This window comes from Pseudophaeobacter sp. C1-32P7, from assembly GCF_041008775.1.
Lineage (GTDB): Bacteria > Pseudomonadota > Alphaproteobacteria > Rhodobacterales > Rhodobacteraceae > Phycobacter > Phycobacter gallaeciensis_A.
In genome coordinates this window covers 1-57,014 of sequence record NZ_JAXGFR010000004.1, presented here as the reverse complement: position 1 = coordinate 57,014, position 57,014 = coordinate 1, and the positions used below count along the sequence as shown (strand labels likewise).

The window sequence follows — 57,014 nt, the reverse complement described above, 5'->3', positions numbered from 1 at the left end:
AGGCGCTGGTTTTCTGCGGCCAGCAATCCCTCGATCTCTGCCACCGGGGTTCCGGCCTTGGCCACAAGTGTCAGCGCGCCGGGTTCATAAAGCTCAACCCCGCTGAGGGCAGAAAGGCTCAGGGTCTCCCCTTCCACGGCCATGCCACGGGTGCCGCCGCCCTGGATGTTGAGGGGGCCCTTGGCCGCAGCGATCATTCTGGCCAGTTCGGCCTCGCTTTCGGGTCGCATCATGGTCTTTTCCAAACGTTCTGGAGAATCATTGAAGGCAGGGTTCATTCCGCCGCCAGCGCCGGAGTGCGGCGGCTTTCGGTTACCGACAGCGGGAAGACCTTGGCTGGGTTCAGCAGCCACTGCGGATCGAAGACATCCTTGACCTTCAGCTGGGCCTCCAGATCATCGCCCGAGTACTGGTGCAGCATCAGATCGCGTTTTTCGATCCCGACGCCATGTTCGCCGGTCAGGCAGCCGCCGACTTCGACGCAGAGTTTGAGTACCTCGGCGCCGAATTCCTCGCAGAGTTCAAGGTCTCCGGGTTTATTGGCGTCGAACAGGATCAGCGGGTGCATGTTGCCATCGCCGGCGTGAAACACATTGGCCACCGCCAGCCCAAATTCCTTGCTCATCTCGCCGATGCGACGCAGCACGTAGGGCAAAGAGGACACCGGAATAGTCCCATCAAGGCACATGTAGTCGTTGATCTGCCCCATGGCGCCAAAGGCGGATTTGCGGCCCAGCCAGATCCGCGCGGCCTCATCCGCATCAGTGGCTTCGCGCAGCTCGACCGGGTTGTGGGATTGGGCGATGTCTTTGATCACCTTCAGCTGCGCGTCGATCTCGGCATCGCTGCCTTCGACCTCGATGATCAGCAGCGCCTCGCACATGGGGTAGCCCGCCTTGGCAAAGGCCTCGCAGGCCTCAATGCAGGGACGGTCCATGAACTCGATAGCGACGGGCAGCACGCCCGCCTTGATAATATCGCTGACGCAGGCGCCGGCCACTTCGTTACTGTCATAGCCGATCAGCACGGGACGGGCGCCTTCGGGCTTGTGCAGAATCCGCAGGGTCGCCTCGGTCACGACGCCAAGCTGCCCCTCGCTGCCGCAGATGACACCAAGCAGATCCAAGCCGCCCGCATCCAAATGGGCGCCGCCGATTTCGACCACGGTGCCATCCATCATCACCATGGTAACGCCCATCAGGTTGTTGGTTGTCACGCCATACTTCAGACAGTGCGCCCCGCCCGAGTTCATCGCGATATTGCCGGCAATTGCGCAGGCCAGCTGGCTCGACGGGTCGGGCGCGTAGAAGAAATCCTCCTCCTCCACCGCGCCGGATACGGAGAGGTTGGTACGCCCGGTCTGCACCCGGATGATGCGGTTCTCGTAATCGGTCTCCAGCACGTCATTCATCCGTGCAACGCCCAGGATCACGCAATCCGCGGTTGGCAGGGCGCCCCCGGCCAGCGAGGTGCCCGACCCGCGCGGCACCACAGGCACGCCCTCTTCGTGGCAGATACGCAGGACCTCGGACACTTCAGCCGTGCTGCGCGGCAGCACCGCCAGCAGCGGCGGACATTTGTAAGCCGTCAGCGCATCACATTCATAGGCACGGGTTTCCGCCTCCTCCGTGATCAGGGCGTCTGCGGGCAAAACCTTTGCCAGCCGCGCGGCCAGGTGGGCTTTGCGCGACAGGACTTTGGGATCCGGGGCTGGCATTTCCATGGCGGGCACTCCTCTTTGGTAAACTTATATTACCAATTCATGCCATCTGGCAAGGGACCAGTTGCTGGGCTAGGGTGGCGGCATGATCTGGATTGACCGTATCGCCCTGTTTTCGACCCTGGATTTTGCCGCGCTGACGCTGATTGTCGCGGGCTGGATCTGGATCGGCTGGCGGATCGAGAACCCTGCGGCTGGCAAGCCTTCGGTGTCCTACCTGATGGCGGATTTCCGGCGCGACTGGATGGTGCAGATGGTGACCCGCCAACCGCGCATGTTTGACGCGCAGCTGATCAGCGGCCTGCGGCAAGGCACGACGTTCTTTGCCTCGGCCTCGATGATCGCAATGGGCGGAGGACTGGCGCTGATCGGCAATACCGAACAGCTGGCCGGCGTTGCCGAGGATCTGATTCAGGACAGCGCGCCCGCCTTTGTCTGGGAGGTCAAGATCCTGACGGTTCTGCTGTTTCTGGCCAATGCCTTTTTGAAATATGTCTGGGCGCACCGGTTGTTCGGCTATTGTTCGGTACTGATGGCAGCGGTACCCAATGATCCCGCTGAGCCACTGGCCCTGCCCCGCGCGGCGCAGGCGGCGGATCTGTCGATCACCGCCGCGCGCAGTTTCAACCGGGGTATGCGCTGCACCTATTTCGCGCTGGCCTCGGCTGCGTGGCTGGCGGGGGCGATCCCGCTGATCCTGGCCACGCTGATCACTTTGGCGGTGCTTTACCGGCGCGAATTCGCATCGCAGTCCCGCAGCGTGCTGTTGCGCATTCCGCCCGAGACGCGGAGACAGGATGCGGACGACACATCTTCATGATTCCGCACCCAGCCGCGACCCGACTATGATGCACTTCATGAAACCTGCTATGATCATCCTGCTTTGCGCGCTGAGCGCGGCTTCTCCCGCCCTCGCCGAGGCGCCCCGAATCGAAGGTGCAACCGCCCACCAGAACGGCAGCAGCTGGACGATCAGCGTGACGCTGTCCCATGCCGATACGGGATGGGAGCACTATGCCGATGGCTGGCGCGTGCTGGATGAGAATGGCCGCGAACTGGGCCTGCGGGTGTTGGCGCATCCGCATGTGAACGAACAGCCCTTCACCCGCAGCCTGAGCGGCATCGCAATCCCGGAGGGAACCCGGCATGTCAGCCTTCAGGCGCGCTGCATCGTGGATGGCTGGAGCGACGAAAGCTTTCGCCTGACCCTGCCCTGACCAGCCCCATCAGGTTCTGTGATAGGGGCTACCGGACAGGATGGTTGCGGCGCGGTAGATCTGCTCGGCCAGCATCACCCGGACCAGCATATGCGGCCAGACCATCTTGCCAAATGAGATCGAAAAATCCGCCTCGGCGCGCAGGCCCGGGTCGATGCCATCGGCGCCGCCAATGATCAGCGCCAGATCCTGTCGCCCACTGTCGCGCCAGTCTGCCATCTTGCCCGCAAAATCGGGCGAGGACAGCAGCTTGCCCCGTTCATCCAGGGTGCAGATCAGCGCGCCCTTGGGCAAAGCCTTGCGCAGCAGATCCGCCTCGGCGGACATGCCAAGGTTCTTCTTGTCCTCGACCTCAACCACCCGCGCAGGGCCAAGGCCAAGGGCGCGGCCGGTGCGGTCGAACCGTGTCAGATAGTCGTCGATCAGGGATTTTTCCGGGCCGGAGCGGAGCCGCCCGACCGCACAGATATGTACACGCATAAGAGGGATCCCGCCCGCCTGCCGATCTCAGCCAAGGAAATCACAGGTAGGTCTTTCGGGGCGCCGCCGAACCTGGTGGTCGTGGGCAGCCGCCCCCGTTTCCAAAATCAGCTGCTGGTCGCGCCCGCGCCGGGCACCCACATCTTTTCCAGCTGATAGAACTCGCGCACTTCGGGGCGGAAGATATGGACGATCACGTCGCCGGTATCGATCAGCACCCAGTCGCCGGCGTCCTTGCCCTCGACCTTGCTGATGATGCCGTAGTCCTGCTTCAGCCGGTCGGTCAGCTTTTCGGCCATGGCCGCAACCTGACGGGTTGAGCGACCGGAAGCGATGACCATGAAGTCGCCAATGGCCGTTTTGCCGCGCAGATCGATCTGCACAACATCTTCGGCCTTGTCATCATCCAGAGAGGTCAGGATCCGCTCCAGCAGCACCTCGCTGGTGGGTCGAGTCTTGGCAGGCATAGGGGCTGCCTCATTAACAGCGGCAACTGCCGCTTGGGGTTCGGGTGACAGGACAGTGTCCTCCTTGCTGCGCGCCGAAACACCCCCGGCGCCGGGGTTGCGTTAAATGTAGCAAGACAGGGGCCTTTTTTCAATGAAGCTTCGCTGCATTGCCGCGATGGCATATGCGCACTCTTTTTCAACCCTTTGGCGCCCCTGGCGCGGGCTCTTCTACCGGCTCTGAGATTTCCAGCGGAGTATTTAAAACCCGAACTTCGCGCTGCGGGAAGGGAATCGATATGCCTTCGGCCTGAAAGGCGTCCCAGAGGGCAAGAAACACATTGCCCCGGATATTGGTCAGCCCCGCCGTGGGATCGCTGATCCAGAACCGCAGCACATAATCGACGCTGCTGTCGCCAAAGCCGGTGATGTGACAGACCGGCGCCTTGCCGGGAGTGGACAGCACCCGATTCACGGAGCGCGCAGCGGCAATGGCCACCCGGCGCACCTGATGCGGATCATCGCCATAGCCGGTACCGAAATTGATATCGAGCCGCACGTAGCGGTCAGAATGGGACCAGTTCACCACCTGCGAGGTGATCAGATCCTCGTTCGGGATCAGGTATTCGCGCCCGTCCCGCGTCACCACCGAGACATAGCGCGCACCCAGCGCGTTGATCCAACCGAAGGTCTCCCCGAGCGAGATCACATCCCCCGGCTTGATCGAGCGATCCATCAGGATGATGATACCCGACACCAAGTTAGACACCACTTTCTGCAGACCAAAGCCGATCCCAACGCCAACTGCACCGGACAGGACGGCCAGTCCGGTCAGGTCGAAGCCGATGGCGCGGATGCTGATAATGATTGCCAGCCCATAGAGGGCCAGCTGGATGGCCTTGCCGATCAGCACCTGCATCGAAGGAGAGATATCGCTGTTGCCCTTCAGCCCCTTGCCCGCCGCGTTAGAGCCGAACCGCGCCAGCGTCAGCAGAACCGCCGCCAGCATCAGCGCCTTCAGAACCGCGAGCATCGACAGGTGCATGGCGCCAAATGTGATCGCAACGCTGTCCAGAAACTCTGCTACGTCATCGACAAGGTTCAGCGCCACCAGCGTCGCGTAGATCCACAGGGACCATGTGAACAGCCGCCGCAGCGTGTGATTGCGCACCAGCCGGGCGATGATCCCGATCACCAGCCAGGCCGTGGCCAGGGTCGCCGCGATCCCGATCAGGTAGCTGCGCGACGGCCAGGTCACATTCTGCATCAGCAGGTAAGCCGCCCAGGACAAGACGATGAAGTAAATCAGCGTCAGCCGCCGGATCATGTGAATCAGCGCCCGCAGCCGCCACTTTGGCCAGCCGGTGCGGCGATGCCCCCAATGGTCCCACTGTGTTTTGGTCAAAAGACGCAGCAGATAAGCTAGAATCACCAGTCCGCCAACGATCAGCATCTGGTACTGTCGCCAGCCCGGGGTCAGGAACTGCTCCGACAGCATCCAGACTTTGCTCCACAGCGACACCAGAAATTCGATCAATGTCTCAGGCAACTGCTCTTGATTCATGGGGACCTCCACCGCCCAGCATGGCGTCGGCCGCAATGAGGTTGCAAGGAAAACCGCGCAGCCGGGATTGGGCGACGCCCTTTCGAACCGCACTGCTCGAACCTTGATTGTCAGGCGGGGCGGATGTATCTGACAGGCATGACCTTCGTATTGGCCCAGAAAATCGAACTGCAAGACCGCGCACGCCTGCGCGAACGGTTCTATGGCGCCGCCCGCACGGTCCTGGCGCGCCTATAAGGCTGCAGCCCAGCCCAAAGCCAGCTATTCCAATACAGAACGGGAGAGGACCCATGTCCCCCAAAACACTCTATGACAAAATCTGGGATGCGCATCTTGCGCATGAAGCAGAGGACGGCACCTGCCTGCTTTATATCGACCGCCACCTGGTTCACGAAGTAACCAGCCCGCAGGCCTTTGAGGGGCTGCGCATGGCGGGCCGCACCGTGCATTCCCCGGATAAAACCATCGCCGTGCCGGATCACAACGTGCCCACCACGATGGGCCGCGAAGACCCGGCGCAGATGACCGAGGAAAGCCGCATCCAGGTCGCGGCGCTCGATAAGAACGCCAAGGAATTTGGCGTGCACTATTACCCGGTCAGCGACATTCGTCAGGGCATCGTGCACATCGTCGGCCCCGAGCAAGGCTGGACTCTGCCCGGCATGACCGTGGTCTGTGGTGACAGCCACACGGCAACCCACGGCGCATTCGGCGCGCTGGCGCATGGTATCGGCACCTCCGAGGTCGAACACGTTCTGGCCACCCAGACGCTGATCCAGAAGAAATCCAAGAACATGAAGGTGGAGATCACCGGCAAGCTGAAGCCGGGCGTCACCGCCAAGGACATCACCCTTGCAGTGATCGGCGAGACCGGCACCGCCGGCGGCACCGGTTATGTCATCGAATATTGCGGCGAAGCGATCCGCGATCTGTCGATGGAAGGCCGCATGACCGTCTGCAACATGGCCATCGAAGGCGGCGCCCGCGCTGGCCTGATCGCGCCGGATGAAACCACCTTTGAATACGTCAAAGGCCGCCCGCACGCCCCGAAAGGCGCCCAGTGGGAAGCCGCGATGGACTGGTGGAAGACGCTCTACACCGACGAAGGCGCGCATTTCGACAAGGTCGTGACGCTCAAAGGCGAAGACATCCAGCCCGTCGTGACCTGGGGCACCTCGCCCGAGGACGTGCTGCCGATCACCGGCGTCGTGCCCGCCCCCGAAGAGTTCGAAGGCGGCAAGGTCGAAGCGGCGCGCCGCTCGATCGAGTATATGGGGCTCACCCCCGGTCAGAAACTGACCGACATCGAGATCGACACCGTCTTCATCGGCTCCTGCACCAATGGCCGGATCGAGGATCTGCGGGCCGTGGCCGAAGTGGTCAAAGGCAAGAAGATCAAGGACGGCATGCGCGCCATGATCGTGCCCGGCTCGGGTCTGGTCCGCGCTCAGGCCGAAGAAGAAGGCCTTGCCGAGATCTTCAAGGAGGCCGGTTTCGAGTGGCGCCTTGCGGGCTGCTCCATGTGCCTGGCGATGAACCCCGACCAGCTGTCCGAGGGTGAGCGCTGCGCCGCCACCTCGAACCGCAACTTCGAGGGGCGTCAGGGCTACAAGGGCCGCACCCATCTGGTCAGCCCGGCCATGGCCGCCGCCGCTGCCATCACCGGTCATCTGACCGATGTCCGTGATTTGATGTAAGGAGCCAGCACGATGGAAAAGTTTGAAAAGCTCACCGGTATCGCCGCGCCCATGCCGCTGGTCAACATCGACACCGACATGATCATCCCCAAGGTGTTCCTGAAATCGATCCAGCGGACCGGGTTCGGCAAGAACCTGTTCGACGAGATGCGCTATAATCGCGACGGCAGCGAAATCCCCGATTTCGTGTTGAACAAGCCGCAGTATCGCAACGCCGAGATCCTGGTTGCGGGCGATAACTTCGGCTGCGGCTCCTCCCGCGAACACGCGCCCTGGGCGATTGCAGATTTCGGCATCAAATGCGTGATCTCCACCTCCTTTGCCGACATCTTCTTCAACAACTGCTTCAAGAACGGCATCCTGCCGATCGTTCTGCCGCAGGAACAGGTCGATATCCTGATGAAGGACGCGGAAAAGGGAGCCAATGCCCGCATGACCGTGGATCTGGAGGCGCAGGAAATCACCACTTCGGACGGCGAAGTGATCAAGTTCGACGTCGATGCCTTCAAGAAGCACTGCCTTCTGAACGGTCTCGACGATATCGGGCTGACCATGGAGAAAGCCGGAGCGATCGAGGCCTTCGAAAACAAGATGGCCCAGGAACGCCCCTGGGTCTGATCCCTTCCGGCATTGCCATTCTGACACATTTGAAAGCCGCCCGTTCCGGGCGGCTTTCTTTGTTCCAGCACAGCCCCATTTGCGGCACCGCGCCACAATTGAGACATATTCCCTAAGATTCTCGCGGCCCGCGCAATCGCAGGCTGACCCCGTCATGACGGCTTGCGGTTGAACCAGTCGCTTCCCCTAAATCTGGTATATCGGCCTACAAGGTGCTGAAACAGAAGGCATCTATTGATGTATTCCGGCACCAGTTCCGGCCCGAACACCCGCCCGGGTGGTGGATTCTCTTTCAGAACCCTTGAGTGGTTTCCTGCCAGCGTGCAGAAATAGGGCAGAATTGAGGCAGACTCCCGGACGCAGATCCGGGGCACAAGTTGGAACAAAGGCACGGCAAAGCACCGGCCAGTCCAGGTTGAAGGGAACAGATCGTAGTGTTTGCACGCATCATAGGCGCGGCAACCCGCGGCGTATTGGTGGCATTGCTGATCGCGATGCCGTCCTTGCTGCTGCCGGTATCGGCCACCGAATCCCCCGAGATTATCGTCTTCATGGCGCTTCTGGGTGGCACCCTTACCTTTGCCGAGTATTTCTCCAGCTTTCCCAGCTTTGTCGAATTCCGTCAGGCACCGCCGCTGAACCGGATGCGGTTCCTGTCTCTTTTTGCCATGGTCGGGCTGCTCAGCCTGCTCGCCCGCCATCCGCTGGACCCGACCGGTCTGACCGCTTTGGTGCATGAAGTGGCCGCGCGGCTGGGCGCCGGGATGGATTTTGCCTACTCCCCGGTGCAGTTGACCACCCTGATGATGCCCGCCGATGTGCCCGACGCAACGGTTCTGGCGGTTCGCTCGGCAGCCGGGATCAGCTATCTGGTGGCGGCGCTCAGCATCGTAACCTTTGCACTGGCGGTCCGCATCGGGAACTGGCCGCTGGGCAACGGCGCCTTCAACGTCTGGGTTAACCTACCACTGTTCGATCCCACCACGGGCGGCGATGTGGTGATCCGTCTGCAACGGGACGGACGCGTCAACATGGTGATCGGCGCGCTGCTGCCCTTTGCCATTCCGGCGGCCATCAAACTGGCCTCGGGAATCATCGACCCCGCAGTGTTTGCCGCACCGCAGACTCTGGTCTGGACGGTCAGCGCCTGGGCCTTTGTCCCAGCCTCGATGATCATGCGCGGGCTGGCGCTGATGCGGGTGGCCGAGTTGATCGCCCAGCGCCGCCGCGCCGCCTATGCCGATCCCGAGACTCTGCAAACCGCATGAGACACCGCGCCGGTCTTGTTCTGTCCGGTGCCTTCCTTTTGCTGTCTCTGTTCCTGCCCGCGCAGGCTGATACGGTGCGGATCGCGACCTTCAATACCGAACTGTTCCGCAAGGGTCCCGGCCTGCTGCTACGCGATATCGAGCGCGGAGAGGACCCGCAGATCGCCGCCGTGATCGACGTCATCCTGGCGGCAAAGCCTGATGTTCTGACCTTGCAGGGTATTGACTGGGATTATTACAACCGGACCCTTCGGGCGCTCGAGCGCCATCTGGCTCTCGCCGGGCATCCTTTCCCCTATCTGTTTGCCGCCGCGCCGAATGCTGGCCTTCCCACGGGTCTGGATCTGGATGGTGATGGACGTCTGGGTGGCCCGGGGGATTCCCAGGGCTATGGCGATTTCACCGGCCGCGGCGGAATCGCCGTCCTGTCCCGTATCCCCATCGACACGGCTGAGGTTCTCGACCTTTCGCCGATGCTGTGGCGCGACCTGCCCGGTGCGTTGCTGCCACAAAACGCGGACGGCAGCCCCTTCCCGTCGGCCACGGCACAGGCGGTGCAGCGGCTATCCTCCACCGCCCATTGGGTGGTTCCACTACGCCTGCCCGGTGGAGCGCGGCTGGATTTGCTGACTTTTCAGGCGGGACCACCGGTGTTTGATGGACCGGAAGACCGCAATGGCCGCCGCAACCATGACGAAATCCGCCTGTGGCAACTGTTGCTGGATGGCCGCCTGCCCGAACCGTTTCAGCCCCCAGACCTGCACCGCTTCGTGCTCGCAGGGGGCGCCAATCTGGACCCTGACAAGGGCGCGGGCCTCAAAGGTGCGATCCGCCAGCTTCTGGAGGACCCCAGACTTCAGGATCCCCGCCCCGCCAGCCCCGAGGCGGGCCTCAACACGGTGGAGTGGGACAGCCCCGGGCGGATGCGGGTCGACTATATCTTGCCCTCGGCCAATCTGCAGATGGCGGACGCCGGGGTGCTCTGGTCCCTGCCGGGCACCGACAGCGCGAGCCGCGCCAGCCGTCACCGGCTGGTCTGGGTAGATATCGCGATGCCGTTACCGCCCCCCACGACCTCAGACTAGGCAGGTGAAGCCAAGCCCCTCTCCGCAGTGGTGTTCGCATAGGCTGCTGGCAGGGCTTGCGATATTGCCTCGGCCAGTGGCGTTTCCTGAAAATCGGGAAGGATCTTGCGGAACACGCTGCCGTCCAGCCGGTGCGCCGTATTCCAGAGGTAGCGCATTTCCAGCAGGCAGCGCCCCAACGGCCAGACCGGAGCCGCCAGCCTAAGCAGCCACCACGACATGCCCTTCAAGGCAACCGGCTGGCGCAGGCTCGCATTCACCGCGGCAAACAACTCCCGCCCCGTCAGCGTATAGCCCGGGAACGGCACATCCAGATAGACCGGCAGTTCGTCCGCGCGCGCAGCGAGGGCAACAGCAGCCCGCGCCAGATCCGGCAGAAAGGCCCAGGCATGCTGCAGATCCGGGTTGCCGGGATAGACAAACCGGCCCTTTGCCAGTTTCGCGGTCATAACCGTGTCAAACCAGTTGCCCGACTGCTCGGTATCCAGAAAATCACCAGCCCTGAGGACGATGGTGCGCACGCCAGAAGTCCGATAGGCATTCTCCATCGCAATGCGAATGCGGCCCAATGGGTTTTCGGCCCGATGGGGCGAGCGTTCGGACCAGGGCGACGGTGTGCCGGGACCAAAGACATAGACATTGCCCGGCACGATCACCGTGGCGCCGCTGGCCTTGGCCGCCGCGATGATCTTTGTGTGCAGATCCGGCACCTGCGCCGCCCAGTCGGGATAGGCTGGGTTCCAGGCCGCAACGATCACATCCTTGCCCTGCGCCGACTGCATCAGATTGTCCCGTTTGCGGTCAAAGCGGGTGACCTCGGCGCCCGCCTGTTCAAAGGCATGCGCACACGCGCGGCCAAAGCGGCCAGAGGCGCCGAGAATGAGAACCTTCCGTGTCATGATCTGTTCCTTCCATCGTGGTCAGGTTCAATCTATCCATTCACCATAATATACCAATTGCATAAAAATTCAGATCTGCCATTCAATATTGAATGGACAAAACGACACTCACCGACTGGTCCCTGATCCAGAGCTTTCTTGCCGTGGCCGAGACCGGCTCGCTATCGGCGGCGGCCGCGCAGCTGGGGCGCAGCCAGCCCACCATGGGCCGCCATATTCAGACCCTCGAAGAGCAGCTTGGGCAGCGGCTGTTCAACCGCCATCCGCGCGGCCTACACCTAAGCCCGGAAGGCGAAGCATTGCTGCCGATGGCGCAGGACATTCACGCCCGCATGCACGCGATCGGCCTGACCGCGGCGGGCCAATCGCAGGATCTGAAGGGCACCGTGCGCATCACCGCCAGCATCTTTGCCTCACATTACATCTTGCCGCACATCCTTGCCGATATCCGCGCTGCGCTGCCGCAGATAGAACTGGAACTGGTGCCCAGCGATGCCTCGGAAAACCTGGTATTTCGCGCCGCCGATATCGCCGTGCGAATGTACCGCCCGACCCAGCTTGATATTGTGACCCGCCACATCACGGACCTGCCGCTCGGGGCCTTTGCGGCCAAACGGTATCTGGACCGCCGCGGACGGCCAACAGATCTGGAGAGCCTCTGGAGCCATGATCTCATCGGCTATGACGATGACGATCTGATCCTGCGCACCATGCGGGCAATGGGCATCCACGCGGACAGGCATCACTTTGCTGTCCGCTGTGACAACCAATCCGCCTACTGGCAGCTCTTGCGGGCGGGCTGCGGGATCGGGTTTTCGCAATGCGGTGTCGCCCATCTGGACCCCGAGGTGGAAGAGCTGGATCTGGACATTCACATACCTCCCCTGCCGGTCTGGCTGGCGGCCCATTCCAGCATGCGGCAGACCCCACGGATCAGGCGGGTCTGGGATATGCTGGCCACCGGGCTGGAAAAGGCTGCAAAGCGGCCTCCGGCCCCTTAAATTCAAGGCCGCGTTATTGACCCTGCCCGCGGTGCAGAGTACCCCAATTCCAGCTATTTCAAGGAGGAAGCGCATGTCCAACCCATCGATTCTGATTCTGCCCGGAGACGGCATCGGCCCCGAGGTCATGGGCGAGGTCCGCAAGGTCATCGGCTGGTACGGTGACAAGCGCGACATTCAGTTCGATGTGAGCGAGGATCTGGTCGGCGGTGCCGCCTATGACAAGCACGGCACCCCGCTGCATGACGACACCATGGCCAAGGCACAGGAAGTCGACGCCGTCCTCTTGGGCGCCGTGGGTGGCCCGGAATACGACGTGCTGGACTTCTCGGTGAAACCGGAACGCGGCCTGTTGCGCCTGCGCAAGGAGATGGACCTTTACGCCAACCTGCGCCCTGCGCAGTGCTTTGACGCGCTGGCGGATTTCTCGTCCCTGAAAAAGGACGTCGTCGCGGGCCTCGACATCATGATCGTGCGCGAACTGACCTCTGGCATCTACTTTGGTGAGCCGCGCGGCATCATCGAGGAAGGCAACGAGCGCGTCGGCATCAACACCCAGCGCTACACCGAGAGCGAGATCGACCGCGTCGCACGCTCCGCCTTCGAACTGGCGATGAAGCGCGACAAGAAGCTCTGCTCGATGGAAAAGGCCAACGTTATGGAATCCGGCATTCTGTGGCGCGAAGTGGTGACCGAGGTTGGCAAGGAATACCCCGAGGTCGAGCTCAGCCACATGTACGCCGACGCCGGCGCCATGCAGCTGTGCCGCTGGCCCAAGCAGTTCGACGTGATCGTCACCGACAACCTGTTTGGCGACCTGCTGTCCGACGCCGCGGCGATGCTGACCGGCTCTTTGGGCATGCTGCCATCGGCCAGTCTTGGCAAACCGATGGCCAACGGTCGCCCCAAGGCGCTCTATGAGCCGGTGCATGGCTCTGCCCCCGACATCGCCGGTCAGGGCAAGGCGAACCCGATCGCCTGTATCCTCAGCTTTGCCATGGCGCTGCGCTATTCTTTCGACATGGGCGAAGAGGCCGACCGGCTCGAAGCCGCTGTCGAAAAGGTTCTGGCCGATGGCGTGCGCACCGCAGACCTTCTGGGCGAAGAAGGCGTCACGCCGGTCTCGACCAGCGAAATGGGCGACGCCATCGTCGCAGCTCTCGACGCCAGCCTCTAAGGCGCGTCGCTGTTTTCGGCTGCGGCGGGATCTTTCGCCGCAGCCAGCGCCCCGCGCGCAACACCGCCATAATATGCGATCCGTTCGGCATGATGCAGGCAGCGCTGCATCCAGCGCAGCGCATCGGTATGGGAAAACACATCCGACAGACTGTAGATACCAGCGTGCTCGCCCAGCAGAAGCGCGCGACGATGGCGTTTTGTGCGCCGCTCGATCAGGTCATATAGCCGCCCCAGCCGGGCCACCGTCTTCTCTTCCTCTGCGCGCCCTTCAGCAAGCTGCGCCAAGGCAAGCCCCATGGCCTGCGCCGGACGTCGCAGCATCGGGTCCTCTGACAGGGTCGCTGCCCGCCCTTTCTGCCCGCTCCGCGCCATAAGGCGCATTAGGTGGTCGGTCTGATGGAGCAGCGCCGCATAGGCACGCTCCTGATCTTCGCGCCCTTCGGACAGACGGATATCCGCCAGAAATTCCGACAATTCCTGCAAGGCCTCCTGCGCGGATTGCAGCCCCGACAGGGGCCGGTAATCCGGCGGATCGCGCAGCGCTGCGGCCAGGGCAGCATTCAGACGCTGGGATATGGTGGCCGTGGCGGCCTCCCCTGCGACAAGGGAAAGCCCTGGATCCTGCAACAGGGCCCGATCCAGATCGATCAGCGGCGCAGCGGGATGGTCCGGCACCAGCCGCGCGACCATGGCGGCAAATTGCTGAGTTATCGGCAGGAACATCGCGGTCCCGACGATGTTGAACCCCATGTGAAAGATCAGGACTGTCGTCACCGCCTCGGTTGCCTGTTCCAGCACCGGCAGCCACGCTGCGCCGGACAGAAGCGCGGCAAAGGCCACGACCGAGGTCGCCACGTTGAAGAACAGATTGGCCAGCGCCGTCTGCCGCATCGGGCGCGAACCGCCGACCGAGGCGAGAATTGCGGTGAACGTGGTGCCGACATTCATCCCGATCACGATGGCCAGCGCCTGCTCCAGCGGCAGGGCACCGCCCTGCACCATCACCAGTGCCAGCGCCATTGCCGCCGAGGATGACTGCATCACGATGGTCAACCCGGCGCCCAGCCCCACCAGCAATACCAGCCCCAAGAACGTATTCCCCGGCAGCATTTGTGGCGTCACCAGGTCGGAGGCACCGGCCATGCCCACCTGCATCAGATCAAGCCCGATCAACAGCAGGCACAGGCCCGACACCATCCGCCCGGCCCGCGCCACCGCGCCGCGCCCCAGCAAATCCGCCAGACCTGCAAACAGAAGACCGGCCATCGCCACACTGCCCAGCTTCAGCTTGAACCCCAGCAGGGAGACCAGCCAACCGGTGGCCGTGGTGCCGATATTGGCGCCATAGATCACCCCCAGCGCCTGCGGCATGGTCAACAACCCCGCCCCGACAAACCCAACCGTCATGACAGTGGTCGCGCTGGAGGATTGAATCACCGCTGTCGACAGGGTTCCGGTCATCACTCCGCGCAGCGGCGTTGTGGTGAACCGGGTCAGGATGTCCCGCAAATTTGAACCGGCCGCGTCCCGCAGCGCCGCCGTCATGATCTTCATTCCCACAAGGAACATACCGATGCCGCCAAGCACCGTGAGATAGTCTGCTGACATGTCAGCCTCGTTTTTCCCAAGGATGGCGCCCTGCCGCGCGGGACGCAAGTTTTCACAATCCGCGTTCATTGCAAAAAAGCATGACAAATCGGCTTGCAAAACCCGCGCGCCGGGTATAATGCCGCGCCACGGTCGGAGTGTAGCTCAGCCTGGTAGAGCACTGTCTTCGGGAGGCAGGGGCCGGAGGTTCGAATCCTCTCACTCCGACCAATAAAGCAAGGCGCCCCATGGGCGCCTTTGTTGTTTCTCGTCATATGTGCTTGGGTCAGCCAAGCATCAGAGATGGCAGCCAGAGCGTGATCTCCGGAAAGCACAGCAGTACCACCAGCACCACGAGTTCCATCAGAAGGAACGGCACGATGCCCCGGAAAATAGTGCCCAGCGCAACCCCAGTTTGGGCCGAGGCAACATAGGCGTTCAGGCCAAGCGGTGGCGTCAGTAGCCCGATCTCGACCGTCTTTGTCACCACGATCCCGAACCAGACGGGATCATAGCCCAGCGCCATCGCGGTCGGAAACGCCAGTGGCATCGCAAGGGACAGGATCGCCAGCTGGTCCATAAACATGCCCATAACCAGCAGAATCAGTACCATGAAGGCCAGAATCGCTGCACGCGGCAGATCCGTGGTCGATGCGAATTCCAAAAGCGCATGGGTGATCCGCGTGAAGGCCAGATAATTCGCGAAGATCGCCGAACAGGTGACGATGGCAACGATCATGACGGTCGCCCGGATGGCCGCGGACACAGATGTGCTCAGGCCGACAAAGGTTATGCTGCGCTGCACAAGAACAATGATGAGCGATCCCATCACGCCAAGCGCCGCAGCCTCGGACGGAGAGGCGACACCGCCGTAAATGGCACCGATGACGCCGACCATGAGCAACCCCATTGGGATCACGTGACGGCTGGCCTTGACCGCCTTGCCTAGCTGGAACGGATCCCCTTTAGGCGCCTGATCCGTACGTGTCGCGATGATCTTGATCACCAGGGCCAGACCGGATGCCGTCAGCAATCCCGGCACAATGCCAGCAATGAACAGCTGCCCGATCGAGGTTTCCGTGAGGACGCCATAGACAACCAGCACGATGGACGGCGGCACCACCACGGCAAGCGTGCCCCCCACACTGACCACGGCCGCCGCCAGACGGTCAGCGTAGTTATGGTTACGCATCTCTGGAAAGGCCGATGCGGCCATTGCCGCAGTTGATGCGGTCGAACTGCCCACCAGCGCCGCCAGCAGCACAGAGGAGGCCACGGTCGCCATCGCAAGGCCGCCTTTGACATGGCCGATCCAGCACTGGCAGGCATGGATCGCGCGGCGCGTCACATCGCCCGAGGTCAAAAGCTCTGCCATGAGGATGAACAGCGGGATCGCCACCAGAATGAACGAGGACGAGCTGTCAAAGAAGATGCGTTCCAGCACAGCGAATGCAGGGCGCCATCCCAATTGCAAGGCAAGTCCGATGAAGCCAACCAACCCCATGGCGAATGCGATCGGCATCCGGAACACCATGAATAGGGCCAGCAGGCAAAGAAGGGCGAGGAAAGTAATCATGTTCGCGGCTCTGTCTTCAGGATCCGGGCAGCCGAATGGGCGCCCGGATCGTTTCAGTCTTTGTCGGGCTTACTTCGAAGTCAGGGCACGATAGTTTTCGAGAACCGCCTCTGCGCCATCCGCATTGATCCGCGCCAGCCAGTCCTGGCCAACCAGTTTCATGCTGTCGGTGAGGCTTGCCAGTTCCGCGTCAGAGAAGGTGTAGGTGTCGATTCCTTCGTCCTTCCACTGAGTGACAAGACCTTCGACCGAGTCGTCCTGCGCCTTTGCCACATGCATGGCCGTCTCTGCGCCCAGCTCCAGCATCTTGGCCTGCACATCCTCGGGAAGGTCTTTGAACAGGTCACTGCGTACGACCATTACAAAGCTATAGCCGCCGAAGGATCCGTTGGTGGAAATATGACTCACCACCTCGTTGAGCTTGTAGCCCGGCACCGATGCCAGAGGGAACAGAACCGCGTCGAGCCGTCCGCGTTCTAGCGCCGTGTAGACCTCTGGCCCCGGGATCGAGATACCCACTGCACCCATGGAGCGGGCCGTCATCGCCTGTGTCGAGCCAGACGTCCGGATATCCAGCGCCTTCCAGTCTTCCGCCAGACCAAGCCGTTTCTTGGCAAGCACCTGATAGGGGGGCAGCACGAAACCGAAGATCGGCGTGACACCTGCCGCCAGCAGTTCCTCGCGCAGCGGTCCCTCCTTCAGCATCGCCTGAAGCGCCTTTGTACCCTGCTGGGCCGAGCTGTAGAACCCCGGCAAGCCGACCACCGAATTCAGCGGCAGGGATTCCGCGTGATAAAGCGTGCCCAGAAGCGCCGCGTCGAGAATACCGTTGTTCACGGCATCCAGCTGTGCCTTGGATTTTGCCGCCTGCTGCGACGGGAAATGCTGGAACGAGACCGCACCTCCGGTGGCCTCTTCCACCGCTGCCATCCAGCGCGTGGTGCCCTCGATCGACACGATATGGCTGGTCGACTGGAAATCCCCAAGGCGCAGCGTCTCGGCAATACCGGCTGTTGCGGTCATGCCCAGAGCGATGATCGCGGAAACCGCAGTGATCTTCTTCAAGGTCTTCATTTCGTTTCCTCCCATTGTTGGTTTATCGGGTGAGATCTGGCTCCGCAGGACGGAACACATCATGGATCAGCCGCAGGACCAGCACACCGCACCCAAGAGGTGCGACGGCATAGGCCCACCCGAGCGGCCAGTCGATCACGCCATACTCGACCTCGTGATGCGCAAAGGCACCCCAGGCAAATTTCGCAGACATGAAGGTGATCGCGGCAAAGAAGGTGGCAGGCAGAAGCAAACGCGCCTTTGCCAGCAGCGTTCCCCAAAGACCGGGGAGGGTCTCTGGGCCAAAATCCAGGGCGAGATGACCACCGTCCCGGAACACCCGCGACAGCGACAGGGTCGCCAGCGCGGGCATCAGGTAGAGTTCGGTCAGTTCGAACTGGATCTGGACCGGGCGGTTCGCGATCAAACGCAACAAGATATCTGCGTTGATCAAGACCGCTACGGCGACCAGGGAGAGGCACCCGGCAAGATGCAGGGTGTCCTCGATTTTTCTCAGCGTGCGTTCGATCATGGTCAAACCAGCCTCCCTTCTGGTTGACGCGAGAGCCCAGGCTTAACGCTTGGGCAGCTCGACGATTGCAGAGCCCATGGCGGACATTTCGCCATCCTGCTGTTCTGCACGTTGCTGGATTTCAAGCAGATAGCGACCATCTTCCTCATACTTGCGAATGACGGTGCCGTGGATCAGGATGATGTCGCCTTCGGGGTTGTGCCGACGCACCTGGCATTTCGCCTGCCGCAGGAACCCATCATCGCCCATCCAGTTGGTGATCTGATGTGTCAGCCAGGACGTCCGCTCGGGACCATAGTCATAGGCGCCGGGCGCACCAACTTCGAGCGCGAATTCCTCTTCCCAGTGAACCCGTTCGGGACAATCTGGAATGCCGTAGCGGTTCTTCGGACCTGCGCTCGGGTGTTTCTGCTGCAACTGCCAGGCAAGCTTGTTGGCCCGGATATAAAGACCGCCCCAACCCTGCGCATAGGCGATGAAGCCGGTGGCCGTCATCGGCCCCTTGACCATGGTCGGCAGCTCGGTGCCTTCGGAAACGTCATCCCAATAACGGGTCTCGGCGCCGCGGATTTCTTCCTGCTCGTAATACTTGTAGTATTCTTGCAGTTCGGCCTCGGTCCAGACACGGCGGCCCTTCTCCTTGGCTTCTGTATATTTGGTGCCATTCTCGCGCGCCTGATCACGGTCGGTGCGGAAGCACCAGCTGTCAGCATCCGCCACAAGATCGCCCGTCGCAGTGTCATAGAAATCGACGTGATAGATCTGCTGGACGGCTTTCCCTGCGAAACGGGTGTCGTGTTCGACCAGATCCTTGAGGTAGGCCTCGGTGCGGAATTCCATGTTGCGAGTGATGGTCTTGTGCCAGTTCCAGTTGGCCCCCGACCACATCGCGTGCACGCCCGGCAGGCCACCCACATAGCCCGAGATGATCCGGTTCGTCGCGAACAGGAACGAGGGCAGCGCGATCACATCGCCATACTTGGTGGTCTTGGCATAGTCCGGATCACACCACAGCGGGTTGTCGTCACCAATGCCATGGGCGTAGTGGCGAATGTTGTCTCGGGTCGCTTCATAGCACCAGGGCTCGACCGTTTTTTCGATCTTTACGCCAACGCGTTCGCGCAGATCGTCAAGGCCTTCCTCGGTGATCTTCGGAAATTTCCGGGTCATTTCATTCATTCGTTTTCCTCCTAGAATTACGTCTGGTGCGCGCGGATCAGCCCGCGGTTTCCAGTTGTCTGGCTTGTTGATCTCTCAGGATTTTTCGGTTCACCTTGCCTGCCGGGGTTTTTGGCAGTTCGGTGACAAATTCGATCTGGCGGGGGTATTCGTGCCGCGCGAGCTTGGAGCGCACATGCTCCTGGATGTCTTCCTTGAGCCCGGCAGTCTCCGCTGTTTTCAGGATAATGTAGGCCTTGACGACCTGACCGCGCAGCTCATCCGGGGCGCCGATCACACCACACTCGGCAACGGCGGGATGGCTCAGCAGCGCATCTTCGACCTCAACTGCGCCGATGGTCCAGCCTGCGGAAATGATGACATCGTCCGCCCGGCCGCCGTGGTAGAAATAACCATCCTCATCGACCCGCCCCAGATCTTTTGTCGGGAACCACTTGCCCGCCTTTTTGACCATGAGCTCACCGGTCTCTCCGGGGTCACAGGGCGAACCATCGTCGTGCTGGACCTGCACTTCGACGCCGGGAACGGCCTTGCCCATGGCACCGTCCCGCACCTCCAGATCATTCGCACCCGGATAATTGGCAATGATGACACCGATCTCGGTGGTGCCATACATCGAGCGGACCTTGGTGCCGAAGACACGTTCCACATAGGCGGCGGTTTCGCTGTCGATCGGCTCACCCGTGAAGGAGAGCTTGTCGAAATGATAGGTGAAATCCTCTGCCCGGCCGGAGTTGCGCATCATCCGGTAATGGGTCGCCGCAGCCGTGAGGTTGCTGATCTCGAAATCGTGCAGGGCCTGCAACAGGCGTACCGCGTCAAACTTGCCCGAGAACGTGCCGGTCGACACGCCAAGGGCCAGCGGTGCCAGCGTGCCGTGCCAGAACCCATGCCCCCAGGCTGGTGAGGACGGACAGAAGAACCGATCGCCCGGGCGGATGCCCGTTGCATAAAGCGCCGCGACCATCAGCGTCACTATGGAACGGTGGTTGTGCTTCACCGCCGCAGGCAGCAGGCGGGTGGTCCCGGATGTGTATTGCAGAACGGCAAGGTCGTTACCCGCGGTCGAGCATTCGAATTCGCCGGGAAAACCATCCAGTCCATCAAGGAACTCTGCATCTGCGACAACAACCCGTTCGGCGCCACCTTCGACGGCTTCCGGCGCCTTCTCTGCGTTGGTGAACAGGATCTTCGGCGCGCAATCCTCGACCCGCAGGCGGATCCCGTCAGGACCAAAAAGGGTGAACATCGGAACCGCCACGGCACCTGCCTTCATCGCGCCGAACATGACGCAGTAGAAGGGCAGCGACGGCTCGATCATGACCGCGATACGGTCACCTTTCTGGACGCCCTGCGACACCAGATAATGCGCAACCTGGGAGGACCGGCTGGCCAGTTCCGCAAAGGAAATGATCTCATCCTGCCCCGAGGCGTGCGCAATTCGCAGCGCCGTGCGATCCCCCGCTGCGTGGCGGTCCACGCATTCATGCGCAATGTTGAAGTTGTCGCGATCCCCATCGAAGAGCGCCCAGAGCGCATCCTTCGAATAGTGCGTCAGCGCGTCAGCGTAGGATGTGAAATCCGTCAGGCGTTGCATCGCCAATCCTCTCCCTTTCGTCGTCCGGCAAGCACGTCATCGCGGCCTGCCCGTGTTCGTTGACAACGGTAGGGATCAGGATATGTTATTGTCAATACGCTATAATTATTGTATATACGCAATGAAATCAAGCGTTACAGAGGTATAAAATGGCCGCAAAATCAGCAGAGACCACGACCAAGAGACAGGTGCCCGCCGTCACGCGAGCCATTGCTATTCTTAGGTTTTTGGCGCGTTCGGACGAACCGGTGGGCGTCAATCCGATCGCCCGCGAGCTCGAACTGGTGCCCAGCACCTGCCTGCACATTCTGCGGGTGCTTCAGGATGAGGGACTCGTCGATTTTGATTCGAACACCAAACGCTATTCGATCGGAATCGGCATCCTGCCCCTGGCCCGTTCGGCCCTTCAGAAGAACACCTTCTCGGTTCTGGTGCAGCCGCTGCTTTCTGGCCTGTCCGAGAAATTCGGGGTGACCTCCATCGCGACACAGGTGGCCGAACCGTCCCAGATGGTGGTCATCGCACTGTCGCAATCGACCCTGCCCTTCCGACTTCAGGTCGACCTTGGCAGCCGCTTTCCCATCCTGATCAGCGCCACAGGCCGCCTGTTTGCCGCCTTCAACGTCACCGACCCCGAAGAGCTGCGCAGCGGTTTTGACAAACTGGTCTGGGATCACCCGCCCAGCTTTGACGACTGGCTAACCGAAGTCGAAGCGACCCGCGCGCGCGGTTATGCGGTGGACAGGGGAACCTACATCTCGGGCGTGACGGTTGTCGCGGCGCCGGTGTTCAACGCCGCCGGGCAGATGATCCGCTCTCTGGTCGCCATCGGTATTTCAGAACGGATGGATGACAAACAGGTCGCTGCGCTCGCGAAATCCCTGCTGAAGCTGCGCGACAAAATCGAAGCCATGCAAATCGAAACGAGGAGCTAGACAGTGACCCAACTCACCGAACAAACAGGCTGGAAAGAGCTGAAGGCCGGTCCCTTCATGGATGGGATCGGCCCCATCCTGAAGACCAGGGCGCTGGATGGCAGCAATATCTATGGGCTGCGCACCGATGCTTCCCATTGCAACGCCATCGGTTCGGTGCATGGCGGCGTGGTCACCGGGGTGCTGGATCAAGCCATCGCCATCGAGGCCTGGAATGCGGCCAATCGGCAACCGACTGTCACGCTTCAGATGGATACGCGCTTTGTCACCGCTGCGCGCGCCGGTGACCTGCTGGAAGCCAGCGCAACCCTGCGCCACGCGACCCGCTCAATGCTGTTCGTGGACGCGGATCTGCACGCAGGGGAACGCCTGGTCGCCACGGCAACAGCCGTCATGAAAATAATCGCAAAGAAGGACACACCATGAGCACGCAACAGGAAGAGCAGCAGCGACGCGGACCGCTGGCAGGTATCAAAGTGCTGGATTTCTCGCGCATCCTGTCCGGCCCCTATGCCAGCATGGTGCTGGCCGATCTTGGCGCAGAAGTGGTCAAGGTCGAACCGATCGGCAGCGGCGATGAAACTCGCAACTTCCCGCCCTTCAAAGGTCCGCTGAGCCATTATTTCATTGCCCTCAACCGCAGCAAGAAAAGCATCACGCTGGATCTCAAATCCCCCGAGGGGGCAAAGATCGCCCGTGACCTTGCGCGCAAATGCGACGTTGTACTCGAAAACTTCCGCCCCGGCGTGATGGATCGGCTGGGTCTTGGCTATGAGACGTTGAAAGCGGATAATCCCGGGCTGGTCTATTGCTCCATCACCGGTTTCGGGCGCAACAGCCCCCATGGCGACAAACCCGCCTTTGATATCGTGGCGCAGGCGCTGTCCGGGGTGATGGATGTGAACCGCGAACCGGGACAGCCCCCCAACAAGCTGGGCATTCCGCTCGGCGATATGGCGGGCAGTATCTTTTCGCTGTTCGGTCTGCTCGCTGCACTGGTGGAACGCAATACGACAGGACAGGGCCGCCACGTGGAAATCGCAATGCTGGACAGCCTGATTGCCATGCAGGGTTATCTCTCCCAGATCTATTTTGTCAGTGGCAACAGCCCGCAGCCGGTTGGTACCCGTCACCCCTCAATCGTGCCTTACGGCGCCTTCCCGACCAGGGACGGCCATGTGATCGTCGCCTGCCTGACGGAACGGTTCTGGCACAACTTCGCGCGCTGCCTTGGGCGTGAAGACCTGATCACCGACCCACGCTTCGCCGAGTATGAGAAACGGCTGGAAAACCGCGACGCGCTGGAGCCGGAAATCTGCGAAATCATGGAAAAAGACACCACGGAATACTGGCTGGGCCGACTGACCGAATTCGACGTACCTAATGCGCCGATACTCAGCATAGCGGAGTCTCTGGAACAGGAGCATGTCGCAGCACGCGGGCTGATTGAAACCGTGACGCACCCGGACGTGGGGGACATGCAACTGGTGCGCGGACCGATCCGGTTCGACGGCGAGGGCCCTGCCCCCGCGCGCGCGCCTGCACTCCTCGGCGAACACACGCGTTCGGTGCTGTCGGACTGGCTGGGATATGATGAGGAAGAGGCCCGTGCCCTAGAAACACGCGCCGCGGCACCCGGCGCAGGCTAGGCCTCAGGTCTTTGTGCCGTCTGGGTAATCAGACTGCGGATGTCCGCATCCGTGACCGGTTTGGCCAATGAGGCCAGGCCGGGACTGCCGCGCAGGCTTTCCGGGATCCGGCCAATTCGGCGTGTCGACATCAGGATCAGTTGGCAGTCCGGATGCAGCCCGGCGCCTAGCTGCAGAAGATCCCAGCCTGATGCACCATTGTCGAGATTGAGATCACTTAGCAGCAGGTCAAGCTTTGGCAACTCCCGGATCTGCGCTGCGCCTTCGGCAAAACTGCTGGCCCGGTGCAGGGTATAGCCGATCCGCTCTAGCGCCTTGCCGGCCGAGTCGAGATAGGCCGGGTCATCATCGACCACCAGTGCCGTACCGGGCGCCTGCAGCGCGACCTCCTGTGGGGCCTCCTCAGCCTTCAGCGGCGGGAAATTCAACGTCACGGTGGTGCCCCGCTCCGGCGGCTCGGTGCGGGAGGCGATATCCAGACGCCCGCCGGATTGGTGCACGAAGCCATCGACCATCGACAGGCCCAGCCCGGTGCCGCTGCCGTCGCTGCGATTGGTGAAAAACGGCTCGGTTGCGCGATGTAGCACCTCGGGTGTCATACCACAGCCATCGTCACGGATGCTGAGCTGGGCGCCGCCATCCTGCCCCGTCGCCACCGAGACGCAAATGCGGCCAGCTCCCTCAATCGCCTGACCTGCGTTGACGCAGAGGTTCAGGATGGCGCTTTCCAGCTGGCCCGGATCGACCAGCGCATTGACAGGCTCTGTCGGCAAATCAAAGTCCAGCGAAATGTTTTCCGGCAGAGCAATTTCCAGAAGGTCGGCCATACCTTCAACCAGCATCGACAGATCGGTCACCTGCGGTTCCAGATGCTGCTTGCGGGCAAAGGCCAGCAAACGCTCGGTCAGGGACACGCCAAGATCCACCGCCGAGCCGATGCGGGTCCGCAGGTACCGGGCCTGTTCGTCATCCGCCCGTTTCAGAAGGTGCAGGTTGCCAGAAATACTAGACAGGATATTGCCGAAATCATGGGCGACCTCACCGGCGACCTTGCCCAAAGTTTCCACACGGCGGATTTCCTCCAGCCGTTCATCAATGCGCTTGCGTTCAGTGGTTTCCGACAGCAACCAGACCGCACCGCCATCGGGCAGCGGCGAATGGCGCAGCTCCAGAACATGGCCAGAGGCATCGGTGTATTCCTCAAATCCACCGCGCTCCCCTGCGCTCACTTGCCGAGTAAAGGCAGAGCGGTCGATCAGCGCCTGCATATTCGCCGGTTCTTCCGCCTCCTCCGGCGGCAGGCGCAACAGGCTGCGCAGCTTGTCGTTCTCGGCCTCGATCCGGCCATCGGCGGCACTGATCGCCACGCCATCCTTGATGTTGCGGAACACGCGGGAAAACAGCGCGTTCTGACGGCGGATCTGGCCGGTGCGACGGTCCAGCTTGCGCGCGTTTTCGCGAAATACCTGAAAGGCGGCGAAGAGCTGACCGATCTCATCCTCGGACACCCGGGCCCGGGGCAAATCGCTGCGGTGATCCCCGGCGGCCAGTTTGCGCATGGCATCAGCCACACGGCGCAGGTTGCGGGCCACATAGCGCGACACGTAGAGCGACGAGGTGATTGCCACCAGAAGGCTCATCAGGGTCAGCGCCAGAAAGGAATTCTTGGCAACGCCAAGGTTGTCGGAGGTCTCTGCGCGCGCCTGCGACAGGCGGGCCTCTGCCTGCGCGACCTTTTCTTCGGCATAGGTCGAAATGCGGCCCGCCTCCTGCCGGATACGGAACAGGGCGTTCTCCGCATCAAGCTGCGCGGCAAGCTCGCGGTGCTTCAGCACGAACAGGCTGTCACTGCGGCTGAGAGCTGTTTCGATCTCGTCAAAGGTGGCTTGGTGGACAGGCGTCAGGCGCGGAGTGATCTGATCACGGGCACGCTTGTAGCGTCGGCTGAATTCACCGAGTTCGATCAGCGCATCCGCCCGCCCCGCGCCAATGGCGCTGGCGGTCAGTCGTTGCAGACCGGCCCAGACTTCGCGCTCTGCCAGCGACAGCGTGGTATCGCCCGACAGCCGCCGCACCCGCCCGTTCAGACGCAGCATGTCCCGGTCGATCGCGGTGAGCTCCGCCTTGCGCGCAGTCTGCGGCACCAGCGCGGTGGTCAGATCATCAATCGCCAACCTGAGCCGGGCCAGCGGAAGGTCCAGCGCCGGGTCGCGGGCGGCATGGTCTTCGATGCTGCGCAGGTTCTTCAAGACGCTTTGCGCCTCCTGCTCCAGCTGGAAGGGGGGAAACAGCGCATAAAGAAATGGGGCAGAGGTTGCCAGATCCGCCGCCCGGCGGGACAGGTCCAGCGCATCGGACACTTCGGTCAGCGTGTCCTGATGCAGAACATTCATCCACATCTCGGTCCGGTTCAGCACCCGCATGCCGATCAGGCTGACCAGCAGGATCAGCCCGAACAGAACGGCAATGGCAGCGGAGAGGCGAAACCGAACGCTGAGACGGGAAAGCGCGAGCATGCGACGTCAGCCCGGCGACAGGTGAAAGATATAGCCCTGCGCGCGGCGGGTCTGCAGATGCACCGGTTTTGACGGCACCGCCTCGATCTTGCGCCGCAGACGCAGGATCAGCACGTCGATGGTCCTGTCCACATAGCGCTGCATGTCCGAGCCGAGCTCCTCCAGCAGTTCCGGACGCGGGATCACCCGGTCGGGGTTGCGGGCGAAATAATCAAGCAGCCGGTACTCGGCATTGGTCAGCGGGATCTCCTCGCCTTCCGCGTCCAGCAGACGGCGGGTTTGCACATCCAGCCGCAGGGTACCAAAGGCGATTTGCTGTCCCGGCGCGGCGCTGGGTTTGGCTGGACCATGTCCATAACGGCGCAACACGGCGCGGATACGGGCCACCAACTCGCGCGGGTTGAAGGGTTTGATCATGTAATCATCCGCGCCGGTCTCCAGCCCGATGATCTTGTCGATCTCATCCCCGACACCAGTCAGCATCACGATGGGGATCTCGTAACGCTCGCGGATATGGATCGCCAGCGTCAGCCCGGATTCGCCGCGCAGCCGCAGATCGATCAGCGCCAGATCCACCGGCGGCGGGTCGCCAAGCGCATGAAAAGCGGGAATATCGGCGCAGCAGACCGCATCGAACCCGCTCTCGCGCATCAGCGCTGACAGCGTCTCGCGCACGTCCGGATCATCGTCCACAATGGCAATGAGCGGCTCTGTCCTGCCGTCCTGCATCACATCCTCCCTCACCGCACCTCCTGCGGCCTTCGCGGGCGGCATACTGCCAAGACCCGCCATGATACGCCAGCGGGTCGACAGAGCTGTGATGCAGTTTGAAACATTGTTAACATGAAAGCTGGCTTCTCGCTGTTTGATTAACAATACGCGCCTAGCATGCGCCGGATGCGGGTCTTTATCTTCGCCCCACCAGCGCCGCGATGGCGGGAGTGTCTCCCGGCACCGGCGTTCCAAGGGAGGAAAACATGGTAAAATTCTGGACCGGCGCCGCCACGGCACTGGGCGCTCTGACGCTGAGCGCAATCACCGCAACCGCAGCCGAAGACTGCGCCGAGCGCGGCGCGCTCGACATGCTGTACTGCGATGCCAACGGCGATCTGGTGGCTGACACCCCCACCGATCCGGCCAAGCTGAGCAACCCCGACACCCTGGTCTTTGCCTATACGCCGGTCGAAGACCCGGCAGTCTATGCCGACATCTGGGAACCCTTCATCGCACATCTGGAAGAAACCACCGGCAAGGACGTGCAGTTTTTCGCAGTGCAGTCCAACTCGGCCGAAGTCGAAGCGATGCGTTCGGGCCGTCTGCACGTTGCGGGCTTCTCGACCGGACCGACACCCTTTGCGGTGAACCTGGCCGGCGCCGTGCCTTTCGCCATCATGGGCGCTGCGGATGGTCAGTTCGGTTACAAGCTGCAGGTCTTTACCCAGGCCGACAGCGACATCAAGGAAGTGAAGGATCTGGCAGGCCGCCGCGTGGCGCATACCTCGCCGACCTCGAACTCCGGCAACCAGGCACCGCGCGCGCTGTTCCCGGGTCTGGGCGTCGAGCCCGACAAGGACTATGAAGTGGTCTATTCCGGCTCGCACGATCAATCGATGCTGGGCGTGGTCGCAGGCGATTATGACGCCGCACCGGTGGCCTCCGAAGTGGTGGAACGCATGGCCGAGCGTGGTCTCTATGACACCGCCGACGTGCGCAAGATCTGGGAAAGCGATCCCTTCCCGACGACCTCGTTCAACGTGGCGCACAACCTCGACCCCGAACTGACCGCGAAGATCAAGGAAGCTTTCTTTACCTTCGATTTCGAGGGCACCAAACTGGGTGACGAATTCGAAGGCGTCAGCAAATTCATCCCGATCACCTACAAGGATCAATGGGCGGTGATCCGTCAGATCCAGGCCTCCAACGGTGTGGAATACACGCCGCAGGGCCTCGCCGGGAACTAAACCCACCAGACCCGAAGATCCGGCCGACCACAGGCGTCGGCCGGACACTCCTGCGGCCCCCCGCGGCTTGCCCCCTACGGGCAACGCGGCTGGGGCATGGCCGCGCTATGTCCGAGAGGCCGTCATGCTAGAAATCACCAAACTCACCAAACGCTACGGATCGGGCGATCCGGTGCTGAAGGAGCTGGACCTGACCGTAGAGGGCGATCAGCTGACCTCGGTCATCGGATCCTCCGGCGCGGGCAAAAGCACCTTGCTGCGCTGTATCAACCGTCTGGTCGAGCCGACTTCGGGGTCGATCAATCTGAACGGCACCGAGTTCACCACCCTTGGCCGCCGCGATCTGCGCGCGGCGCGGCGCCGTATCGGTATGGTGTTTCAGGGTTTCAACCTGATCGATCGCCTGACGGTAATGGAAAACGTCCAGTCCGGGCGCCTTGGCTATATCTCGACCTGGGCGGCGCTGACCCGGCGCTATCCGCGCGAAGACATCCGCCACGCCTATGAGCTGATGGAGCGGGTGGGCATCGCCCATTACGCGGACAAACGCGCGGATGAGCTGTCCGGCGGTGAACGTCAGCGTGTCGGTGTGGTACGCGCCCTGATGCAACGCCCTGAAATCCTCCTGGCGGACGAACCCACCGCCTCGCTGGACCCCAAGACATCGGAACAGATCATGTCGCTGCTGCGGGACCTCGCGAACGAGCTGAACCTGCCGGTGATCATCAACATCCACAATGTGACCGAGGCCAAGGAATACAGCGACCGCATCGTCGGCATGCGCTATGGCCGGATCATCTTTGACGACCTGCCCGATCAGCTGGGTAAGGACGAAATGGACGAAATCTATGCAGGCGTTCCGGCAGAGGACCGCGCCGAGGTCGGGGCGGCGGCATGAGCACGGTCAAGGACACCTGGAAAAAGCCACCCTTCATCGCCAACCCGGTGATGCGCTACGGGCTTTATGCGGCCGTGGCGATCTATTTCGTCATGACCCTGGCCACCCTGCCCATCGATTGGGACCGTGTGGCGGACGGGATGAGCCGCGCCCAGCGCATCTTCAGCGGGGCATTTCCGCCCAGCTTTGACCGCGCCGGTCTGCTGTTCGATGGTTTCATGGAAAGCCTGAAGATCGCCATTCTGGCCACCGTCGGCGGCATCGCGGTTTCGGTGCCGCTGGCCTTCATGGCGGCGGGCAATATCGCGGTGAAACCGGTCTATCTGCTGGGCCGCGGCATCATCATCGTCGCGCGCAGCTTTCACCCGGTGATCGTTGCAATCATCTTCGTCAAGGCGGTGGGCTTTGGTCCCTTTGCCGGGGCGCTGACGCTGGTGGTCTATTCCATCGGTTTTGTGGCGAAACTGCTGGCCGAACGGATCGAGGAAATCGACTTTGGCCAGGTCGAGGCCATGCGCTCTGCCGGGGCCGGGTTCATCGCAACGCTGGCCTATGCGGTGATGCCGCAGATCATGCCGCGACTGGTGGGTCTTGGCATCTACCAGCTGGACAGCAACCTGCGCGCCTCTGCCGTGGTCGGTATCGTCGGCGCGGGTGGCATCGGCGCCACGCTGGCCAATGCATTCGGGCGCTATGACTACGACTTTGCCCTCGCCATCACCATGGTCATCGTCGGGGTGATCCTGATCTCCGAGGCGGTGAGCGGATTTATCAGGAAGCGGATCGCATAATGACCAATCAGTCTTTGAACCAAACGCTCGACCATTGGTCCCGCTTTACCCTGCGCCAGCGCCTGATGCGTTATGGCGGGCTGGCCCTGACCCTGCTGATCGTTGGCTGGGCACTCAGCAGCATCGACGTGATCTGGGCCTGGGTCTGGGACGCCCCGTCGCAGATGGCGGATCTGTTTGGGCGGATGATGCCGCCGGACCCGAGCAACCTGCCCTCGATCCTTGAAGCAATCTGGCAGACAGTGAATATCGCCACCCTGGCGACGATGATCGCCGTCGTGGTCTCGCTGCCCGTTGCCTATATCGCCGCGCAGAACACCACGCCGAACAAGTTCGCCCTGTGGGTCGGGCGGTTCATTCTCGTCTCCTCGCGGTCGGTGAACACCATCATCTGGGCGCTCCTGTTCGTGGCCATTTTCGGCCCCGGCATCGTGGCGGGGATCGTGGCGATCATGTTCCGCTCCATCGGGTTCCTCGGCAAACTGCTGGGCGAAGCGATCGAGGAAATCGACCGCAAACCGGTGGAGGCGCTGGAGGCCTGCGGAGCCTCGCGGTTCAAGATCGTGCTTTACGCCATCGTGCCGCAGGTGATGCCTGCCTTTTTCGCCGTAGCGATCCTGCGCTGGGACATCAACCTGCGCGAATCCACCGTGCTGGGCCTTGTTGGCGCAGGCGGCATCGGGATGATCCTGCAAGGCGCGATCGACACCTTCAACTGGCCCGAGGTCGCCATGGTCCTGCTGACCATCCTCGCGCTGGTGGTGGTGGGAGAGGTGGTCTCCTCCTTCCTTCGCAAAAAGGTCCTGTAACTCGGATCCTGTGACTTGTGGCGGCCCGCGCGACGTGGGCCGCCATTCTTCAAGCTCTCCCCCCCGTTCCATCGACAAGCCGGGACCGGAGCGCCACGGTTTTTCACATTTGCAAGCCCTTGTCTTGCGCCGCAGATAGCTTGGCCTTAGGCGTAAAAGGGTCCCCTGCCTGAGTTTAAAACCCTGCCATGCAACTTTACCTGCCCATCGCCGAAGTGTCGGTCAACGGTCCCCTGCTGTTGTCCATTGGGCTGGTTGTCGGCATTCTCTCGGGGATATTCGGGGTGGGCGGCGGCTTTCTGATCACACCGCTTCTGTTCTTCATCGGCATTCCACCAGCCGTGGCTGTCGCGACATCCGCAAACCAGATCGTCGCCTCCTCCTTTTCGGCCCTGCTTTCCCATATCCGCCGCCGAACGGTGGATTTTCACATGGGGCTAGCCTTGATGGCCGGGGGGCTGGCGGGCTCGACCCTTGGCATCTACATCTTCGACGCCCTGCGGCAGCTGGGGCAGGTCGACCTTCTGGTCAACCTGTTCTACGTGTTCTTCCTGGGGCTGGTCGGCTCTCTGATGTTCATCGAAAGCCTGAACGCCATCCGCAAGGCACGCGCACAATCGGGAACACCAAAGCGCAAAGGTACCAGGCGTGACTGGGTGCATGCCATGCCGCTGCGGGTGCGGTTCCGCACCTCCGGACTTTATATCTCGGTCTTTCCGCCGCTGATCGTCGGCTTTGTCGTCGGGGTATTGTCGGCGATCATGGGGGTGGGCGGCGGTTTTGTCGTGGTTCCGGCGATGATCTATATCCTGGGCATGCCGACGAAGGTCGTGGTCGGCACCTCCCTGTTCCAGATCATATTCGTCTCTGCCTACACGGTGATGATGCACGCCTATACCAACCACACGGTCGATACCGTTCTGGCGGTGCTGCTGATCGTCGGCGGCGTGATCGGCGCCCAGATCGGCACCCGTATCGGGTTGCTCCTGAAGGCCGAACAGTTGCGCATCCTGCTGGCGCTGCTGGTGCTTGCCGTCTGCTTGAAACTGGGGCTTGATCTGGCCTTGCAACCGACCGAGTTGTTCTCGCTGACCCACGTCATCGGGTGAGGCTGGCCTCAGCCACCTGAACGCCTCGCTCTCTCGCAACCAGAGCCTTTGGCGCCCTCGTTCTTCCGCATCGCTTCAGCGAAGAAAAATTGACCATACCTGCTGTTTGGTCGTCCACTGGGCGCAAATTTTACCACGGCTGGGGACTGACGTAAGATCGTCTATTGAAACTTCCTAAAGGAACTATCGAATATACCCACAAGGGGTTGATGGCCTTCCGGGCCGGATATGGATAGCAATGATTGAACCTCAGTTTCTCGACGATGATCTACGGTTGCAGTTTATTGCAGACCTGCGCATCGACTTCCGGAAACCCACTCCGGAAATCCAGGGCCTGTGCGATCTGGCCGCGCAGCTGGCTGGCACTGACATTGCTCTTGTCTCGATCGTAGGGGAACGCGAGCAGGTCTTTCTTGCGAGCACCGGCATGGGAGAGACGCGAAGCACCGCGCGTCAGGTTTCCTTCTGCGGGCATGCGATTTGCGACAAGACCACTCTGCTTGTGCCCGACACCCACAGGGATGAACGCTTCACCGATAATCCGCTTGTATTGGGCCCGCCGTATATCCGGTCCTATGCCGGGGCCCTTCTTGAGCCTGAACCGGGGCGCCCGATCGGCACCGTCTGCGTCATGGGGCGGGAACCCAGCAGCTTTTCGCCGGACGTTCTGGCCGGTCTGGAGAAGATCAGCGCTGCAGTGAGTGCGCTGCTGCTTGCACATCGCGACAAACAGAGGCTTGCAGAGGCCGCCTCCCAGAGCGCCCGGATCGCGTTTTGGTCGGACATCATGGAGGAGAGCCTCGAGGAGATCTACGTACTCGATCCCGGCACGTGGAAATTCGTCCTGGCCAACAAGGCTGCAAGGGATAACATCGGCTATTCGATGAACCGGCTGACCGAGTTGACGCCGCTGGACCTTGATCCGAGACTGGATCCGGAACGTTTTGGCATGACGGTGCGAAACCTGATGCAAGGCCAAAACACCTACCGCAGGATCAGTACAGATATGCTGCGGGCGGACGGGTCGACCTATCCGGCAGAGATCACACTGCAACGGGTGTTTAACACCAGCCCGATGATCGTCTGCTACGTGCAGGATACAACCGAACGCTCTGCCGCCGAAACCGCAGCCCGAGACGCACATGCCAGATTGCAGGCCGCCATCGAGGCGCTGACCGATGGTTTTGTTTATTTCGATGCTGATGAACGGCTGGTGCTGGCCAACAGCCGCTATGTCAACATGTTCTCGGCTGAAACAGCCCCCCTGGTCAAACCGGGTCAATTGTTCGAAGTGATACTGCGCAAGGCGGCCTATGAGGGCTATTACGCCGGTACGGAAGGCGGACGCGAGGAAGAGTTCCTGGCGAAACGCCTTGCGGCCTTCCGCAACCCGTCAGGCTCCAGTCTGGTAACTCTGGAGGACGGGCGCGTTTTCCGGGTCTTCGAACAGCGCACCCCCGATGGCGGCTGTGTCGGACTGCGAGTGGATGTCACTGAACTCCATCAGGCACGGGCGCAGGCAGAGGCGGCGAATGCGGCCAAGTCGGCGTTTTTGGCCAATATGAGCCATGAAATTCGCACGCCGATGAATGGCATCCTCGGGCTGGTGCAAGTGTTGACGCAGACCGAACTCGATCCGGCCCAACGCGAAATGGTCGAGGCAGTTCAGGGCTCTGCCGAGGGGCTGCTGAGCATTCTGAACGATATTCTGGATCTGGCACGCATCGAGGCGGGCAAGGAAACCTTTGACACGGCCCCGTTCAGCCCGGCGCAGGTGTTGCGGGATGTGGCGCGCATTCATCAGGCTGTCGCCCAGCAAAAGGGGTTGGACCTGCGGCTGGAGCTGGCTCCTGAGCTGGAAGGCACCTGGGTCGGCGATGCGCGCCGGATCGGGCAGGTGATCCATAATCTTTGCGGTAACGCACTGAAATTCACGGATCAGGGCCACGTCACCCTGACAGGCAAGGTGTCCACGGAAGGCAATCTGCACCTTTGCGTTTGCGACACCGGGATTGGCATGACGCCAGAACAACTGCGCCGGGTGCGCAACAAGTTCGAACAGGCCGACAACTCGATCACCCGAACATTTGGCGGCACCGGTCTGGGGCTGGCAATCGTCACCGAGCTGACCGAGATGATGGGCGGCGATTTTCAGATAGAGTCGCAGCAGGGACGCGGGACCGAAGCGCGTGTCATCCTCCCCTTGCAACGCGGTACTGCCCCCACTGAGGCAAAAGAGACACCAACGGCTGTCACCGCGACCACCTCCCACCCTGCCGCTCCGATGCGCATTCTCGTTGCCGAGGACAACGCCACCAACCGTCTGATCCTGAAAAAGATGCTGTCCAAATTGGACCATGACCCGATCATGTGTTCGGACGGGCAAGAGGCGCTTGATACCTGGCAGGCGCAGGAGGTCGATTGCCTGCTGTTCGATATATCAATGCCGCGGCTCAGCGGTCTTGAGGCGCTTGCCAAGATCCGCCGACACGTCGCGGACACGGGCGGAGAGATGCCGCCTTCCGTCGCCTTCACGGCCAACGCGATGCCGCATCAGATCGAAGAGCTCAAGGCCGCCGGTTTCGATGATGTTCTGACCAAGCCGATCCGGTTTCAGGACCTGTCAGACTGTTTGACCAACCTCGCAGCCCGGGCCGCAAGCCCCAGCAAGGTCTAGCGATATTGTTGGGAGCAGCTGGTTCTACCTTTGATGCCAAACCGGCCCCTTATTTGCATGAGAGCCAGCAGAACGCTGGCCCCCTTCACTTTGCAAACAATGCGCCAATTCAGGGCCTTAATCCATCATCAGCCCCGGCAGCCATGTACCCACTGCAGGCTGCCAAACAAGCAGCCCAAGGATCGCGAGCTTGATCACCAGAAACGGCGTCACGGCTGCATAGATCTGCTTCATGCCGATCCCGTCAGGGGCGACCCCGCGCATCACGAACAGCAACAGGCCGAATGGCGGCGTCAGCAGGCCGATCTCCATAGTCAGCAGGTAGACAACCCCAAGCACCAGATCATTGATCCCCAGTTGCGCGGCCAGTGGCACGAAGACCGGCACCGTCACCATCAGCATCGAGACCTGATCGATAAAACAGCCAAGCAGCAACAGGATCACGATCATGCCGATCAGCACGCCAACCGGGGTCGGATCCACCGCGTTGATCGCCTTGATCAATCCGTTGGTGGCACCGCTGAAGGACAGGATCTGCGAAAAGGTCTGACTGGCGGCCATGATGAACAGGATCATCACCGACAGCTTTACCGTCTCGATCAGGGCCTTGCCGATCTTCTCGAACGTCAGCGCCCGGTAGGCGGCCCCTGCGCCCAGCGCCGCAAGGCACCCCAGGGCGGCGGATTCCGTCGGGGTCGCAATCCCAAGAAGCAGGCTGCCGATCACCACCGCGAACAAGGCGCTGAGCGGTGCCACGTAGATCAGGAACGGCCGCCACCGCTCGGATAGGGACATCGTCGGCAGGTCATCCGGCGGCGCGACCCGCGGGTCCATCAGGCTGCGCAGGATGATGTAAGCCACGAAAGAGCCCGCAAGCAGCAAGGCCGGGATAACGCCTGCGACTAGGAGACCAGAAATGGAAATGCCCGCAAGGCTGCCGACCAGAACCGCAAGGGCCGAGGGTGGGATCAGCATGGCGATGGCGCCCGATGCCATGATCGGCCCCATGGCCATGGTCGGGTGATAGCCGCGTTTCAGCATGCCCGGCATCATGGTCGAGCCGAGCATCGCGGTATTGGCAATCGTCGAACCAGACAGCGCCGCAAAGATCGTACCACCAAACACCGTCACCACCGACAGGCGCCCGGGCACCCGAGTCACCACCCGCTCGATCGCGTCGATGGCGCGATGGGCGATGCCGGTCTGGAATAGGATCTCCCCCATCAGGATGAACAGGGGAATCGGCGCCATCTGAAAATTCGCAACCGATTGCGTGGCATTGCGCGCCAGTTGCAAAAGGCCCCGATCTCCGCCGAGGATTTCAAAGGCTCCGATCATGGTCACGGTGATAAAGGCAAAGGCCACCGGCAGCCCCAGAAGGAGCAGAGCGGCCAGACCGCCCAGCATCCAAGAAAGCGTAACAATCCAATCCATCAGCAGGTCTTTCAGAGGCCAGTCAGCGGCGCATCATCCTGCACCGGACGCGCAATCTTGCGCAGGAATTCAAGGGTACAGAGCAGCATCGACGCGGGCAGCGGGATGAAGGTCCACCATTCGGGGAAGGTGAAGGCCGTGCGCACCATGGAGCCGCGGCCCTGCGATTGCATAAGCGCCTCGAACGCGTACCAGCCCATCACCGCGCAGGTCGCCGCGCCGATCAGGCAGGTCATCACCAATGCGCCGCGCCGCGCGGCAGGCGGCAGGGCGCGAGTGATCAGATCGACCTGCACATGGGCATTGATGTGCAGCACCCAGGGCGCCGCCAGAAAGGTTGCTACCATCAAGGCGTATTCAATCGCATCAAGCGCGCCGTAGATCACCGGCAGGCCAAGATTGCGCAGAACAACGTTGAGCGGGATCACCAGCGTGATTGCCGCGATCAGGCCCGCGCTCAGCACAGCCAGAGCGCGCAACAGCGCTGAGAAGGGTTTGTCGAAGAGTGTCATGGCGGCTCCGATTGGGGGCGGCTCTGAAGAGGGGCAGCCCCGACCAGAGCCGCCCCTCTCGTGTTACTTCAGCAGGCAGGCCTGCAGCTTTGCGCCAAGGTCGGCGTCGATCTTCATGACCTCGCCCCAGCCCTCTTCCTGAGCGGTGGTGTTCCAGGTCGCGGCGGCCTCGCCTTCAAAGGTCAGCGTCTCGATACCGGCATCAGCCTGTGCCTTTGCCTCGGCCGCGTTGCGTTCGACGTTCATGGCGTTCTGCTCTTCGATCCAGGCCGCGCCCTTTTCCAGCAGCGCGCGCTGTTCGTCATCCAGACCGTTCCAAGCGTCGAGATTGACGAGGAAGTTGACATCGACCTGATAGAACCCCGGATCGACGCGATAAGCTGTCTGTTCGTGCCAGCCAAGATCCAGAACCCCCTGGCTGGGCCAGCCGTATCCGTCGATCGCACCGCGCTCCAGTGCGGTATAGACCTCGCCCGGGGCGGTGCGGACCAGTGTGGCGCCCAGTTTCTCGAACATGGCGCGGTAAACCGGCGTGGTGCGCAGCGTCAGACCGGTCAGGTCGGGGCCTTCCAGCGGTTTGGTCAGATAGAGGTGATAGTTCATGTGATCGCCGACGCGGGCGAGATATTTCACGTTCATCTGGTCCTGGTGGATGCTGTCGACCAGTTCATAACAGCCGTTTTCGCGCTGCTCCTGAATGGTGTTCTGGGCCAGATGCAGCGCATCGCCAGTGGGCACGAGGTTCGGGTAGTAGGCGGTGGTGTTGTTGGCAATATCGACGATGCCAGCCTGCACCGCGTTGCCCAGTTCGAACGGCGGCACGGCTTCGGGGCCACCCAGAAGCTCGATCTGGACCACGCCCTTGCCGTTCTCGTTCACCCAGTCGACGAAGGCTTCAAAATCGCGCGAGAAGGTGGTGCCGGTAGCAAATGCGGTGACAGCCCGCAGCGACACCTCCTCCGCCTGCGCGGCAGATGTTCCCAGAGCGGTGGCCGCGACAAGCGCAATGGTGGCGGCAGATGAACGGAAAGTCATGTGTGTCTCCCTGACTGAAATCAGGCGCGCCCGTGGACTTTTTGAACGTCCGGTTGTTGTTTGGGCGGCCTGGCGATGGCGGACCATCTGGCGTTTACTTTATGCTTGAAATTTCAAGCCTCAAGTAATCTGTGTGCAAAATCAAGTATTTTTTATACATGTATTGCAGGGTCTTACTAAAAATCCCCCGACTCTTTCCAAAGCCGGGGGATCACATCTTGCAACCGGAATATTCGGCAGCCCAGCGCGACCGGATCAGGCGCCCAGACGGCAGTACAGCCCTGCGGCCAGTCGGGCACGTTCGACGAGGCTGTCGATCTCGATGTGCTCGTTCAGGGTATGCAAACCTTTGCCGCGCACCCCAATGGAATCGAGGGTCGGAAGCCCCATGAAGCCGGTGAAATTGCCGTCCGATCCGCCCCCGGCAGAGCCTGCGGGCAGCTCGAACCCGACGTCACCCGCGATGTCGCGCGCCACTTCCAGCATCGCCATTGTGCCGGGCTGATCCGGCTCCCAGACCGGGCGGGTGACGCCGCGACGCACCTCCATGATGACATCGCCCTCGGTCGAATTCAGCGCCATCATCTCTGCGACGCCATCATCCAGCAGTTCCTGCGTTTTGGCCATGGTCAGCACCTCGGCATCACAGACAGAGGACACGCAGTTGACCCATTTCCCGGCGTTGAACACCCCGACAGAGAAGGTGCAGTCCTCGTTGGTCATGCCTTCGATCACCGCCACGTTGCGGGCCATCTCGGCAATGGCAGAGCGTCCTTCGGACAAAGCCCAGCCTGCGTGGCTTGGCCGCCCTCTGGTCTGCAGGTTGAAACGCGCAATCGCGTAGCGGCCGATCACCGCGCCACCATCGGGCCGGGCTGGTTCCGGTACCAGAATATACTGGTGGCGCGCGGCTTCCATCTCGATCAGGCGGCGGGCCATTGGGGTGCCGATTTCCTCATCCGGGGTGAAAAGGAAAGTCACTGGCAGCGGTGTTTCGATCCCGGCTGCCAGGATCTGGCGCATGGCCTCAAGGTAGACGTAGTTGCCGCCCTTCATGTCCATGATCCCGGGACCATAGCAAAGGTTGCCCTCGCGCCGGAACGGCAGCTTTTCCAGCGTACCGACCGGGTGCACAGTATCAAGGTGACCTAGCACCAGAATGCCACCTTCGCCCGCGCGGGGATGCGGCATGGTCGCGCGCACACTATCGCCCAGCCCCATACGGCCCGGAATACGCTCGACCCGTGCGCCCAGCGCCGCCAGATCGTGCTGCGCAACATCCATCATGCGGTTCACAGCCGCGGCGTCAAAGGTGGGGCTTTCTGTTTCCACCCAGAGCCGCAGCCCTTCGAGCATCTCATCCGCGTCAAAGGGCAGATCCAAGGGATCTTTCGTCATGCTCAGTTCCTTTTCAGACGGGTTTCGATGATCCGCGCATAGACCGAAGCGCCGACAGGCAGGATCGCATCATCCAGCACAAAGGCGGGGTTGTGCAGCGGCACGGTGCCCGCGTGACCCACGCGGCAGTAGGCGCCCGGCACCACCTGCAGCATATCGGCGAAGTCTTCCGATCCAGTCGCCTGATCTTCGGTGATCACCGCCATATCAGGGCCGACGATGTCTGCGGCAGCTTCGATATAGGCCTGAGACAGCTCCGGGTCGTTCTGCAGCACGTCAAAGACATTGCGCAGGGACACCTCGATCTCCACCCCATAGGCCGCGGCTATACCGGCGCAGAGTTCCTTCATGCGGGCCTCGGCCATTTCGATCACATCGGCGTGGAAATAGCGGATGGTGCCGGCGATGCTGGCGCTGTCCGGAACTACGTTATAGGCAGAGCCGGAATTGAACTTGGTCACCGACAGAACCAGCGGTTTGGTGGGCGGCGTGTTGCGGCTGACGACGCTTTGCAGCTGCTGCACCAGCGCGGTGGCAATCACGATCGGGTCCCTCGACTGGTGTGGCATGGCGGCATGGCTGCCGGTGCCGGACACGGTGATGTCAAAGAAACTGGCCCCGGCCATCGCTGGTCCGGGGGTGATCTCCACACGCCCCGGCTCGCCATTGGGACTGTTGTGCATGCCGTAGATCTCATCGACCGGGAATTGTTCGAACAGGCCTTCCTCAATCATCCGGCGGGCGCCGCCAAGACCTTCTTCGGCGGGCTGGAAGATCAGAACGGCGGTACCGTCGAAATCGCGGGTTTCAGCCAGGTAGCGCGCAGCCCCCAGCAGCATGGTGGTATGGCCATCGTGGCCACAGGCATGCATCTTGCCCGGGTTGGTCGAGGCAAAAGAAACGCCGGATGCCTCGACGATGGGCAGCGCATCCATATCGGCGCGCAGGCCGATGCGACGGTTGCCGCCCCCCTGCCCCTTGATGATCGCGACAACGCCGGTACCGCCCAGACCTTCGTGAACCTCGTCAACGCCATAGGCGCGCAGCTGCTCTGCCACGATGCCAGAGGTGCGCGTTTCTTCAAATCCCAGCTCGGGATGGGCGTGCAGATCCTGACGGATCGCGGTCAGCTCGGCGGCGAAATCCTCAATCTTGGGAAGAACGCTCATGCATAGTCTCCTGCTATCTGTGACGCGCCGGGAAGGGCGCGAAAGTTGGCAAAGTCCCAATGGCGGCCAGGGGCGGCCTCGATCAGGCTCTGGGTATATTCATGGGCCGGGTTCGCCAGCACATCGGCGGCGCGGCCCTGTTCCACCACGCGGCCACGCTGCATGACGATGACATCGTCGCAGATCTGGGCAGCCACGCGCAAATCGTGGGTGATAAACAACATGCCTATACCAAAACGCGCCTGCACGTCGTCCAAAAGCTCCAGCACCTGCGCCTGTACGCTGACGTCCAATGCGGAAACCGCTTCGTCGGCGACCAGAAGGTTCGGTCGCATGGCCACGGCGCGGGCGATGGCAATCCGCTGACGCTGCCCGCCAGAGAACTGATGCGGATAGCGGTCAAGCGCGTTGCGCGGCAGGTCCACCAGCTCCATCAGATCACCGGCATGATCCATGGCTTCGTCTTTCGAGGTGCCAAAGTTGATCGGCCCCTCACACAGCGAGCGCGCCACGGTCCAGCGCGGATTCAGCGAGCGATAGGGATCCTGAAACACGATCTGGAAATGCTTGCGATGGGGTTGCAACTGGCGGCGGCTTAGGCGCGCGACCTCGGTACCCGCAACCGCGACCGAACCGTCTGTCGGGTCGATCAGCCGCATGATGCAGCGCGCAACGGTGGATTTGCCAGAACCGCTTTCGCCAACGATGCCAAGGGTCTGTCCCGGCGCAATGTCGAAATTCACATCCTGCGCGGCATGTACCTCGTCATTCTTGCGGAAGACACCGCCGCCGCCATAGACCTTTTCCAGCCCGCCGACTTTCAGCACCGGCTCGGCGCCCGTGGGCGCACGCGGGGCGCGGGGCGCCAGGTTCGGAACCGCCTGCAACAGCTTGCGGGTATAGTCCTCCTGCGGCGCGGTCAGCAGCTCGGCAATCGGCGCGCGTTCCACGATCTGGCCCTGCTGCATGACGCAAACGGTATCAGCGATCTCGGCCACAACGCCCATGTCGTGGGTGATGAACAGAACAGCGGTGCCGTGGCGCTCCTGCATCTCGGCGATCAGCTTTAGGATCTGCTGCTGGGTGGTGACATCCAGAGCCGTTGTCGGCTCATCCGCGATCAGCAGATCCGGGTCCAGCACCAGTGCCATGGCGATCATGATCCGCTGCCGCTGCCCGCCCGAAAGCTGATGCGGAAAGGCGGAATAGATGCGTTGCACATCCGGCAGATGCACCTGCTCCATGATGTCGAGCGTGCGCGCCTTCGCCTCAGCTGCCGACAGATCGGTGTGCATGTTCAGCACCTCTTCAATCTGTTCACCGACCCGCAGCACCGGGTTCAGCGCCGTCATCGGCTCCTGAAAGATCATCGCCACGCGTTTGGCGCGCAGCTCGCGCATCTGCGACGCGCTGGCGGCAGTGATCTCCACCTCCTTGAGATCGATGCGCCCGCCAGTGATCTCAAGCGCGCCCTTGGGCAACAGCCCCATGGTCGCCAGCGACGTCACCGATTTGCCCGAGCCGCTTTCACCCACCAGGCACAGGGTTTCACCGGCGCGAATGTCGATATCGATGCCGCGCAGCACCGGATCGGTCATGCTGGTCCCGCTGAGGCCGACGGTCAGGCCGCGAATGGTCAGAACCTGTTCCGCCTGCGAGAAGTCCTTGGATTTGAACTGCATCTTATGCCTCCCGTTTCTTCAGACGCGGATCCAGAAGGTCACGCGCGGTATCGCCCAGAAGGTTGATCGACAGAATGCAGAGCGACAGCATCACCCCGGGCCAGAAGATCAAACCCGGCTTGATCTGGAAGAAGGTCCGCCCCTCGGCCATGATATTGCCCCAGGTCGGGATCTCGGTGGAAACGCCAGCGCCCAGGAAGCTGAGGATCGCTTCGATCAGGATCGCGGAGGCGCAGATATAGGTGCCCTGCACGATCAGCGGCGCCAATGTGTTCGGCATCAGGTGCTGGATCAGGATCTTCGGCATCGAAGACCCCAGCGCGATGGCCGCCTCCACATAGGGTTCCTCGCGCGCGCTCAGCACGACCGAGCGCACCAGCCGCACCACGCGGGGCACCTCGGGGATGGTGATAGCGAGGATGACGGAATGCAGGCTTGGCCCGTTGAGGGCAACCAGCGCAATCGCCAGCAGGATCGCCGGGATCGCCATCAAGCTGTCCATGATCCGCATGATGACCCCGTCGGCAGCGCGGAAGAACCCCGCGACCAGACCGATGGCAAGGCCGATGGCGACGCTGACCACGGCAGCGCCCACGCCGATCAGCAGAGACACGCGGCCGCCGGTCATCACCCGGCTGAAGATGTCGCGGCCGTATTGGTCGGTGCCCAGTATATGTGCCTCTGACGGCGGTTTCAGACGCGCCAATGCATCCATCGAAAGCGGATCATAGGGCACATAAAGCGGCGCCAAAAGCGCGGCCAGCACGATGAGCGTCAGCATCAGCGCGGCCAGCATCGGCCCCAGCCCAAGGCGAGCGCCCGCAGGCAGCGACAACAGGCGGATTAGCGGCTGAAAGGCGCTCTGACTGGAGGAAGAATGATCGGTCATGTCAGTAACGGATCCTCGGGTCAAAGAAGGAATAGGAGATGTCCACCAGAAGGTTCACCAGCACGTAGATGCCCGCCGTCAGCAGGATCATCGCCTGGATCACCGGGTAGTCACGCGCGAGGATGGCATCGACAGTCAGACGCCCGATCCCGGGGATGTTGAACACGCTTTCGGTGACCACCACGCCGGAAATCAGCAGCGCAAAACCGGTACCGATGATGGTGAGGATCGGAACCGCCGCATTGCGCAGCGCATGGCGGAACAGCACGGTGTTCTCGCGCACGCCCTTGGCGCGGGCGGTGCGGATGTAATCCTCTCCCAGCACCTCAAGCATGGAGGCGCGGGTCATGCGCGCGATCAGCGCCACATAGATCGTCGCCAGTGTCAGCGAGGGCAGGATGGCGCGGATGAAGAAATCGCCCAGCCCGTCAGTCGGGGAGGCATAGCCCTGTACAGGTACCCAGCGCAGTTCGATGGCAAAGATCTGGATCAACACATAACCGATCACGAAGACCGGCACCGAAAAGCCGAGGACAGAGAAGGACATCACCGCAAAATCGGCCCAGGTCCGGTGGCGCCAGGCGGCGATCACCCCCATCGGCACGGCCAACAGGACCGAGATGATGATGGTCATCAGGGCGATATTGATGGTCGGCCCCAGGCGGTCCCCGATCATGTCAGCCACCGAGGTGTTGGAAATCAGGGAGGTCCCGAGATCGCCCTGCAGCATCTGCCCGGTCCAGGTGAAGAACTGCACATGCAGCGGGTCATTGAGGCCAAGATTGTCGCGGATCCGTTCAAGCTGTGCCGGAGTGGCGGCGTCGCCTGCAAGAATGGCTGCCGGATCGCCCGGTGTCAGCCGGAGCAAAAGAAAGACGAAGACGGCCACGATGATCATGACTGGAACGGTCGCCAGGACGCGCTTCAGGATATAGCTGAGCATAGACAGCTACCTTTTGAATTAGTGTGGAAAAGCCGGGGCGCGGGAGAGTTCCGCGCGCCCCGGAAGTCGGGGGAGGTATTAGTCTTCCTTGGTCACGTTCCAGAACACCGGAACCGGCGAGGGGATCATGTTCTGGATCGCGTTCTGGCGTGCCTGCGGCATGGTGTATTCGCCAAGGTGGATGTAGTTCACGTTGTCCATCACGTGTTCCTGGATCTTCACCGCAACCTCTTTGCGTTCCGCATCGGAGGCCGCCGCGACAAAGTCGGAGCGCAGGGCTTCGATCTTCTCATCCGAAGGCCAGCCGAACCAGGCATCGTCGCCACGGCCGTTGACCATCACGTTGATCAGCGGGTCCGAGATTTCAGGCACCATCCAGTTGGTGAAGAAGATGTTCCAGCCACCTTCTGCCGGGGGCAGCTGCTGGGCACGACGGTTCACAACGGTCTGCCAGTCCATCGGCTGCATGTCGACGTTGAAGCCCGCTTCGCGCAGGGCCTGCGCCGCAACCACCGGCTGGTTCGACAGGCTGACCACGTCGGTCGGCGCCATCAGAACGATGGGCGTGCCATCATAACCGGCTTCTTCCAGCAGGGCCTTCGCCTTGTCCGGATGTGCGCCGGAAGTGATCGCTTCGGCACCGGCCTCGTCGCCCAGCGGCGTGTCACAGCCAAAGATCGCACCGCAGACCTTATAGTAGGACGGATCGCCCATCATGGTCGCCAGCACATTTTCCTGGCTCAGCGCTTCCAATGCGGCCTGACGGACCTTCGGATTGTCAAAAGGCGCGTGCAGGAAGTTCGGGCGGCCAATGGTTACGTAGCCCAGCGGATCGCGGGTTTCGACAGTGACATCCGGTGCGGTTTGCAGGATCGGCAGCAGGTCGACCTGAACCTGTTCAAGGTAGTCGATTTCACCGGCAGCCAGCGCGTTGATGGCGGTCAGCGAGTCCGGCATGGTGGTCCAGACCACCTTGTCGACGTTCACGACCTTGCCGCCAGCCATCCAGCTCGCTTCTTCGCTGCGCGGCACGTAACCATCAAACTTGCTGTAGGTGACCGAAACGCCGGGTTCGTATTCATCGGTTTCAAACACGAAGGGACCGGAGCCGACATATTCGGTGATGGTCTCATCCGCCGAGGTCTCTGCCACCCGCTTGGGCATGATGAATGGCGGAACCGCCGACTGTTTGGAGATCACGTTCATCAGCGGCGGGAAAGGTTCGGACAGGGTCCAAACGACGGTCTTGTCGTCGGTCGCCTCAAGGCTTGCAGTGACGTCAAAAATCATCTGACCGCCACTGTCACGCTTGCCCCAGCGGGTCAGCGAGGCAACCACGTCTTCACCGGTGACCGGCGCGCCATCGTGGAACTTCAGCCCGTCGCGCAGGGTGAATGTATAGGTCAGCCCGTCGTCAGAGACCGCAAATTCGGCCATCTGGGGCTGCGGCTGGAAGTTTTCATCAACGGCGGTCAGGACGTCATAGACCATATAGCCGTGGTTGCGGGTGATATGCGCAGTAGTAATCACCGGGTCCAGAACACGGAGGCCCGAGTGCATCACTGCCGTGATCACCTTTTCTTCTTCGGCCTGGGCCGCAAGCGGTGTCAGCATGGTGGCACCCGCCATCAGCGTTGCAGCCATGCTGCCGCGCAGGGCGGAAAGGGGACGAAGTGTTTTCATTCTTGTTTTCCCTGTTGTTGTGAGGAGGAACGGTTCTGTTGTTTTTGGTTTTGGGCTCCGGCGAAACACCCGCCGAAACCAGAGCGCAGGGCGCCGTATGAGTTCAGGACCCGAAGACGGGTCCGTTGGGGGACAGGCGCAGGCCTGTGCGCAGCCGCGTGAACGGCAGGTCTGCCGGGCTGAAGGCCATCGGCCCCGGCGCCAGACAGACCAAGGTTTTCCCGGCGATCGGATCGAAATCCGCCCGGAAATGGGTTGAGCTCTTGAGAACGAGAATGGATTGGTCCTCAGGCGTGATGCCGACAAAGCGGAACATCTCGCGGTCGGCGAGCTGGGCAATCTGGCTGGTGACCACCACCCGTACGTCGCCGATCCGAAGGCAGGCTGCGGGGCTGAGATCGAGCCAGGTGCCCCCATAATAAGGACCGGTCGCCTGCAGCTTGTCCGTGACCAGCCGCTCCACCACCGCTTCGGCTTCAAACGGCACGTCCTCGGGGAAATCCGGGTGCCCGCCAAGGGACAGCGTCACGCTGGCTCCCTCACCGGCAGCAAAGGCGCGCGAAACAGATTCCGGATCCACGATCAAGCCAAGGGCCGCATTCTGTGCCTCCGCTTCGACCAGCGCACGCAGCATGCCTGTTGTGGTGGCAGCGCCGCCAGCACCGGGGTTGTCCTGCGTATCGGCCAGCACGATTGGGCCCTTGACGCCTGCATCCAGAAGCCGCTGCGCCTCGGCCACGCCTTCGGCTGCCGTATAGGTCCGGCTGTCAAAGGCGCTTTCGGCCTCCCCATAGGCCGCCGCGATCTGGTCGACCGCAGCGTCTGCCGCATTTTGTGTCGGAGCAAATGCGATGGCGCAGGGGCCACAGTCAGGAATATCCGCCGCCGGGAACCCCATGAACAGGGAGGCCGCCGTACCTGCATCATCCATCTGCGCAACCGAGCGGTAAAGCGATGCCCCCGGCTCCATCGTCGTGCTCTGGAACGAGATCGGCACCATATAGGGCAGGCTGCGATAGGCCTTGGCCGGGAGGGTTCCGCTGCGCAGAATATCATCCAGCAGCCGCGCCGCGCGGGCGCCAGTCTCGGCCATATCCACATGCGGATAGGTGCGAAAACCGGTCAGCACATCGACCATTTCCACCAACCGCCGCGAGATATTGCCATGCAGGTCCAGCGCGACGGCAATCGGCACATCCGGTCCAACGACCGCCCGCACACGAGTGGCAAGCTCACCCTCGCCATCATCCAGATGGGTCGTGACCATGGCGCCGTGCAGATCAAGGAAGACACCATCCAGCGGTCCGACCGCCCGGATGCCTTCTACGATGCGTTTGGCGATGCTTTCAAAGGCCTCTTCGGTCACATGCGCCGACGGGATTGCCCCCGCCCATAGAACCGGCTCCACCTGCCAGCCGCGCTCTGCCGCGACGGTCAGGGCACCGCTGATGCCCAGATTCACACCCTTGCCCGCCTCCAGCAGCGCCACGCCTTCGGTCAGCGGGATATAACCGCCGCCCTGCTGAAAGGCCTGCAGATCCGCGGGGTTGGGCGCGAAGGTGTTCGTCTCGTGAAGAAATCCGGCCAGGGCGACCCGCATCAGTCATCACTCCGTAAAGAACAAGGTTGCCGCAACGGCAACCTTGCTAAGTGTATTATATAGTGATACAGTTGTATCATGAATCAATCGTAGGCATCCAATTTCGGATTCGTCAACACTCAGGCGGACTCATGCGACCCAATGTCAGAACAACCCCGGGCAAAGAGCTGAAATTCGAAGCAGAAGAGGGCGATGCGCTTTTTGTGCGTTCTGCGGCGCGGGCCATGCAGGTCCTTGCGGCCTTTCACGGGGTCAACAAGGCGCTTAGCCTCAGTGAAATCGCCAAGCTGTCGGGGCTGGATCGCTCCGCCACCCAACGCATCGTCCACACGCTGGCAAAACTGGACTATGTCCAGCGCAGTTCGGATGATCGCGGCTATCTGCCCGGCCTGCGCCTTCTGGATCACACGCTGGATGTGCTGCGGCTCGACCCGCTGGTGCAAAAGGCAACGCCGGTCCTGCTGGAGCTGCGCCGCTCCCTGCGGGAACGCATCGACCTCAGCCTGTTTGACGACACCCGGATGATTTACGCCTTCCGCATCCAAAGCAAACGCGAGACGTTTTACGCCACTCTTGTCGGCCACAGCGTTCCGGCCTTTGCCACGGCGGGTGGGCGCGCGGCGCTGTCGCTGATGACCGATGATGAGGTCCGGGAGGTTCTGGGCAGGTCCGAATTGATAGAATACACCGCCGCAACCCGCACCGATCCCGAGGAAATTCTGGAGCAGGTCCGGATTGCACGTACCAATGGCTATGCGGTGATCGTCGATGAATACCTGCGCGGCGAAGTCGCCATCGGCGTCGGCATTTCACGCGACGGGCGCCCCATCGGCGCCATCCACGTTGCAGGCTCGCTCTCTGAATGGTCGCAGGACGAATTCGAACGTCAGGCCGCGCCGGTGGCGATGGAAGCCGCACGCGATATCATGGCCAGCCTGTAGGGGCTTTGACCACGGCCAAAACGGGCGCGGTTGTTACCTGTGTGGTGGTGTAATCGAGTTTGCGACATCCAGCAGATAAGGCACCAACTCGCGCTCGACCCGCTCAATCGTCCAGTGGAAGGCAGAGACAGAACATTGCACCGACGCGCGGGCAATGCCGTTGGGGCCACGGATCGGTGCTGAAATCCCGATCTCGTTCAGAATCATCTGATCCTCTGTCAGACTGAAGCCGCGCTCTGCGGTTCGGGTGATCTGCCGCCCCAGTTCTTCGCGGTCCATGGTGGTGCGGGCGGTCATCTGCCGCAGCGGCCAGTTTTCCAATGCTTCCGCAACATCCTCAGGCGCCCAGGTGGAGAGAATCGCCTGTCCGGGCGAAGTGGACAGCGCCGGCAGGCTGCGCCCGACCAGCATCGCTTCGAAGTTGGTCCGCTGGCAGGGCAGCCGGGTGACATAGACTATATTGGTGCCGGAGATTTCAGCCAGATTCACCGTCTCGCCCAGCCGCTGTGACAGTTCGATCAGCTTTGGCATCGCCAGCGCCACAAGGTGATCGGACCAGTAATAGGCATAGGCCAGCCCGAGCCAGGCATGGGTCGGACGGAATCTCTTGGTCACCGGATCCCGGTTGAGAAAGCCTTCGACCGCCAGGGTATTGGCCAGCCTCTGCACCGCGCTTTTGTCCATTCCGCTGAGCTTGACCAGTTCGGTCAGCGACAACTCAGTATGGTTGCGGCCGAATATTTTAAGTAGTTTCAGACCCTTGGCCAGAGAAGACACATAAAGCGTGTCCTGCTTCCGGGGGGTAGCACTGTTATCGCCACCGGCGTCACCGGACATTTTTCGACTTGACGACATGGGACAGCCTGCCCTCTTATGACATTATTGTGATAGTGAGTATCATATAATAATATCAATGTCAAACCCTGAGTACTGTTGCACCCTATGGCAGCCCTTCAGGTCAACATGGAGTAAACATGAAACGCTTTCTGATCCCCGCGACCGTTCTTGCGCTCAGCGCCTCAGCTGCGCATGCAGACAAGTCCGAAGACGTGCTGAATGTGGCCTTCACCAAAGAGCTCGAGAACGTCGACAGCTACTTCAACTCCTCCCGTGAAGGCGTTGTGCTGCAGCGCGCGGTCTGGGACGGTCTGATCTACCGCGATCCCATCACCAACGAATACAAGGGTAACCTTGCAACCTCGTGGGAGTGGATCGACGATCTGACGCTGGAGCTGAAACTGCGTGAAGGCGTGACCTTCCACAACGGCGAACCCTTTGATGCGGACGATGTGGTCTACACCGTGAACTTCGTTGCCGAAGAACAGAACGGCGTGAAGACCCAGCGCAACGTCAACTGGATGAAATCGGCCGAGAAGGTCGACCAGTACACCGTGCGCATCAACCTGAAGGCCCCCTTCCCTGCCGCGATCGAATTCCTCTCCGGTCCGGTCTCGATGTATCCGAATGAATATTACGCCGAAGCCGGCCCCTCGGGCATGGGCCTAGAGCCCGTCGGCACCGGTCCCTACAAGGTGGTTTCGGTCGACCCGGGCAAGCATTTCGTGCTGGAGAAATACGAAGGCTACCACGACAGCCCCAAAGGCCAGCCCGAAGTCGGCACCGTCGACATCCGCACCATCCCCGATGTGAACACGCAGATGGCGGAACTGTTCAACGGCTCGCTGGATCTGATCTGGCAGGTGCCGTCTGATCTGGCGGAAAAGCTGGAGCAGATGGGCAAGTTCACTGTTGCCAACGAAAGCACCATGCGCATCGGTTATCTGACGCTGGATGCCGCCGGTCGCACCGGTGAGGACAACCCCTTCACCGACGTACGCGTGCGCCGCGCGGTGGCCCATGCCATCGACCGCGAGGCATTGGTTTCGGCGCTGCTCAAAGGTAAGAGCCAAGTGATTTCCACCGCCTGCTTCCCCAGCCAGTTCGGCTGCGATCAGGATGTGGTCTCCTATGAATACGACGTCGAAAAAGCCAAGGCCCTGCTGGCCGAAGCGGGATACCCCGATGGGTTCAAGACCGAGTTCTACGCCTACCGCAACCGCGACTACGCCGAAGCGATCTCCAGCTTCCTGAACGCTGTCGGCATCGACACCGATTTCAAGATGCTGCAGTACTCTGCCCTGCGCGAACTGCGCATGAAGAGCGGCACGCCGGTCTCCTTCCAGACCTGGGGCTCCTACTCGATCAACGACACCTCGGCGATCACCAGCCAGTTCTTTAAGCTCGGCTCGCTTGACGATGCCCGCGACGAAGAAGTGGCCGGCTGGCTCGATACCGCTGACAGCGCCACCGATCCCGAAGTGCGCAAGGAAAACTACTCCAAGGCACTGAAAAAGATCGCGGATCAGGCCTATTGGGTGCCGATGTTCTCCTACAACACCAACTACGTCTTCTCCCAGGATGTGGCCTACACCCCCACTGCCGATGAAGTTCTGCGCTTCACCGACATGGAATGGAAGTAAGCTGATCCCTGCGGCGGGGCCCCGGCCCCGCCGTCTCTGCTCCCCGCCCTGCCCGGGTGGTTCTCCCTTATCCTGCCCAGCAAATGAGGTTCCCCTTGCTGCGTTTCATACTGAAGCGGGCCGGGCTGGCCATATTGGTCGCCCTTACGGTCTCGTTGATTTCCTTTAGCCTGCTGTTTTTGTCCGGTGATCCCGCCACGGCGATCGCGGGTGAACATGCCAGCGATCAGGATGTCGAAGCCATCCGCCGCATCTACGGGTTTGATCGCCCGATGCTGGTTCAATACTGGGACTGGCTGGTCAGTGCCCTGCGTGGCGATTTCGGCGAAAGCTACTATTTCAAGCTGCCGGTGGCGAGCCTGATCATGGACCGCCTGTCCATCACCATGACCCTGGGTGTCTGCGGCATTTCCTTTGCCCTGCTGACCGCTGTTCCGCTTGGCGTGGCTGCCGCGATCAAGCCGAACTCGCTGATCGACCGGCTGGCCCTGTTCCTGTCCGTTGCCGGTCAGGCGATGCCCAGCTTCTGGTTCGGCCTGATCCTCATCGTGGTCTTCTCGATTCAGCTTGGCTGGCTGCCGCCCTCGGGCACGGCAACGCCGCTGCATTTCGTAATGCCGACCATCGTGCTTGGCTACTACGCGATGCCCGCGATCATGCGCCTGACCCGTGCAGGGATGCTCGAAGTGCTGTCCTCGGACTACATCCGCACCGCCCGCGCCAAAGGCGCGCCAGAGGGGCTAGTGATGTTCAAACACGCGCTGCGCAACGCGATTATCCCGGTGGTGTCGCTGGCGGCCGTGCAGATGGGCTTTATGCTGGGCGGCTCGATCGTGGTTGAATCCATCTTCGCGCTGCATGGCGCAGGTTACCTCGCCTGGGAATCCATCAGCCGCAACGACCTGCCGACCGTGCAGGCACTGATCCTTGTATTCTCGATGTTCTATATCGTTTTCACCTTCCTTGCCGACGTGTTGAACGCCTGGCTGGACCCCCGCATGAGGGCCGGATGACATGACCCAGACTGCTGATCCTCTTCTTCAGGACATTATCGGCCCGACCCCAGGCCAGCTGCTGCGCAAGCGTATCTTCGGCCATCAGGGCCTGTTGATCGGTGGCGTGGTGCTCGCACTGCTCGTCATCGTCGCGCTGTTTGCCCCCTATATCGCGCCGCATGATCCCTATGCCCAAAGCCTGCTCGCACGGATGGAACCGCCGGTCTTCCTTGGCGGCACATGGGAACATCCGCTGGGCACCGACCACCTTGGCCGGGACTACCTTTCGCGCCTGATCTATGGCGCCCGCGTGTCGCTGATGATCGGCGTCGTGGCGGCGCTGATCTCGGGCCTCATCGGCACCGCCATGGGCGTGGCCGCAGGCTATTTCGGTGGCCGCGTCGATGCGGTGGTGACCTTCCTCATCAACGTGCGTCTGGCGATGCCCGTGGTGCTGGTCGCACTGGCCGTCGTCGCGATCTTCGGCGGCTCGCTCACCGTGGTGATCCTCGTTCTGGGTCTTTTGCTCTGGGATCGCTTCGCCGTGGTGATGCGCTCCTCGACCCTGCAGGTGCGCGGCCGCGAATATGTCGCCGCCGCCCGCGCCATCGGCTGTTCCAACACCCGCATCGTGATGTCGGAAATCATGCCCAATATCGTCAACAACCTGATCGTTGTCGTGACGCTTGAGATGGCCCACGCCGTCCTGCTCGAAGCGGCGCTGTCCTTCCTGGGTCTTGGCGTGCAACCGCCGACGCCCTCCTGGGGCCTGATGGTCTCCGAGGGCAAGCAGATGATGCTGTTCGAACCCTGGCTGGTTCTGATCCCCGGCTTTGTGCTCTTTGCGCTGGTTCTGGCGATCAACCTGCTGGGTGATGGTCTGCGCGACGTCACCGCACCTGAAAACCGCAACTGAGGGAGGCAGGCATGACTGACACACCGATACTCTCTGTCCGCAACCTGACGCTGGATATTCCCGTCGGCGGCGGCACCCTGCACGCCGTACGCGGCATCGATTTCGACCTCAACCGGGGCGAAACGCTCTGCATCGTTGGTGAAAGCGGCTCCGGCAAGTCCCTGACCTCGCTCGCGATCATGGGGCTTCTGGGCAAGAAGATCTCGCGCAAGGCGGATCAGCTGTCCTTTGCTGGCATCGACCTGATGAAGACCAGCCAGCGCGGCATGCGCAAGCTGCGCGGTCTTCGCATGTCGATGATCTTTCAGGAGCCGATGACCTCGCTCAACCCGGCCTATACCATCGGCGACCAGCTCACCGAGGCACTGCTGCTGCACAAACCGGTGTCGAAGGATCAGGCCCGCGCCCGCGCGGTGGAACTCCTGGAAAAGGTTGGCATCACCGCCGCCGAAAGCCGCCTGTCGCAATATCCGCACCAGCTTTCGGGCGGCTTGCGGCAGCGGGTGATGATCGCGATGGCGCTGATGTGTGAGCCGGAACTGATCATCGCGGACGAGCCGACAACCGCGCTCGACGTGACCATTCAGGCGCAGATCCTGCGGCTTCTGGTCGATCTGCAAAAAGAACTGGGCATGGCGATGATCCTCATCACCCATGACCTGGGAGTGGTGGCCCGCGTCGCCGACAAGGTTGCGGTGATGTATGCCGGCGAGCTGGTCGAGACTGGCCCCGCCACCGCCGTCTTCGAGTCCCCGGCGCACCCCTATACCCGTGGCCTGTTGCGCTGCATCCCGGTGCCCGGCAAGACCGAGCGTGGCGCTGAACTCGGCACCATCCCCGGCATCGTACCTTCGCTGGTTGGGGATGTGACCGGCTGCCCCTTCCGCACCCGCTGCGATCACGCAGTCGCGGCCTGCCGCGAACCGATCCCGCTGCGCGAACACGCCAGTTCCGATCACAACTTCCGCTGTGTCCACGCCGATGGCCACGCCCAGAACTCCGAAGAGGTGCCCGCATGAGCGATACTCCCGTGTTGGAACTGCGCAACGTGTCCAAGACCTATTCGGTCAAACAGGGCATGTTTTCCTCCCCCAAGCCGCTGAAGGCGGTCAATGACGTGTCGCTGAAGATCGGCCGCGGCGAGGTCCTGGGCCTCGTCGGGGAATCCGGTTGCGGCAAATCCACCCTCGCCAAGATCCTGCTGGGCCTTGAACAGCCCACCGAAGGTCAGGTGCTGGTGGATGGCAAGGAGCTTGGCGCCCAGAACCGGTCGGAACTGGCCCGCCGCATCCAGCCGATCTTTCAGGACCCCTATTCCTCGCTGAACCCGCGCAAGAGCATCTACGACATCATCTCGTTGCCGCTGCGGGTGCATAATGTCGGTGACAGCGCCAGCCAGGAAAAGGCGGTGCGCGAGATCCTGGATATCGTCGGCCTGCCCGCGCGGGTGATGAACACCTACCCCAGCCAGATGTCGGGCGGTCAGCGGCAGCGGGTGGCGATTGCCCGGGCGCTGATCATGAAGCCCGAGATCGTCATCTGTGACGAGCCGACCTCGGCGCTGGATGTGTCTGTGCAGTCGCAGATCCTGAACCTGCTGGCAGATTTGCGCCGCGAATTCGGCCTCACCTACCTGTTCATCAGTCACAACCTTGCGGTGGTGGAACACCTCGCGAACCGGGTGGCGGTGATGTACCTCGGCCGGATCGTCGAGGAAGCCAGCGTTGAAGGCCTGTTTGACCGCAGCCGCCATCCCTACTCCGATGCGTTGCTGCAATCGGTGCTGACTCCGGATCCCAACAAGGGCGTGCCGGACACCCATCTGGGCGCGGCCTACCCGAACCCGATTGCGCCCCCTTCAGGCTGCCATTTCCACCCGCGCTGCGCCAAGGCAATGCCCCAATGCAGCCAGGTTGCGCCGCAGACCGTTGCGACCGAAGATGGCCGCGTCGAATGCCACCTCTTTGACAGCGCCCAGACCTCTGCGGCCTGATCGGACAGAAAGGAAGACACACATGATATCCAATCTCTCCTCGACGCAGGTGACCCGCAAGACGGTGATCGAAACCGAATACGGCGTCGTCGCAGCCCAGCACAGCCGCGCCGCCCGGATCGGGGCCGATGTGCTGGCCGCAGGCGGAGACGCGGTGGATGCCGCCGTCGCCGTCTCCTTTGCCATTGGGGTGGTCGAACCCTGGATGAGCGGCCCGGCCGGTGGCGGCGCCGCCATGCTCTGGCGCGCTGACGAAGGGCGCGCCTATGCACTCAACTACGGCATGCGCGCGCCCAAGGGGCTGAACGTCGCCGATTATCCGCTGTCCGGCGAAGGCAAGGCCGGCGATCTCTTCCCCTGGGAAAAGGTCGTCGAAGACCGCAACGTGCAAGGCGCCACCGCCATTGCGGTGCCGGGCACCGTCGATGGTGTGGGCAAGGCCCACGCGCGGTTCGGCAAGCTGCCGTGGAAGGACCTGCTGCAACCGGCCATCGCGCTTGGCCGCGAGGGGCTTGCGGTGGACTGGTACGCGGCGCTGATCATCGCCTCCACCACCCGCGCGCTGGCGCAGGACGCAGACGCTGCGGCGCTGTTCCTGGAGGACGGTCAATGGCCGACTATCGCGGGCTGGACCAGCCTCGCGGACAAGCGCCTCGACATGTCCAAGATGGCCGATACCCTGTCACAGCTGGCCGAGGCCGGAGCGCGGGATTTCTACGAAGGTGACATCGCCGCCGCCATGGCCGCCGACGTACAGGCCAAGGGCGGATCGCTCTCGGTCGAAGACCTTGCCAGCTATCATGCAGAGATGCTGGATCCGCTGTCCTTTGCCTATCGCAACGCACGCTTCAACGTGATGCCGGGGCTGACCGCCGGACCGACATTCCGCGATGCCTTTGCCCATCTCGAAGACGCCTTGACGCCCGGCGATCAACCGGGTGCAGAGGCCTATACCGCCTATGCCGCTGCGCTGAAGGCCGCCTATGCCAAACGTCTGTCAGGCATGGGCGATGATGGCGAAACGCCGGATGCCCCCGGCTGCACCACGCATTTCTCGGTGGTGGACCGTAACGGCAACATGGTGTCCCACACCCAGACACTGCTGTCGATTTTCGGGTCCCGCGTGGTATCACCTCAGACTGGCCTTCTGATGAACAACGGCATCATGTGGTTCGACCCCGAGCAAGGCAAACCGAACTCGCTGGCGCCCGGCAAACGCTGCCTGATGAACGTCTGCCCGGTTCTGGGCGAGACAGAAAGCGGCAGCCGTTTTGCCTTTGGCGCATCCGGCGGGCGCAAGATCGTCTCGGCCGTCGCGCAGCTGTCGTCCTTTGTGGCGGACTTTGGCATGGACGTGGGCGAGGCTTTCCACCAGCCCCGGATCGATGTGTCAGGAGGGGAGACCGTGGTCGCGGACGACAGCCTGCCCGCGGATGTGATCGCCGCGCTTGAGGCCGAGCACGATACGGTCACGACCCGCCGCGCCGTCTTCCCCTATGCCTTCGCCTGCCCGGCCGGCGTTCAGCGCAAGGAAGGCCGCAACAGCGGCTGCACCGAAATCATGTCGCCCTGGGGCGATGCCATTACCGAACCTGTGGAGCAGAAATGACCGCATCTACCAGCCGCGAGGGCGCAATTTCCCGTGTCAGCAGTTATTTTGACGAAGGCACCTTTCAATCCGACCTGGCCCATTGGGTCACTTACCCGACCGAAAGCCAGAACCCCGAGGCCGCGCCTGAGCTGATGCGCTACCTTGTCGAGGTGATCGAGCCCCGTCTCACCGCCTCCGGGTTTACCTGCGAGATCTTCCCGAACCCCGATCCTGCCGGTGGCCCGCTCCTGGTCGGCGAACGGATCGAGGATCCGGCCCTTACCACCGTTCTGACCTATGGCCATGGCGATGTGATCCGCGCCCAGACCGAACAGTGGCGCGAAGGGCTGGGCCCCTTCACCCTGGTCGAGGAAGGCGATCGGCTTTATGGCCGCGGCACCGCCGACAACAAGGGCCAGCATCTGGTCAATATTGCCGCCCTGGAGGCCGTGCTGGCCGAACGCGGCAGCCTTGGCTTCAACGTAAAGATCGTGATTGAAATGTCCGAGGAAACCGGTTCTGCCGGTCTGCCGGAGTTCTTCACCGCGCAGAAGGACCGCCTGACGGCCGACGTTCTGATCGCCTCAGACGGGCCGCGCCTGCAGCCCGACACCCCCACCATGTTCATGGGCTCGCGCGGCGGTGTCAGCTTCGACCTTGAACTCGACCTGCGCGAGGGTGCGCATCACTCCGGCAACTGGGGCGGTCTGCTGGCGGACCCCGCGATGATCCTGGCCCATGCGCTCACCACCATCTGCGACCGCCGCGGTCAGATCCAGATCCCGGAATGGCGCCCTGACAGCCTGACCGATACCGTGCGCGCCGCGCTGGACGGTCTGCCGCTCGAGGGCGACAGCGGCCCTGCGATCGACACCGACTGGGGCGAGACCTCGCTGACCCCTGCCGAGCGGGTATTCGGCTGGAACTCCTTTGCCGTGCTGGCAATGACCAGCGGCGTGCCCGAAGCGCCGGTCAATGCCATCGCGCCCACTGCCCGCGCCACCTGCCAGCTGCGCTATGTGGTGGGCACTGATCCCGATGACATCCTGCCCGCGCTGCGCCGCCATCTGGACAAACACGGGTTCGAATACATCAAGGTCACCCCGCATGACCGTGGTTTCTTCAAGGCAACCCGCCTGGATCCCGATCACCCCTGGGTGACCTTCGTGGCCGGATCGCTGACCGAAACCGCAGGCAAGAAACCGCATATCCTGCCGAACCTTGCCGGATCCCTGCCGAACGACAGCTTTGCCGATATCCTTGAACTGCCGACGGTCTGGGTGCCGCATTCCTATCGCGGATGTTCGCAGCACGCCCCGAACGAACATGTTCTGAAACCCGTCTGCCGCGACGCGCTGCGCTGCATGACCGGCCTGTTCTGGGACCTGCCAAAGGCGAACGCGGACGGCACCGCGGCCAGCTGACCGCACGTTGCATTTGATCGAAACAAAGGGCTTGCGGCTTTGCGTAGCCCTTTGTTGCAGGTCGATTTCCCGATAAATCAAAGCGCGATTGAAGGCTGTCAGCGCGCCATTGTTCGGTCTGGCTGTGACTCATTGGCGGAACACAAAAACGCCGCCTCACAAGAGGCGGCGTTTTGCGTTATCTTTGGTTGCGGGAGCAGGATTTGAACCTGCGACCTTCAGGTTATGAGCCTGACGAGCTACCGGGCTGCTCCATCCCGCGGAGATTGTTGGTTATGATCGTTAG

General features: G+C 61.9%; 51 protein-coding genes and 2 tRNA genes (1 of these 53 running past the window's edge). 27 read left to right on the top strand and 26 right to left on the bottom strand.

Annotated elements, in window-relative coordinates:
* Together SM763_RS07040 and SM763_RS07035 are read right to left on the bottom strand one after the other, a co-directional pair.
* Positions 1 to 230, bottom strand: partial view of an FAD-binding protein gene (locus tag SM763_RS07040; RefSeq protein ID WP_368998229.1) — the start only. 892 nt of this gene lie to the left of the window's left edge; the window shows 230 of its 1,122 coding nt (coding positions 1-230); the start codon lies at positions 228 to 230; its stop codon lies beyond the left edge, outside the window.
* Between the two features lie 44 nt (positions 231 to 274).
* Positions 275 to 1,723 carry an FAD-linked oxidase C-terminal domain-containing protein gene (locus SM763_RS07035; protein WP_065271691.1) on the bottom strand — a complete coding sequence of 483 codons (1,449 nt, stop codon included), beginning with the start codon at positions 1,721 to 1,723 and terminating at the stop codon, positions 275 to 277.
* An 82-nt stretch (positions 1,724 to 1,805) separates the two neighbouring features.
* On the opposite strand from SM763_RS07035, the gene SM763_RS07030 reads away from it, so the two are divergent.
* Positions 1,806 to 2,540 carry a DUF599 domain-containing protein gene (locus SM763_RS07030; RefSeq protein ID WP_065271692.1) on the top strand — a complete coding sequence of 245 codons (735 nt, stop codon included), beginning with the start codon at positions 1,806 to 1,808 and terminating at the stop codon, positions 2,538 to 2,540.
* Between the two features lie 37 nt (positions 2,541 to 2,577).
* Positions 2,578 to 2,937 (top strand): hypothetical protein, encoded by a 360-nt coding sequence (locus SM763_RS07025; RefSeq protein WP_368998081.1) that lies wholly within the window; start codon positions 2,578 to 2,580, stop codon positions 2,935 to 2,937.
* A 9-nt stretch (positions 2,938 to 2,946) separates the two neighbouring features.
* On the opposite strand, the gene rlmH is transcribed toward SM763_RS07025, so the two are convergent.
* The 3 genes from rlmH to SM763_RS07010 all read right to left on the bottom strand — a co-directional run bounded on the left by rlmH (position 2,947) and on the right by SM763_RS07010 (position 5,427).
* Entirely contained in the window at positions 2,947 to 3,417 is a 471-nt protein-coding gene (gene rlmH, locus SM763_RS07020; protein WP_274835610.1) for a 23S rRNA (pseudouridine(1915)-N(3))-methyltransferase RlmH, read from the bottom strand.
* 107 nt (positions 3,418 to 3,524) lie between these two features.
* Positions 3,525 to 3,884 carry a ribosome silencing factor gene (gene rsfS, locus SM763_RS07015; RefSeq protein ID WP_274830456.1) on the bottom strand — a complete coding sequence of 120 codons (360 nt, stop codon included), beginning with the start codon at positions 3,882 to 3,884 and terminating at the stop codon, positions 3,525 to 3,527.
* 178 nt (positions 3,885 to 4,062) lie between these two features.
* Positions 4,063 to 5,427 (bottom strand): mechanosensitive ion channel family protein, encoded by a 1,365-nt coding sequence (locus tag SM763_RS07010; RefSeq protein ID WP_368998080.1) that lies wholly within the window; start codon positions 5,425 to 5,427, stop codon positions 4,063 to 4,065.
* A 123-nt stretch (positions 5,428 to 5,550) separates the two neighbouring features.
* Between SM763_RS07010 and SM763_RS07005 the strand changes: the two genes are divergently transcribed.
* From SM763_RS07005 to SM763_RS06985, 5 genes are all read left to right on the top strand, one after another.
* Entirely contained in the window at positions 5,551 to 5,664 is a 114-nt protein-coding gene (locus tag SM763_RS07005; RefSeq protein WP_065271695.1) for an isopropylmalate isomerase, read from the top strand.
* Between the two features lie 53 nt (positions 5,665 to 5,717).
* Positions 5,718 to 7,124 carry a 3-isopropylmalate dehydratase large subunit gene (gene leuC / locus SM763_RS07000; RefSeq protein ID WP_368998079.1) on the top strand — a complete coding sequence of 469 codons (1,407 nt, stop codon included), beginning with the start codon at positions 5,718 to 5,720 and terminating at the stop codon, positions 7,122 to 7,124.
* 12 nt (positions 7,125 to 7,136) lie between these two features.
* A complete protein-coding gene (gene leuD, locus SM763_RS06995) occupies positions 7,137 to 7,742 on the top strand; it encodes a 3-isopropylmalate dehydratase small subunit (protein WP_065271697.1) in 606 nt (201 codons plus the stop codon).
* A gap of 434 nt (positions 7,743 to 8,176) precedes the next feature.
* The gene (locus tag SM763_RS06990; protein WP_274840017.1) at positions 8,177 to 9,010 is read left to right on the top strand and encodes a hypothetical protein; all 834 of its coding nucleotides are present in this window, start codon (positions 8,177 to 8,179) and stop codon (positions 9,008 to 9,010) included.
* Entirely contained in the window at positions 9,007 to 10,095 is a 1,089-nt protein-coding gene (locus SM763_RS06985; protein ID WP_368998078.1) for an endonuclease/exonuclease/phosphatase family protein, read from the top strand. The genes SM763_RS06990 and SM763_RS06985 overlap by 4 nt, the downstream gene beginning before the upstream one ends.
* On the opposite strand, the gene SM763_RS06980 is transcribed toward SM763_RS06985, so the two are convergent.
* Positions 10,092 to 10,994, bottom strand: coding sequence for a sugar nucleotide-binding protein (locus SM763_RS06980; RefSeq protein ID WP_368998077.1), 903 nt, complete (start codon positions 10,992 to 10,994; stop codon positions 10,092 to 10,094). The two genes, SM763_RS06985 and SM763_RS06980, sit on opposite strands and share 4 nt — an antisense overlap.
* A gap of 92 nt (positions 10,995 to 11,086) precedes the next feature.
* Between SM763_RS06980 and SM763_RS06975 the strand changes: the two genes are divergently transcribed.
* Positions 11,087 to 11,995: a LysR family transcriptional regulator gene (locus SM763_RS06975; protein ID WP_368998076.1), complete on the top strand. Its 909-nt coding sequence runs from the start codon at positions 11,087 to 11,089 to the stop codon at positions 11,993 to 11,995.
* Positions 11,996 to 12,068: 73 nt separating this feature from the next.
* A complete protein-coding gene (gene leuB / locus SM763_RS06970; RefSeq protein ID WP_368998075.1) occupies positions 12,069 to 13,172 on the top strand; it encodes a 3-isopropylmalate dehydrogenase in 1,104 nt (367 codons plus the stop codon).
* Here the strand turns inward: leuB and SM763_RS06965 are convergent.
* Positions 13,169 to 14,782, bottom strand: a complete 1,614-nt coding sequence (locus tag SM763_RS06965) for a Na/Pi cotransporter family protein (RefSeq protein ID WP_368998074.1) — start codon at positions 14,780 to 14,782, stop codon at positions 13,169 to 13,171. The genes leuB and SM763_RS06965 overlap by 4 nt on opposite strands.
* Positions 14,783 to 14,915: 133 nt before the next feature.
* Here SM763_RS06965 and SM763_RS06960 point away from each other — a divergent pair.
* Positions 14,916 to 14,992, top strand: a tRNA-Pro gene (locus tag SM763_RS06960).
* Between the two features lie 55 nt (positions 14,993 to 15,047).
* On the opposite strand, the gene SM763_RS06955 is transcribed toward SM763_RS06960, so the two are convergent.
* The 5 genes from SM763_RS06955 to SM763_RS06935 form a co-directional block, all read right to left on the bottom strand.
* Positions 15,048 to 16,337 (bottom strand): TRAP transporter large permease, encoded by a 1,290-nt coding sequence (locus tag SM763_RS06955; protein ID WP_065271704.1) that lies wholly within the window; start codon positions 16,335 to 16,337, stop codon positions 15,048 to 15,050.
* A 69-nt stretch (positions 16,338 to 16,406) separates the two neighbouring features.
* Complete coding sequence (locus SM763_RS06950) at positions 16,407 to 17,411, bottom strand: TRAP transporter substrate-binding protein (RefSeq protein WP_368998073.1); 1,005 nt, start codon at positions 17,409 to 17,411, stop codon at positions 16,407 to 16,409.
* A gap of 22 nt (positions 17,412 to 17,433) precedes the next feature.
* Entirely contained in the window at positions 17,434 to 17,922 is a 489-nt protein-coding gene (locus tag SM763_RS06945; RefSeq protein WP_368998228.1) for a TRAP transporter small permease, read from the bottom strand.
* Positions 17,923 to 17,964: 42 nt separating this feature from the next.
* Complete coding sequence (locus SM763_RS06940) at positions 17,965 to 19,101, bottom strand: FAS1-like dehydratase domain-containing protein (RefSeq protein WP_274831201.1); 1,137 nt, start codon at positions 19,099 to 19,101, stop codon at positions 17,965 to 17,967.
* 37 nt (positions 19,102 to 19,138) lie between these two features.
* On the bottom strand, positions 19,139 to 20,698 hold the full coding sequence (locus SM763_RS06935) for an acetate--CoA ligase (protein ID WP_368998072.1): 1,560 nt from the start codon (positions 20,696 to 20,698) through the stop codon (positions 19,139 to 19,141).
* A 149-nt stretch (positions 20,699 to 20,847) separates the two neighbouring features.
* Between SM763_RS06935 and SM763_RS06930 the strand changes: the two genes are divergently transcribed.
* From SM763_RS06930 to SM763_RS06920, 3 genes are read left to right on the top strand one after another with little or no spacing between them, the layout of a single operon-like run.
* The gene (locus tag SM763_RS06930) at positions 20,848 to 21,633 is read left to right on the top strand and encodes an IclR family transcriptional regulator (RefSeq protein ID WP_274833231.1); all 786 of its coding nucleotides are present in this window, start codon (positions 20,848 to 20,850) and stop codon (positions 21,631 to 21,633) included.
* 3 nt (positions 21,634 to 21,636) lie between these two features.
* Entirely contained in the window at positions 21,637 to 22,059 is a 423-nt protein-coding gene (locus SM763_RS06925) for a PaaI family thioesterase (protein ID WP_368948494.1), read from the top strand.
* Entirely contained in the window at positions 22,056 to 23,282 is a 1,227-nt protein-coding gene (locus SM763_RS06920) for a CaiB/BaiF CoA transferase family protein (protein ID WP_368998071.1), read from the top strand. The genes SM763_RS06925 and SM763_RS06920 overlap by 4 nt, the downstream gene beginning before the upstream one ends.
* Here the strand turns inward: SM763_RS06920 and SM763_RS06915 are convergent.
* Entirely contained in the window at positions 23,279 to 25,798 is a 2,520-nt protein-coding gene (locus tag SM763_RS06915; protein WP_368998070.1) for an ATP-binding protein, read from the bottom strand. The genes SM763_RS06920 and SM763_RS06915 overlap by 4 nt on opposite strands.
* 6 nt (positions 25,799 to 25,804) lie before the next feature.
* Positions 25,805 to 26,527: a response regulator gene (locus tag SM763_RS06910; protein WP_368998069.1), complete on the bottom strand. Its 723-nt coding sequence runs from the start codon at positions 26,525 to 26,527 to the stop codon at positions 25,805 to 25,807.
* Positions 26,528 to 26,775: 248 nt separating this feature from the next.
* On the opposite strand from SM763_RS06910, the gene phnD reads away from it, so the two are divergent.
* From phnD to SM763_RS06880, 6 genes are all read left to right on the top strand, one after another.
* A complete protein-coding gene (gene phnD, locus SM763_RS06905; protein WP_368998068.1) occupies positions 26,776 to 27,759 on the top strand; it encodes a phosphate/phosphite/phosphonate ABC transporter substrate-binding protein in 984 nt (327 codons plus the stop codon).
* Positions 27,760 to 27,883: 124 nt separating this feature from the next.
* Entirely contained in the window at positions 27,884 to 28,657 is a 774-nt protein-coding gene (phnC, locus tag SM763_RS06900) for a phosphonate ABC transporter ATP-binding protein (RefSeq protein WP_065271712.1), read from the top strand.
* Positions 28,654 to 29,448 (top strand): phosphonate ABC transporter, permease protein PhnE, encoded by a 795-nt coding sequence (gene phnE / locus SM763_RS06895; protein WP_368998067.1) that lies wholly within the window; start codon positions 28,654 to 28,656, stop codon positions 29,446 to 29,448. The genes phnC and phnE (SM763_RS06895) overlap by 4 nt, the downstream gene beginning before the upstream one ends.
* Complete coding sequence (gene phnE, locus SM763_RS06890) at positions 29,448 to 30,257, top strand: phosphonate ABC transporter, permease protein PhnE (protein ID WP_065271714.1); 810 nt, start codon at positions 29,448 to 29,450, stop codon at positions 30,255 to 30,257. The genes phnE (SM763_RS06895) and phnE (SM763_RS06890) overlap by 1 nt, the downstream gene beginning before the upstream one ends.
* 188 nt (positions 30,258 to 30,445) lie before the next feature.
* Positions 30,446 to 31,366 (top strand): sulfite exporter TauE/SafE family protein, encoded by a 921-nt coding sequence (locus SM763_RS06885; protein ID WP_274830440.1) that lies wholly within the window; start codon positions 30,446 to 30,448, stop codon positions 31,364 to 31,366.
* A 238-nt stretch (positions 31,367 to 31,604) separates the two neighbouring features.
* Complete coding sequence (locus SM763_RS06880) at positions 31,605 to 34,043, top strand: ATP-binding protein (RefSeq protein ID WP_368998066.1); 2,439 nt, start codon at positions 31,605 to 31,607, stop codon at positions 34,041 to 34,043.
* A 117-nt stretch (positions 34,044 to 34,160) separates the two neighbouring features.
* On the opposite strand, the gene SM763_RS06875 is transcribed toward SM763_RS06880, so the two are convergent.
* From SM763_RS06875 to SM763_RS06830, 10 genes are all read right to left on the bottom strand, one after another.
* Positions 34,161 to 35,477 (bottom strand): TRAP transporter large permease, encoded by a 1,317-nt coding sequence (locus SM763_RS06875; RefSeq protein ID WP_274838712.1) that lies wholly within the window; start codon positions 35,475 to 35,477, stop codon positions 34,161 to 34,163.
* Positions 35,478 to 35,488: 11 nt separating this feature from the next.
* A complete protein-coding gene (locus SM763_RS06870) occupies positions 35,489 to 35,989 on the bottom strand; it encodes a TRAP transporter small permease (RefSeq protein WP_274830437.1) in 501 nt (166 codons plus the stop codon).
* A 63-nt stretch (positions 35,990 to 36,052) separates the two neighbouring features.
* On the bottom strand, positions 36,053 to 37,024 hold the full coding sequence (gene dctP, locus SM763_RS06865) for a TRAP transporter substrate-binding protein DctP (protein ID WP_368998065.1): 972 nt from the start codon (positions 37,022 to 37,024) through the stop codon (positions 36,053 to 36,055).
* A 255-nt stretch (positions 37,025 to 37,279) separates the two neighbouring features.
* The gene (locus SM763_RS06860; RefSeq protein WP_368998064.1) at positions 37,280 to 38,422 is read right to left on the bottom strand and encodes a M20/M25/M40 family metallo-hydrolase; all 1,143 of its coding nucleotides are present in this window, start codon (positions 38,420 to 38,422) and stop codon (positions 37,280 to 37,282) included.
* Positions 38,423 to 38,424: 2 nt separating this feature from the next.
* Positions 38,425 to 39,591, bottom strand: coding sequence for a M20 aminoacylase family protein (locus tag SM763_RS06855; protein ID WP_368998063.1), 1,167 nt, complete (start codon positions 39,589 to 39,591; stop codon positions 38,425 to 38,427).
* Positions 39,588 to 41,273, bottom strand: a complete 1,686-nt coding sequence (locus SM763_RS06850) for an ABC transporter ATP-binding protein (RefSeq protein WP_368998062.1) — start codon at positions 41,271 to 41,273, stop codon at positions 39,588 to 39,590. The genes SM763_RS06855 and SM763_RS06850 overlap by 4 nt, the downstream gene beginning before the upstream one ends.
* 1 nt (position 41,274) lies before the next feature.
* The gene (locus SM763_RS06845; RefSeq protein ID WP_065271723.1) at positions 41,275 to 42,162 is read right to left on the bottom strand and encodes an ABC transporter permease; all 888 of its coding nucleotides are present in this window, start codon (positions 42,160 to 42,162) and stop codon (positions 41,275 to 41,277) included.
* Position 42,163: 1 nt separating this feature from the next.
* Positions 42,164 to 43,105, bottom strand: coding sequence for an ABC transporter permease (locus SM763_RS06840; RefSeq protein WP_065271724.1), 942 nt, complete (start codon positions 43,103 to 43,105; stop codon positions 42,164 to 42,166).
* A 78-nt stretch (positions 43,106 to 43,183) separates the two neighbouring features.
* A complete protein-coding gene (locus SM763_RS06835; protein WP_274833220.1) occupies positions 43,184 to 44,788 on the bottom strand; it encodes an ABC transporter substrate-binding protein in 1,605 nt (534 codons plus the stop codon).
* Between the two features lie 103 nt (positions 44,789 to 44,891).
* The gene (locus tag SM763_RS06830) at positions 44,892 to 46,388 is read right to left on the bottom strand and encodes a M81 family metallopeptidase (protein ID WP_368998061.1); all 1,497 of its coding nucleotides are present in this window, start codon (positions 46,386 to 46,388) and stop codon (positions 44,892 to 44,894) included.
* A 131-nt stretch (positions 46,389 to 46,519) separates the two neighbouring features.
* On the opposite strand from SM763_RS06830, the gene SM763_RS06825 reads away from it, so the two are divergent.
* Positions 46,520 to 47,329, top strand: coding sequence for an IclR family transcriptional regulator (locus SM763_RS06825; protein WP_368998060.1), 810 nt, complete (start codon positions 46,520 to 46,522; stop codon positions 47,327 to 47,329).
* 33 nt (positions 47,330 to 47,362) lie between these two features.
* On the opposite strand, the gene SM763_RS06820 is transcribed toward SM763_RS06825, so the two are convergent.
* A complete protein-coding gene (locus SM763_RS06820; protein WP_237028444.1) occupies positions 47,363 to 48,184 on the bottom strand; it encodes an IclR family transcriptional regulator in 822 nt (273 codons plus the stop codon).
* A 119-nt stretch (positions 48,185 to 48,303) separates the two neighbouring features.
* Here SM763_RS06820 and SM763_RS06815 point away from each other — a divergent pair, with 119 nt between their 5' ends.
* The 7 genes from SM763_RS06815 (at position 48,304) to SM763_RS06785 (ending at position 56,728) form a co-directional block, all read left to right on the top strand.
* On the top strand, positions 48,304 to 49,809 hold the full coding sequence (locus tag SM763_RS06815; RefSeq protein ID WP_368998059.1) for an ABC transporter substrate-binding protein: 1,506 nt from the start codon (positions 48,304 to 48,306) through the stop codon (positions 49,807 to 49,809).
* Positions 49,810 to 49,904: 95 nt separating this feature from the next.
* Complete coding sequence (locus SM763_RS06810) at positions 49,905 to 50,822, top strand: ABC transporter permease (protein WP_065271730.1); 918 nt, start codon at positions 49,905 to 49,907, stop codon at positions 50,820 to 50,822.
* 1 nt (position 50,823) lies between these two features.
* Positions 50,824 to 51,720 (top strand): ABC transporter permease, encoded by an 897-nt coding sequence (locus SM763_RS06805; RefSeq protein ID WP_065271731.1) that lies wholly within the window; start codon positions 50,824 to 50,826, stop codon positions 51,718 to 51,720.
* An 11-nt stretch (positions 51,721 to 51,731) separates the two neighbouring features.
* Entirely contained in the window at positions 51,732 to 52,739 is a 1,008-nt protein-coding gene (locus SM763_RS06800) for an ABC transporter ATP-binding protein (RefSeq protein ID WP_368998058.1), read from the top strand.
* On the top strand, positions 52,736 to 53,713 hold the full coding sequence (locus SM763_RS06795) for an ABC transporter ATP-binding protein (protein ID WP_065271733.1): 978 nt from the start codon (positions 52,736 to 52,738) through the stop codon (positions 53,711 to 53,713). Before SM763_RS06800 ends, SM763_RS06795 begins: the two co-directional genes overlap by 4 nt.
* A gap of 22 nt (positions 53,714 to 53,735) precedes the next feature.
* On the top strand, positions 53,736 to 55,322 hold the full coding sequence (locus SM763_RS06790; protein ID WP_368998057.1) for a gamma-glutamyltransferase: 1,587 nt from the start codon (positions 53,736 to 53,738) through the stop codon (positions 55,320 to 55,322).
* The gene (locus SM763_RS06785; RefSeq protein ID WP_368998056.1) at positions 55,319 to 56,728 is read left to right on the top strand and encodes a M20 family metallopeptidase; all 1,410 of its coding nucleotides are present in this window, start codon (positions 55,319 to 55,321) and stop codon (positions 56,726 to 56,728) included. The genes SM763_RS06790 and SM763_RS06785 overlap by 4 nt, the downstream gene beginning before the upstream one ends.
* Positions 56,729 to 56,913: 185 nt before the next feature.
* Here the strand turns inward: SM763_RS06785 and SM763_RS06780 are convergent.
* Positions 56,914 to 56,990: transfer RNA gene (locus SM763_RS06780), tRNA-Met, on the bottom strand.
* Between the last annotated feature and the right edge of the window lie 24 nt (positions 56,991 to 57,014).

What these genes read in the sequence shown, in the direction of transcription:
- SM763_RS06845 (WP_065271723.1), bottom strand. Translation starts at nt 42,162, where the DNA reads ATGACCGATCATTCTTCCTCCAGTCAGAGCGCCTTTCAGCCGCTAATC.
- phnE (WP_065271714.1), top strand. Translation starts at nt 29,448, where the DNA reads ATGACCAATCAGTCTTTGAACCAAACGCTCGACCATTGGTCCCGCTTT.
- SM763_RS06880 (WP_368998066.1), top strand. Translation starts at nt 31,605, where the DNA reads ATGATTGAACCTCAGTTTCTCGACGATGATCTACGGTTGCAGTTTATT.
- SM763_RS06875 (WP_274838712.1), bottom strand. Translation starts at nt 35,477, where the DNA reads ATGGATTGGATTGTTACGCTTTCTTGGATGCTGGGCGGTCTGGCCGCT.
- dctP (WP_368998065.1), bottom strand. Translation starts at nt 37,024, where the DNA reads ATGACTTTCCGTTCATCTGCCGCCACCATTGCGCTTGTCGCGGCCACC.
- SM763_RS06980 (WP_368998077.1), bottom strand. Translation starts at nt 10,994, where the DNA reads ATGACACGGAAGGTTCTCATTCTCGGCGCCTCTGGCCGCTTTGGCCGC.
- SM763_RS06800 (WP_368998058.1), top strand. Translation starts at nt 51,732, where the DNA reads ATGACTGACACACCGATACTCTCTGTCCGCAACCTGACGCTGGATATT.
- SM763_RS06985 (WP_368998078.1), top strand. Translation starts at nt 9,007, where the DNA reads ATGAGACACCGCGCCGGTCTTGTTCTGTCCGGTGCCTTCCTTTTGCTG.
- leuC (WP_368998079.1), top strand. Translation starts at nt 5,718, where the DNA reads ATGTCCCCCAAAACACTCTATGACAAAATCTGGGATGCGCATCTTGCG.
- SM763_RS07035 (WP_065271691.1), bottom strand. Translation starts at nt 1,723, where the DNA reads ATGGAAATGCCAGCCCCGGATCCCAAAGTCCTGTCGCGCAAAGCCCAC.
- SM763_RS06825 (WP_368998060.1), top strand. Translation starts at nt 46,520, where the DNA reads ATGCGACCCAATGTCAGAACAACCCCGGGCAAAGAGCTGAAATTCGAA.
- SM763_RS06805 (WP_065271731.1), top strand. Translation starts at nt 50,824, where the DNA reads ATGACCCAGACTGCTGATCCTCTTCTTCAGGACATTATCGGCCCGACC.
- phnC (WP_065271712.1), top strand. Translation starts at nt 27,884, where the DNA reads ATGCTAGAAATCACCAAACTCACCAAACGCTACGGATCGGGCGATCCG.
- SM763_RS06935 (WP_368998072.1), bottom strand. Translation starts at nt 20,698, where the DNA reads ATGCAACGCCTGACGGATTTCACATCCTACGCTGACGCGCTGACGCAC.
- SM763_RS06795 (WP_065271733.1), top strand. Translation starts at nt 52,736, where the DNA reads ATGAGCGATACTCCCGTGTTGGAACTGCGCAACGTGTCCAAGACCTAT.
- rsfS (WP_274830456.1), bottom strand. Translation starts at nt 3,884, where the DNA reads ATGCCTGCCAAGACTCGACCCACCAGCGAGGTGCTGCTGGAGCGGATC.
- SM763_RS06910 (WP_368998069.1), bottom strand. Translation starts at nt 26,527, where the DNA reads ATGCAGGACGGCAGGACAGAGCCGCTCATTGCCATTGTGGACGATGAT.
- SM763_RS06815 (WP_368998059.1), top strand. Translation starts at nt 48,304, where the DNA reads ATGAAACGCTTTCTGATCCCCGCGACCGTTCTTGCGCTCAGCGCCTCA.
- SM763_RS07030 (WP_065271692.1), top strand. Translation starts at nt 1,806, where the DNA reads ATGATCTGGATTGACCGTATCGCCCTGTTTTCGACCCTGGATTTTGCC.
- SM763_RS06920 (WP_368998071.1), top strand. Translation starts at nt 22,056, where the DNA reads ATGAGCACGCAACAGGAAGAGCAGCAGCGACGCGGACCGCTGGCAGGT.
- leuD (WP_065271697.1), top strand. Translation starts at nt 7,137, where the DNA reads ATGGAAAAGTTTGAAAAGCTCACCGGTATCGCCGCGCCCATGCCGCTG.
- SM763_RS06785 (WP_368998056.1), top strand. Translation starts at nt 55,319, where the DNA reads ATGACCGCATCTACCAGCCGCGAGGGCGCAATTTCCCGTGTCAGCAGT.
- SM763_RS06870 (WP_274830437.1), bottom strand. Translation starts at nt 35,989, where the DNA reads ATGACACTCTTCGACAAACCCTTCTCAGCGCTGTTGCGCGCTCTGGCT.
- phnD (WP_368998068.1), top strand. Translation starts at nt 26,776, where the DNA reads ATGGTAAAATTCTGGACCGGCGCCGCCACGGCACTGGGCGCTCTGACG.
- SM763_RS06885 (WP_274830440.1), top strand. Translation starts at nt 30,446, where the DNA reads ATGCAACTTTACCTGCCCATCGCCGAAGTGTCGGTCAACGGTCCCCTG.
- SM763_RS06820 (WP_237028444.1), bottom strand. Translation starts at nt 48,184, where the DNA reads ATGTCGTCAAGTCGAAAAATGTCCGGTGACGCCGGTGGCGATAACAGT.
- rlmH (WP_274835610.1), bottom strand. Translation starts at nt 3,417, where the DNA reads ATGCGTGTACATATCTGTGCGGTCGGGCGGCTCCGCTCCGGCCCGGAA.
- SM763_RS06840 (WP_065271724.1), bottom strand. Translation starts at nt 43,105, where the DNA reads ATGCTCAGCTATATCCTGAAGCGCGTCCTGGCGACCGTTCCAGTCATG.
- SM763_RS07025 (WP_368998081.1), top strand. Translation starts at nt 2,578, where the DNA reads ATGAAACCTGCTATGATCATCCTGCTTTGCGCGCTGAGCGCGGCTTCT.
- SM763_RS06860 (WP_368998064.1), bottom strand. Translation starts at nt 38,422, where the DNA reads ATGACGAAAGATCCCTTGGATCTGCCCTTTGACGCGGATGAGATGCTC.
- SM763_RS06940 (WP_274831201.1), bottom strand. Translation starts at nt 19,101, where the DNA reads ATGAATGAAATGACCCGGAAATTTCCGAAGATCACCGAGGAAGGCCTT.
- phnE (WP_368998067.1), top strand. Translation starts at nt 28,654, where the DNA reads ATGAGCACGGTCAAGGACACCTGGAAAAAGCCACCCTTCATCGCCAAC.
- SM763_RS06915 (WP_368998070.1), bottom strand. Translation starts at nt 25,798, where the DNA reads ATGCTCGCGCTTTCCCGTCTCAGCGTTCGGTTTCGCCTCTCCGCTGCC.
- SM763_RS06950 (WP_368998073.1), bottom strand. Translation starts at nt 17,411, where the DNA reads ATGAAGACCTTGAAGAAGATCACTGCGGTTTCCGCGATCATCGCTCTG.
- leuB (WP_368998075.1), top strand. Translation starts at nt 12,069, where the DNA reads ATGTCCAACCCATCGATTCTGATTCTGCCCGGAGACGGCATCGGCCCC.
- SM763_RS06930 (WP_274833231.1), top strand. Translation starts at nt 20,848, where the DNA reads ATGGCCGCAAAATCAGCAGAGACCACGACCAAGAGACAGGTGCCCGCC.
- SM763_RS06855 (WP_368998063.1), bottom strand. Translation starts at nt 39,591, where the DNA reads ATGAGCGTTCTTCCCAAGATTGAGGATTTCGCCGCCGAGCTGACCGCG.
- SM763_RS06975 (WP_368998076.1), top strand. Translation starts at nt 11,087, where the DNA reads ATGGACAAAACGACACTCACCGACTGGTCCCTGATCCAGAGCTTTCTT.
- SM763_RS06850 (WP_368998062.1), bottom strand. Translation starts at nt 41,273, where the DNA reads ATGCAGTTCAAATCCAAGGACTTCTCGCAGGCGGAACAGGTTCTGACC.
- SM763_RS06830 (WP_368998061.1), bottom strand. Translation starts at nt 46,388, where the DNA reads ATGCGGGTCGCCCTGGCCGGATTTCTTCACGAGACGAACACCTTCGCG.
- SM763_RS07010 (WP_368998080.1), bottom strand. Translation starts at nt 5,427, where the DNA reads ATGAATCAAGAGCAGTTGCCTGAGACATTGATCGAATTTCTGGTGTCG.
- SM763_RS06945 (WP_368998228.1), bottom strand. Translation starts at nt 17,922, where the DNA reads ATGATCGAACGCACGCTGAGAAAAATCGAGGACACCCTGCATCTTGCC.
- SM763_RS07005 (WP_065271695.1), top strand. Translation starts at nt 5,551, where the DNA reads ATGTATCTGACAGGCATGACCTTCGTATTGGCCCAGAAAATCGAACTG.
- SM763_RS06835 (WP_274833220.1), bottom strand. Translation starts at nt 44,788, where the DNA reads ATGAAAACACTTCGTCCCCTTTCCGCCCTGCGCGGCAGCATGGCTGCA.
- SM763_RS06955 (WP_065271704.1), bottom strand. Translation starts at nt 16,337, where the DNA reads ATGATTACTTTCCTCGCCCTTCTTTGCCTGCTGGCCCTATTCATGGTG.
- SM763_RS06965 (WP_368998074.1), bottom strand. Translation starts at nt 14,782, where the DNA reads ATGTCAGCAGACTATCTCACGGTGCTTGGCGGCATCGGTATGTTCCTT.
- SM763_RS06790 (WP_368998057.1), top strand. Translation starts at nt 53,736, where the DNA reads ATGATATCCAATCTCTCCTCGACGCAGGTGACCCGCAAGACGGTGATC.